Raw genomic sequence first — 57671 nt, 5'->3', positions numbered from 1 at the left:
CAGAACGTCGAGCTGAACAAGCTGGATCTGAGCAAAGCCGAATTCATTCGCGACGACGTCTTCAAACTGCTGCGTAAATATCGCGATCAGGGTGAGAAGTTTGACGTTATCGTGATGGATCCGCCCAAGTTTGTGGAGAACAAAAGCCAGCTGATGGGTGCCTGCCGCGGCTATAAAGATATCAACATGCTGGCCATTCAGCTGTTGAACCCAGGCGGCGTGCTGCTCACCTTCTCCTGCTCTGGACTGATGACCACAGATTTATTTCAGAAAATCATCGCCGATGCCGCAATAGATGCTGGTCGTGATGTACAATTTATAGAGCAGTTCTGTCAGGCAGCCGATCACCCGGTGATCGCTACCTACCCGGAAGGGCTGTATCTGAAAGGGTTTGCCTGTCGCGTCATGTAACTTGAAAAGAGAAATATTGCCCGCACATAGAGTGTAAGTAGTGTTTCCCGGGAGGTGACTATGATTGCCAGCAAATTCGGTATCGGCCAGCAGGTCCGCCACACTTTGCTCGGGTATTTGGGTGTGGTCGTGGATATCGACCCGGAGTATTCCCTTGATGAACCGTCGGCGGATGAGCTGGCGGTGAACGCAGAGCTTCGCGCCGCACCCTGGTACCATGTGGTGATGGAAGGTGATGATGGACAACCCGTCCATACCTATCTTGCTGAGGCGCAGCTAAGCAGTGAATTGCAGGATGAGCATCCGGAGCAACCCACGATGGATGAACTGGCTCAGACTATCCGCAAACAGTTACAGGCTCCGCGCCTGCGGAACTAAGCGTGTAAAAAAAGCCCGATAACGGGCTTTTTTTTATGACTTTGTCAGCCCCAGCCGGGGGATTTCAATTGCCGGACAGCGATCCATCACCACCTTCAGCCCCGCCTCGCGCGCCAGCACCGCAGCCTGTTCGTTAATAACGCCTAACTGCATCCACAGCGTTTTCGCACCGATGGCAATGGCCTCCTGCGCCACGCCCCATGCAGCCTCGGAATTACGGAACACATCCACCATATCCACCTTTTCCGGTACGTCGTTTAGCGTGGCGTATCCTGGCTGGCCCAGCAAGGTCTCACCGGCCACTTTTGGTGACACAGGGATGACGTGGTAGCCCTGATCGAGAAGGTACTTCATTACCCGATAGCTTGGACGATCCGGTTTATCGCTCGCCCCCACCAGCGCAATGGTGCGTGTGGACGTCAAAATCTCGGCAATATCATTCTCTTTCATGCTTTTCCTCCTGGCTTTTTAACAAGTGTATGTCAAAGCGCACATCTCAACCATCCATCCCATACAGATGTATGAGAGCAAAAGGCCAGAATATGTCTATATGTTAGTAAACATGATTATCGACAAATTTAGATACATTATCGCGGTAAGCGTACGTTAAACAGGAGCCCCTATGAAAGCCGGCCTTGCCACTGCTGTGATTGCGTTAGTGATGCCGGTTTGCGTTTTTGCAACCACGCTTCGGCTTTCTTCCGACATTGACCTGCTGGTGCTGGACGGGAAAAAAGTCTCCAGTTCGTTATTACGCGGTGCCGACAGCATCGAACTGGATAACGGCCCTCATCAGGTGGTGTTCCGGGTGGAAAAAACCATCCGCCTTGCTAATCATGAACAACGAACGTATCTCTCTCCCCCGCTGATTATGAGCTTTAACACCCAGCAGGTAAGCCAGGTGAACTTTACGTTGCCGCGTCTGGAAACGGAAAAAGAGTCGGCGACGTTTGACGCCTCGCCGCGTGTGGAACTGGTGGATGGCGATGCCACCCCGATCCCGGTGAAGCTGGATATTCTGGCGCTGACGTCGTCACCGACGGGCACAGATTATGAGGCCGCAACCCAGGCCTATAACAAAGCGGGTAAGCGCGCCTCGCTGCCCCGGTTTGCCACCATGATGGCTGACGACAGTACACTGCTGTCCGGCGTCTCAGAGCTGGATGTGATCCCCCCTCAATCCCAGACGCTGACAGAACAACGCCTGAAATTTTGGTTTCAGCAGGCCGATCCCGACACGCGAGCCCGCTTTTTACAGTGGGTGAAGCAACAACCTTCGTCGTAAGCCACATTTTTTTCGCCTTTCTCTTGCAGCATCAGGCGGTTCCCGTCATCGTGTAGCCAGTTAACCTGATGGATATGATTATGGAACTGACAACACGCACATTACCGGCACGCAAGCACATTGCGCTGGTTGCGCACGATCACTGTAAACAAATGCTGCTTAACTGGGTTCGTCGCCATCAGTCCTTGCTGGAAAAGCACGCCCTCTCGGCGACGGGCACCACCGGTAACCTTATCCACCGCGAAACGGGTCTGGAAGTGAACGCCATGCTGAGCGGCCCGATGGGTGGCGATCAGCAGGTGGGCGCACAGATTTCTGAGGGGAAAATTGATGTTCTGATCTTCTTCTGGGACCCGCTGAATGCGGTTCCGCATGACCCGGACGTGAAAGCGCTGCTGCGTCTTGCCACCGTCTGGGATATTCCGGTGGCGACAAACCTGTCGACGGCGGATTTCATCATTGAATCACCGCAGTTCAACTCGCCGGTTGAAATTCTCATCCCGGATTATCAGCGTTATCTTTCCGAGAGACTGAAGTAGCGTTATGCCCGGCGGCGCTACGCTTGCACGGGCCAACGAGTTTTGTCGGCCGGGTCAGGCGAAGCCACCACCCGGCAATCCCGCTACGGCTTGCGCGCCACCGGCACATCAATACTCTTCAGAATATCGACAAATACTGACGGCTCCTCTCTATTGAACAGCAGCCACACGCGATGACGCGCGCGGGTGATCGCCACGTACAGCAAACGCCGCTCTTCGGCATCCGGGAAATCCTCCGGTACCGGCAGTAATGCTTCTTCCATCACCGACTCACGGGCAGGGGCCGGGAACCCATCGCTCCCCTCTTTCAGCCCGACCACAATGACGTAATCGGCCTGCTGGCCTTTGCTTGCGTGGATGGTCATAAAATCAAGCAGCAGCTTCGGCCAGCGAGTCGCCGCCTTTTCCAGCACCGCAGGTTTTAGATGGTGATAACGCGCCAGCACCAGAATACGTTCATCTGGCTTTGCGTAGCCGCTGAGTTTGTCCAGCAGCGGCTCAAGCTGGTCTTCCGCCAGCAGGGTTACGGCTTTTTTATCTCCCGCCCTCAGGCTATTAAGCGGCTTGGCCAGCTGATGGGGGTTCTGCTGAATAAAGCGGTTCGCAATTTCGCCAATTCGGGAGTTAAAGCGGTAGGTAGTATCCAGATCGCTGCGATCGCCTTCGCCAAAATAGTGATGGAACGCGGTGGTCAGTGAAAGCTGCGCGCCGCTAAAGCGGTAGATGGCCTGCCAGTCATCCCCTACTGCAAACAGAGAGGTATGTTTATTTTGCGCCCGTAACGCCGAAAGCAGCGCGGCACGCTGCGGAGAGATATCCTGGAACTCATCAACCAGAATGTGTTTCCACGGGCTGACAAAGCGCCCCTTCTCCAGAATGATGATGGCCTGATGGATCAGGCCTGAGAAGTCGACGGCGTTTTCCTCCTTCAGCGCCGTTTTCCAGGCTTTCAGCAGCGGTGCCATCAGTTTGACCCGCTTTGAAAAAAGCGCGCGGATGTCCTCCGGCGCACTCTCAATCATCTCGGCTTGGGTTCCGCCGTGCATACGCATCAGGCTCACCCAGCGGTCGAGACGCGAGCCAAGCCGACGCGCCAGCTTTTCATCCTGCCAGAAACTACCTTCCGGCACGTCCCAGTTGAGCTCGTCTTCCAGCCACTGTCGCCACCCTTTCGCCTGCGCTTTTTTCTCGCTACACTGCTGCCGCCACGCCTTAATAAACAGGGCCTGACGCGCCTGGGTGTCGTTTTCCAGTTTACTGATGGAAGGGACTTTTTTGCTGCCCTGCTGAATGATGTGCAGCGCAAGGGCATGGAAGGTTCGGGCGGTAATATCCCGGGTGTGCAAACGCTCCTGAATGCGTTCGTCCATCTCCTGCGCCGCCTTGCGACCAAACGCCAGCAGCAGGATCTGATCGGCGACGGCCTCGCCCGTTGTCAGCAACCACCCCGCCCGCGCGACCAGTACGGACGTTTTACCGCTCCCGGCCCCCGCGAGCACCAGCAGCGATTGTTCGCCGTTAACCACGGCGCGAGCCTGGGCAGGATTCAGCGGCGACGACTCCACCGTACTGAAGAAATCGGCATAGCGGGTGAGCATTTCGTCTGTCCACGCCTGGTTATGCGCCAGCCGGCTCTTGTCTGCGTCGCTCAGCCAGGCCTGACACTGTCGCCAGGCGTCACGGCAATTATCAAACTCATTGAGACGCGTCACCGGTAACGGCAGCGCCCTCAGCGCCTGCCTGATTTTTTGCTGCAGACCGGTGGTCTGCTGACGGGTCAGCCATGTTTGTTGGGCATTACTCTGCGCGATATCACTCAGCAACTGCTGCAGGACCTGTGCGGCTATCACGCTCATATCGTGACTCCACTGCTGCCAGAGCTGGTTCAGATGATGATGAAAACGCTGGGTTTCGCCCCACTCCGTACCGTGAAGACGTACGACTTTATCTGCAGGGAGCACAAACTCCAGTTCGCCCCATACCAGCCCGCGTTTGCAGTGGATGGCCAGGAGTTGATTGAACGGAATGAGGTATTCGTGGCGTTCACCGGAGACCTTTACTCCCGCGTTGAGGAGGACAACCTTGTCGTAAGGGTGTTGCGCCAGGCGTTTGCCCATTGAAGTTGCTTTCAGTTCCATATCCAGCCGGATCCACGAAGAGATAATTGCCTGATAGTTTAACTGCCAGTTTTAAGGTGCTCCAGCCTAAAAAAACGTTACAATCATTGGGCGTTAATTTTATCGAAAGGAAGTGAGGGTTTATGCGTACCGTTCTGAATGTGTTGAATTTTGTGCTGGGCGGTTTTGCCACCACCCTTTCCTGGCTTTTTGCCACCCTGGTGAGCATCGTCCTGATTTTTACGCTTCCCCTGACCCGCTCCTGCTGGGAAATCACCAAACTATCCTTTATCCCTTACGGGAATGAAGCGGTTCACGTTGACGAACTGAACCCGGAGAAAAAAAGCGCGCTGATGAACACGGGCGGAACCGTGCTGAACATTCTGTGGTTGATTTTCTTCGGCTGGTGGCTGTGCGTAATGCATATTTTTGCTGGTATTGCGCAGTGCATCACAATCATTGGTATTCCGGTGGGGATCACGAACTTTAAGATCGCCGCCATCGCTCTGTGGCCTGTCGGGCGCAGGGTAGTTCCGGTCGAAGTGGCCCAGGCGGCGCGTGAAGCGAATGCACGTCGTCGTTTTCAGTGATTAAGGACTGGCCGCGTCTATGCTAAGCCCACTGCTTCGCCGTTACACCTGGAACAGCTCCTGGCTCTATAACGTCAGGATTTTTATCGCACTTTGCGGCACGGTTGCGCTGCCGTGGTGGCTGAACGATGTCAAGCTCACCATTCCGCTCACGCTGGGGGTGGTTGCGGGGGCGCTGGCGGATCTCGACGATCGCCTTGCCGGGCGTCTGCGCAACCTGGTCATCACCCTTGTCTGCTTTTTTATTGCCTCCGCGTCCGTGGAGTTGCTGTTCCCGTGGCCGTGGCTGTTTGCTCTAGGCCTTACGCTTTCCACCAGCGGGTTTATTTTGCTGGGTGGGCTGGGGCAGCGCTATGCCACCATCGCGTTTGGCGCCCTGCTGATTGCCATCTACACCATGCTGGGGGTGTCGCTTTACGACCAATGGTATCAGCAGCCTGTACTGCTGTTGCTGGGGGCCATCTGGTATAACCTGCTGACGTTAACCGGCCATCTGATCTTCCCGGTTCGCCCTCTGCAGGATAACCTTGCTCGCAGTTACGAGCAGTTGGCCCACTACCTTGAGCTCAAATCCCGGCTGTTTGACCCGGATATCGAAGAGGAGAGCCAGGCTCCGCTCTACGATCTGGCTCTGGCGAACGGCCAGCTTGTCGCCACGCTTAACCAGACAAAAGCGTCGCTGCTTACCCGGCTTCGCGGCGACCGTGGCCAGCGAGGGACGCGCAGAACGCTGCACTATTACTTTGCCGCTCAGGATATTCATGAACGCGCCAGCTCGTCTCATGTTCAGTATGCGGCCCTGCGCGAGAAGTTTCGCTACAGCGACGTTATGTTCCGCTTCCAGCGTCTGCTTTCCATGCAGTCCCAGGCGTGCCAGCAGCTGGCGCGCTCCATTCTGCTGCGCACGCCTTATCAACACGATCCACGCTTTGAACGCGTGTTCAGCCATCTTGATGCGGCAATTGACCGCGTGCGAGCCAGCGGAACGTCGCCGGAGCATATTAAAGCGTTGGGATTTTTGCTCAATAACCTGCGGGCGATTGATGCTCAGCTGGCAACGATTGAGTCTGAACAGGCCATGGCGCTGCCGGGCAATGAGGCGGACAGTCAGCTCGCGGATGACAGCGTGCACAGTTTTAGCGATATGTGGCTCCGGTTAAGCCGAAACTTTACGCCGGAATCTGCCCTGTTTCGCCATGCGGTACGCATGTCGCTGGTGCTGTGCGTGGGTTACGCCTTTATCCAGATAACCGGTTTACATCACGGGTACTGGATCCTGCTGACCAGCCTGTTCGTCTGCCAGCCGAACTATAACGCCACCCGACACCGCCTGGCGCTGCGTATTATCGGCACGCTGGTGGGGGTCGCAATCGGGCTACCGGTGCTCTATTTTGTGCCCTCGGTGGAAGGCCAGCTGATCCTGATCGTGATCACCGGGGTGCTGTTCTTCGCCTTTCGTAATGTGCAGTACGCCCACGCGACGATGTTCATCACTCTGCTGGTGCTACTCTGCTTTAATCTACTGGGCGAAGGGTTTGAAGTTGCCCTGCCCCGCGTGATCGATACGCTGCTCGGCTGTGCTATCGCCTGGGCGGCAGTGAGTTTTATCTGGCCCGACTGGCGTTTTCGTAATTTGCCGCGCGTCCTGGACAGGGCGATGAATGCCAACTGCCGCTATCTGGATGCCATTCTTGAACAGTACCACCAGGGACGCGATAACCGTCTGGCTTACCGCATTGCCCGACGTGATGCGCATAACAGCGATGCTGAACTGGCTTCCGTAGTCTCTAATATGTCAACGGAGCCGCGCGCCACGGCAGAAATTCGTGAAACGGCTTTCCGCCTGCTGTGCCTGAACCATACCTTCACCAGCTATATCTCAACGCTCGGTGCCCACCGCGAAAAACTGACAAACCCGGGCATCCTTGCCTTGCTGGATGATGCTGTCTGCTATGTCGATGATGCGCTACATCACCGCCCAGCCGATCAACCGCGTGTCCAGCAGGCGCTGGATGAACTGGCTCAACGGATTGCGCATCTTGACCCAGGAAACGACAGCAAAGCGCCGCTGGTTCTCCAGCAGATTGGTCTGCTTATCGCTCTGCTGCCAGAAATTTGCCGACTGCAACAGCAAATCGCTACCTGGAGGAGCGATTCTCCTGTGGCTCAGGCAGCGCATTAAACCACTCCGTCAGCTCCCGGCGAATTTCCGCCGGGAGTGCCGCTTCATGCAGGCCCTCAATCGCCCCTTCCAGGGCAAACAGTACTTTGATACTGAGTGCTTTATTTTTTGCCCGCAGCTTTAGCCAGCTCGTTCTGGCTCCCAGCGACCGGAGGGTATCTTCGTTGGTAATCCCGGCTTCACAGAGCAGGACTTCCAGCTGAAAAGTCAGGTTGGGCAGATCCTTTAGCCGGTTTCGCTGGTAGCGCTGGATGCGCTCTTTACCCGCGGCATTAAGCGCGTAAGAGGAAAGCTGAAGCAGCCGCTCCCTGTCCTGCCAGAGACCGTCATCCACACGATAATAGTTGAGAAGGATCGGCCGGCCGCGTTTCATTAAGGTCAAAAAGGAGGATCCGTTTTTTACACAGTACTTCGCACTTTCCTCACAGGCGCGAAGGTAAAGCTCACCGTCTGACACCATGGCAAACACCGCCTCATCGACGGCCAGGGTATAGCCACCAAAAAGCGCACGATGATGAATTTCTCCTAATGGAGAGAGGTATTCCTGGGATTTATAAATCCGTTCATAAGATATCTTTTTCATGATATTTCCATTAAAAATCAGATATTAACGACGACATTTCTTACTAACGGATCCGTTAACAGGAAAATAGGCAACTTATTGCCGATGAGCAAGATGATTTTTTCAGGTTCGCCAGGAATGAATGAATTTTGCGAGTCGCTTTCCGAAATTGAGGTTGATCTTTATGCATACAGGGGTTACTGTATATTCATACAGTAACTACAGGGCTGGAATGATTATGTACACTTCAGGCTATGCAAATCGCTCAACATCTTTCTCTTCTACCGCTGGCGATGTCGCACAGAACGCCGTCGGGCGTGTTTCGACAGGGCTTATCAGTGAAGTGGTTTATCGTGAAGACCAGCCCCTGTTGACCCAACTTCTGTTACTGCCGCTCTTGCAGCAGCTTGGTCAGCAATCGCGCTGGCAGCTCTGGCTGACGCCGCAGCAGAAACTGAGCCGGGAATGGGTTCAGTCTGCAGGCCTGCCGCTGACTAAGGTCATGCAAATTAACCAACTCTCTCCTTGCGATACGGTTGAGTCGATGATCCGGGCATTACGTACAGGGAATTACAGCGTGGTGATTGGATGGTTATCAGACGAATTGACGGAGCAGGAACATTTTCGCCTCACCGAAGCGGCAGAAGAAGGCAATGCGATCGGCTTTATCATGCGCCCGGTTCGCCAGGATTCTTACCGCAGAGGACAACTTTCTGGGCTAAAAATTCACTCAAATTTGTATCACTGAGCAAATTTAAGAGTTTTCCTGGAATTTTTTTCGACCTTAAGATGCGCTTTTAGTTCCATCGTCCAAAACGGCGGCAAGGCTTGTCTGGTGCGGTTCTTCTTAATTTTATTGCACAAATTTCGTTCAGAAATTATTAAATAATCGGTATACGGAACTTTTTTTTTCATATGCCTGACGGACTTCACACTTGTAAGTTTTCAGCTACGTTGTAGACTTTACATCGCCAGGGGTGCTCGGCCTAAGCCGAAGATATCGGTAGATTTATATTTGACCACGCCCCCCGGTGAAGGATTTAACCGTGATTCTCGATTGAGATTTTCATGGCGAATTTTGGATGATAACGAGGCGCAAAAAATGAAAAAGACAGCTATCGCGATTGCAGTGGCACTGGCTGGCTTCGCTACCGTAGCGCAGGCCGCTCCGAAAGATAATACCTGGTATGCAGGTGGTAAACTGGGCTGGTCTCAGTTCCACGACACCGGCTGGTACAACAGCAGCCTGAACAATGATGGCCCGACTCACGAGAGCCAGCTTGGTGCAGGTGCGTTCGGTGGCTATCAGGTTAACCCGTATGTTGGCTTTGAAATGGGTTACGACTGGTTAGGTCGTATGCCTTACAAAGGCAACGAAACCAATGGCGCTTTCAAAGCTCAGGGCGTTCAGTTGACTGCTAAACTGGGTTACCCAGTAACTGACGATCTGGACGTGTACACCCGTCTGGGCGGCATGGTTTGGCGCGCTGACTCCAGCAACAGCAACGCTGGCGACGACCATGACACTGGTGTTTCCCCAGTATTCGCTGGTGGCGTTGAGTGGGCTATGACCCGTGACATCGCTACCCGTCTGGAATACCAGTGGGTTAACAACATCGGTGACGGTGCTACCGTTGGTGTTCGTCCAGACAACGGCATGCTGAGCGTAGGTGTTTCCTACCGCTTCGGCCAGCAGGAAGATGCAGCACCAGTTGTTGCTCCAGCGCCGGCTCCAGCTCCAGAAGTACAGACCAAGCACTTCACTCTGAAGTCTGACGTTCTGTTCAACTTCAACAAAGCGACCCTGAAACCAGAAGGTCAGCAGGCACTGGATCAGCTGTACACCCAGCTGAGCAACCTGGATCCTAAAGACGGTTCTGTAGTGGTTCTGGGCTTCACCGACCGCATCGGTTCTGACGCTTACAACCAGAAACTGTCTGAGAAACGTGCTCAGTCTGTTGTTGATTACCTGATCTCTAAAGGTATCCCAGCTAACAAGATCTCCCCACGTGGTATGGGCGAATCTAACCCAGTTACTGGCAACACCTGTGACAACGTTAAAGCTCGCGCTGCTCTGATCGACTGCCTGGCACCAGATCGTCGCGTAGAGATCGAAGTTAAAGGCGTTAAAGACGTTGTAACTCAGCCAGCGGCTTAAGTTATCGTCTTATAAAAAAACCCCGCGATGCGGGGTTTTTTATTATCTGAAGAAACTCAAAAGTTATTTTTTACCCAGCAGCGCCTGAAGATCGTTCTTCAGCGTAGACATCTGGTTGGCGTATTTCTCTTTATGCTCGGCATCTTCAATCAACTGCACCACCGTTTCTGACAACGTTTTTCCCCGCCGTTGCGCAAGCCCTGCAAGACGCTGCCAGACCATGAATTCGAGGTCGATGGATTTTTTACGGGTGTGCTGATGCTCAGCATTAAAATGCCGTTTGCGTCGTGCGCGGATAGTTTGCTTCATCCGGTTCAACAGTGCCGGATTGATATGTTTCTCAATCCAGCCATTCACCTGTACCGGTTCATTTTCGAGGGTCAGCAAAATATCCACGGCCTCTTGTGCGGCGCTGGCTTCGATGTAGCAGGTAATCAGCTCCCCTTCTCGGTGCTTCTTGACCAGGTACTTCCATTTCCAGCCGCTTTCGAGATTTTCCAGTTGTTGATATTTCATTGCGATCTCAGTGTTACCACGTAACTCTGTTCAGAATATCAGTTTTTTAGCAATCTGCTGAAAAGAAATCATATCCTGTGAAGCATTGCAGGCGATTCGCTTCCCGAAAACCCCAATCCTGCTTGGGAAGAGCCCCCCGCTTACGGTATACTCCACGGTTTTACATCTGACTAAAAAACATCAACTTTGACCATTACGAAACTTGCATGGCGTGACCTTGTTCCGGATACCGAAAGCTATCAGGAATTGTTTGCACAGCCAGACCTCGCACAAGAACACGAATTCATACTTAGCGATACACAACCGCGTTTGCATTACGCACTGGACCAGGTGTTAAGCCCGTGGGCGACATCTCCCTTCATGCTGCTCAAAGCCCCGGAAGAAGCCGAGTATTTAACGCTTCTGGGTGATGCCATGCGCCAGTTGCAGCCGGAAGCCAATGCTATTTACGGCGGCCAGTATCGTATTTCAGGACATGATGTCTCTTTCGAACCCGCAGAACAGGCTGATGGCCGTTTTGCGGTAAAGGGCGAAGTGGTATCCGCTAACTGGGCCGAGGCCGAACAACTCTTTGGTTGCCTTCGCCAGTTCAACGGTGAGTTATCGCTGCAACCGGGCCTGGTGCATCGCGCCAATGGCGGCGTACTGATCATTTCCCTGCGTACCCTGCTCTCCCAGCCGCTGCTATGGATGCGCCTGAAAACGATTGTGAGCCAGCAACGATTTGACTGGGTGGGCTATGACGAGTCTCGTCCTCTGCCGGTCTCTGTCCCTTCCATGCCGCTGTCGTTGACCGTGGTGCTGACGGGTGACCGTGAATCGCTGGCTGATTTCCAGGAAATGGAGCCGGAGCTGGCTGCACAGGCAGTGTACAGCGAGTACGAAGACAATATTCAGATTGCTGATGCCGATGACATGGCGCAGTGGTGTCAGTGGGTGATGGCCGTTGCTGCCCGCTTTGCCCTGCCGACGCCTGCGGCTGACGCCTGGCCAGGACTTATCCGCGAAGCGGTTCGCTATACCGGTGACCAGGAGACGCTGCCGCTGTGTCCGCTCTGGATCAGCAAACAGCTGCGTGAAGTGGGTGCGATCAGTGGGAATAGCGCATTTACCGGTGAGCAACTTTCCCAGATGCTGGCCCAAAGAGAGTGGCGGGAAGGCTATCTGGCCGATCGTATGCAGGATGAAATTCTGCTGGAGCAAATTCTGGTCGAGACCGAAGGCGATCGCATCGGACAGATCAATGCCCTGTCGGTGATTGAATTTCCCGGGCATCCGCGTGCGTTTGGCGAGCCTTCACGCATCAGTTGCGTCGTCCATATTGGCGATGGCGAGTTTACCGACATCGAACGGAAAGCCGAGCTGGGTGGAAACATCCACGCCAAAGGCATGATGATCATGCAGGCGTTCCTGATGTCAGAGCTGCAGCTTGAGCAACAAATCCCCTTCTCTGCCTCGCTGACGTTTGAGCAATCCTACAGCGAAGTGGATGGGGATAGCGCCTCTATGGCCGAGCTGTGTGCCTTAATCAGCGCCCTGGCGGAAGTCCCGATCAATCAGAACATCGCCATTACCGGTTCGGTCGATCAATTTGGTCGTGCCCAGCCAGTGGGGGGCCTGAATGAAAAGATTGAGGGCTTCTTCTCTATTTGTCAGCAACGCGGGTTAAACGGCAAACAGGGTGTGATTATTCCAGCCCCCAACGCACGCCATTTAAGCCTCAGCCAGGCACTGCTGGATGCGGTAGAGCAGGGACAATTCTCCCTCTGGGCCATCGAAGGCGTCGAGGATGCACTACCCTTACTGACAAACCTGGTATGGGACGGAGAGGGACAAACGACCCTGATGCAGACCATCCAGGAGCGCATTGCTCAGGCGACCCAGCAAGATGCTCGTCATCGTTATCCGTGGCCGTTACGCTGGTTAGGTTGGTTTAGTTCAAACTGATCGGACTTGTTCAGCGTACACGTGTTAGCTATCCTGCGTCCTTCACTAAAATAAGGCTTACTGAGAACATGGTAGATAAACGCGAATCCTATACAAAAGAAGATCTTCTTGCCTCTGGTCGCGGTGAACTGTTTGGCGCGAAAGGCCCACAGTTACCGGCCCCGAACATGCTGATGATGGACCGTGTCGTGAAAATGACCGAAACCGGCGGCAACTTCGATAAGGGTTACGTAGAAGCAGAACTCGATATCAATCCGGACCTGTGGTTCTTCGGTTGCCACTTTATTGGCGATCCGGTAATGCCTGGCTGCCTGGGCCTGGATGCGATGTGGCAGCTGGTTGGCTTCTACCTGGGCTGGCTGGGCGGCGAAGGTAAAGGCCGTGCGCTGGGTGTGGGTGAAGTGAAATTCACGGGTCAGGTTCTGCCATCTGCGAAGAAAGTGACCTATCGTATTCACTTCAAACGCATTGTTAACCGCCGCCTGATTATGGGCCTGGCGGATGGCGAAGTGCTGGTAGATGGCCGTCTGATCTATACCGCGAACGACCTGAAAGTGGGCCTGTTCCAGGATACATCTGCTTTCTAAACGCTGCTTTACGCGGCTTCAGAAAGGCGAAACCTCCGCATTGCGGAGGTTTCTGTTTTTAAAGAGACGTTATCAGGCTATGAGTGCCCTGTCGCCGATGGCTTCTCGCCAGCCTCCCAGCCATTGTGACCTTTGATTAATCGTCTGATAAGGACACATTTCTTTAGATCGTCCAGCGATGCCGGCCTGATAACCACGTTGATGAGCCCGTTCCAGGCGATCTCGTTTCTGTCTCTTCATGCCTCGTTTCCCTCATTCTTTTGTCTGGTGGAAAGAAAACAGTGACTGCACAATGCGTGCAGGCACAGATAACGAATACCCCGAATTAGTCGTAGCGTCAACGTTCAAAATTCATACGGATGTCATATTTGTGAGCTAGCCAGAAGATCATTTGTACAAAAATTGTGACCCGGGACAAGTAACGGTCTGACGTAAAACTGAAAAAAAACCGCAATCAGTGGCAGACCGATTGCGGTTTTTGATGATGAATTTTACTTATGGCAGCCGGGAGATTTCTCTCGCGATGTTGGCCGATTCCTGTGCCCACCCTTGGGCAAGCACTTTCACCATTTCATCATAGCCATCTTTTTGCTGCTTGAGCTCCAGATGAAACGGACGCTTAATCAGCTGTCCCTGATGGTTAAGCAGCCATTCTCCGCTGATGACAACGGCACCGTCATAACGACCATGGAAGCCCGTTACCGTCACGTTCAGCGTGTCCTGGTCGCTTCCAAGAGGCTGGGAGGCGACAACCCAGCCCGGAAGCTGGCTGCTGAGATTCGCCACCAGCGTATTGCGCAACTGTTGATCCAGCGGGCTGGCCCACAGGTTATTATTCGCAATCACATACTGCACATCGCTGGTCTGGTAAACCACCCCGTTGCCGGCCAGATAATCTGGCACAGCCACTTGCTCAACCCACAGCAGACGGTTGCCCTGCGAGGCGGTGCTCTGCGTACCCACCTGCGCCATCAGCGGCAGCTGATAGTAGCTTTTCGTTTCACTCCCTGAGCTACAGGCCGTGAGCACCATCGCACCTACAATCGCTAGCCATTTTTTCATTGTTTCGCCCTCTTCGGCTCAGGATCCTTTTTATCTTTTGCTTCAAACACCAGCGCGTTGCTCTTCTCATTGAGCGTTTTCAGTACGGGCTGCAGTTCACGCAAGACCTGATCAAGACGCTGCATATCTGCCACCATCTTGTTGTAGGCCGCCGAACCAGGCTGGAAGCCCTGCATGCTACGGTTCAGTTCACGCAGCGTTTTCTGCATATCCTGCGGCAACTGCTGCATGCTCTGGCTTGCCGTGAGCTTATTGATGTTATCCAGCGTGGTTTGCAGACGCTGCATCGTCTCCTGGCTCTGATGCAACGAGCCTGTCGCCGCTTCAATCATCGGATTCAGTGGCAGATTGTTGATCTTATCCAGTGTTTCCATCAGACGCTGCTGGATTTGAGCCAGACCGCTGCTCACCGTTGGAATGATCTTGTAGCCGCCAAATTCACGGATACCGGTAATCGGCGGAGCTTTTGGATAGAAATCCATATCCACATACAGCGCACCAGTCACCAGGTTGCCAGTCTTCAGCGAGCCGCGCAGGCCACGGTTCATTAAATCGGTAATATGCGCGCCGATATCCTGATTCTCGCCAATCTGGTTAACCAGACGCTCTGGCTCAATGCGGATCAGCACCGGAATACGATAGTCATCATCAAGTACTTGCTGAAGTCCCGGCACAAAGAACGGCACCTGTCCGACCGTACCCAGACGAATACCGCGGAACTCAACGGGCGCACCCGGCTGCAGGCCGCGGACGGAATCTTTAAAGAACATCAGGTAATCAATATGATCGGTATAGAGCGCGTCCTGAATGCTTCTTTGATCGTCAAAGAGCCTGAAGGCCGTTTTCTCGGCCACCGGCTGCCCCAGATCCAGCCCTTCCGGCACGTCAAAGCTGACGCCGCCGCCAAACAGGGTGGTCAGCGACCCCATTTCAACGCGCATACCTGCTGAGGTGAGATCGACCGCGATCCCGCTGTCTTTCCAGAAGCGTACGTTGCTGGTCACCAGACGATCGTTTGGCGCATTGATGAACAGCTGATAGCTGATGGTCCTTTTTTGCGGATCAAAGGTGCTGGTCTCGACCGAGCCAACACGATAGCCGCGGAACAACACCGGGTCGCCAGGTGAGAGCTGGCCCGCTTTTTTACTGTCGAGAATCACGCGGATCCCTTTTGCATCAGGCGGGGCTAGCGGTGGAGAGTCTAAAAGCTGATACTGGGCTGGCTGCGCCCCTTTTGCCCCCGGCTGTAGCTCAATATACGCGCCCGAGAGCAGCGTGCCTAAACCACTGATCCCTTCCCGTCCGACCTGCGGTTTAACCACCCAAAAAACGGAGTCACCGTGAAGCAGCTTTTCCATCCCGGCATTTAACCGCGCTTTAATTTCTACATGCGTTAAATCATCCGTCAGGGTGGCGCTTTCAACCACCCCTACATCCACGCTGCGGCTTTTGATGGTCGTTTTACCGCCCTCAATCCCCTCGGCATTGGTGGTGATGAGCGTCACTTCCGGTCCCTGATGGCTGTAATGATAAAACAGGATCCATGCACCGATCAGCGCCGTCACGATGGGAAAAATCCACACCGGTGACCAGTTTTTGACCTTCTGCACTTTCGCCTCTCCACTCTTATTTTCCATGCTCTTACTCTTCCTCATGGCTTGATTCAGGCTCACGATCCCACGATAAACGAGGATCGAAGGTCATGGCCGCAAACATGGTCATAATCACGACCAGCGCAAACATTAAAGCCCCCATCGCAGGATAAATACTCATCAAACCGCCCATCCGCACCAGTGCAGAGAGAACGGCAATGACAAACACGTCAATCATTGACCAGCGTCCAACAAACTCGACAACTTCATAAATGAGGTGCATGCGTTCGCTATCGCGTTTGCCGTGCCCTTTCGCATCCCAGCAGAGCCAGGCAATCGCGATCATTTTTAAGGTAGGCACCATAATACTGGCGATAAAAATCACCCCAGCCACCGGATAAGATCCCTCGCCCCACAGCAATATCACCCCGGCGAGGATCGTCGAGGGCATTTTGTCACCGAGCAAATCGGTGATCATGATCGGCAGAATATTCGCGGGAAGATACAGCATCACAGAGGTCACCAGCAGCGCCATGGTCCACTGCAGGCTATTTTTGCGTCGCACATGGCCTTTGGTTTCACAGCGTGGGCAGACGTCCAGATCCGCGGGCAGCACGGCAGTACAGCAGGAGCAAGAGCGCAGTCCCTGGCGGATCCCCGGCACGCCAACCTTCACCGTCTGGGCAAGTGTGGGAGCCGGAGCGATATCATCCCATGCCCAACGCCGGTCAACGCACTGGAATGCGCGCAGCTGCAGCACACAATAGAGACACCACGGGATAAAGCTGCTGCCAATCCCCACGTCACCGTAGGCCATCAGCTTTACGAAGCTGACCAGAATACCCGCCAGAAAAATCTCGGCCATCCCCCAGCTTTTAAGCTGAAACAGGACTCGCGCCAGTTTGATTTTCAGGGCTGCGGGCATTTTTACGCGGTTGACCAGCAAAAGGATGACAACCAGACAAAAAGCCGGAACGATCTGCACAAACAGAAGGAAGAAGGTGCCGAGGCTGGCGTAATCTTCCGAGAACATCACCCCCGGAATTTCAAGCAGATCAACCTGGCTTGTCATCCCTCCCACCTTCATATAGATGAAGGGGAAGAGATTAGAGAGCAGCAACATGAACAACGCGGCCAGCGCATACGCCGTGGGACGCTGTCTTGGCGCGTCCCATTCGGTTGTCAACGTTGTGCCGCAACGCGGGCACAGGGCCTTATGTCCGTGACCAAGCTCTGGCAACGCCACGAGCATATCGCATTGCGAGCATAATATATGCCTGTCGGCATGGTGCTGGTCACACATATGTTATCCCTGTTTATGCGCCGTTTTTCAGAGACTCAAGGTACTCCCAGCGCTCAAATGCTTCTTCCAGAGCTTTTTCAGCTGCGGACAATTCGGCCAGGACTTTTTGAGTATAGTCGTGCGATTGGGTGAAGAAGGATGCATCGGCAACCTGCGCTTGCAGCGCCTCCAGCGCGGCCTCCAGCTCCTCAAGACGCTGAGGCAAACCCTCCAGTTCGCGCTGCAGGTTATAGCTTAGTTTAGCCGAGGTTTTCTTGACAGTTTCTGCTTTTGTTACAACAGGTTCAGTCGTTGTTTTAGACTTCGCCTGTTTTTGCGCCAGCGACTGTGCCTGCTGCCCTTTCGCGTCGTGGTAGCCACCCACATATTGACCAATCCGCCCTTCGCCTTCGAAGATCCAGCATTCGGTCACGGTGTTGTCAACGAACTGACGGTCGTGGCTCACCAGCATCACGGTGCCCTGATAACCATCGATCAGCTCTTCCAGCAGTTCGAGCGTTTCGACATCGAGGTCGTTGGTTGGTTCATCGAGAATCAACAGGTTGCTTGGTTTCAGGAATAACCGCGCCAGCAGAAGACGGTTTCGCTCACCGCCAGACAGCGCACGCACTGGGGTCATCGCCCGTTTAGGGTGGAACAGGAAGTCCTGGAGATAGCCCAGCACATGGCGCGGCTTACCGTTTACCATGACCTCTTGCTTACCTTCAGCAAGGTTATCCATCACCGTTCTGTCCGGATCCAGCTCCGCGCGGTGCTGGTCAAAATAGGCCACTTCCAGTTTGGTACCGCAGTGAATTCGGCCGCTATCCGCCTGCAACTGGCCCAGCATCAGCTTCAGCAGCGTGGTTTTACCACAGCCATTTGGGCCAATCAGGGCGATTTTATCCCCGCGCTGGACCTGGGCGGAGAAGTCTTTCACCAGCACTTTCCCGTCAACCTGATAGTTAACGTTTTCCATCTCGAAGACGATCTTGCCGGAACGGGAGGCCTCTTCTACCTGCATTTTGGCGCTGCCCATCACTTCGCGACGTTCGCTGCGTTCACGACGCATCGCTTTCAGGGCACGAACGCGGCCTTCGTTGCGGGTACGGCGGGCTTTGATACCCTGACGGATCCACACCTCTTCCTGTGCCAGTTTGCGGTCGAATTCGGCGTTTTGCAGCTCTTCCACGCGCAGGTTTTCTTCTTTTTCCAGCAGATAAGTATCGTAATCGCCGGGATAGGTGACCAGCTTGCCACGATCGAGATCGACAATGCGCGTCGCCATATTGCGAATGAAGGAACGGTCGTGGGAGATGAAGATAATGGTACCGCTGAAAGTTTTCAGGAACCCTTCAAGCCAGTCGATCGCTTCAATGTCCAGGTGGTTGGTTGGTTCATCCAGCAGCAGCACCTTCGGCCCGCTGACCAGCGCGCGGCCCAGTGCCGCCTTACGCAACCAGCCGCCAGATAGCGCAGACAGCTGCATATCCGGCTCCAGGCCCAGCTGAGCCAGCACCTCGTTAATACGGTTCTCCAGCTGCCACAGGCCGTGATGATCGAGCATCTCCTGGACTTTCGCCAGTTCGTTAAGATTTTTGTCGCTCGGGTCGGTCATCACCAGATGAGAAATCTCGTGATAGCGCTTCAGGTATTCAGCCTGCTCCGAAATCCCTTCCGCTACGAAATCGTACACGCTGCCGGTGACATGACGCGGCGGATCCTGCTGCAGGCGGGAGACAATCAGATCCTGCTCGTAGACAATACGCCCGTCATCCAGACCCTGCTCGCGGTTGAGGATTTTCATCAGCGTGGATTTACCCGCGCCGTTACGGCCCACCAGACAGACGCGTTCGTTGTCTTCGATGTGCAGTTCAGCATTGTCGAGAAGCGGTGAGTCGCTGAAGGAGAGCCACGCACCGTGCATACTTATTAAAGACATTTATTTTTCCTTTCAGGCCGCGGTGATAAGCCAGCAGTTATGGATCTGACGATTACGGGCAAAGTCGTGAGACAGCGTTTTTTGGCTGATTTCTTGTGCTTTCAGTCCCAGAGCGGCCAGGCCGTCGTGATCCATGCGGAAACCGCGTTTGTTATTCGAGAACATAATCGTGCCGCCTTTACGCAGGAGGCGCTTCAGGTCGGTCATCAGGCGCAGGTGATCGCGTTGTACATCAAAGCTATCCTCCATACGCTTGGAGTTGGAGAACGTTGGCGGATCGATGAAGATCAGATCGAACTGTTCATCGGTGTCACGCAGCCAGCCCAGGACATCGGCCTGCATCAGACGATGCTGGCGTCCGGTCAGGCCATTGAGACGCAGGTTGCGCTCCGCCCACTCCAGATAGGTGCGCGACATATCCACCGTAGTGGTGCTGCGCGCGCCGCCCAGGCCCGCATGCACGCTGGCGCTACCGGTGTAGGAAAACAGGTTAAGGAAGTCCTTACCTTTGCTCATCTGGCCCAGCATACGACGGGCAATGCGGTGGTCGAGGAACAGCCCGGTATCGAGGTAATCCGTCAGGTTAACCCACAGGCGAGCGTTGTATTCACCCACTTCAATAAAGTCGCCCTTCTCACCCATCTTCTGATACTGGTTTTTCCCTTTCTGACGCTCGCGGGTTTTCAGCACCAGTTTGTTTGGCGCGATGCCAAGCACGGCAATCGTCGCTGCGATCACGTCCAGCATGCGCTGGCGCGCTTTTTGCGCATCAATGGTTTTTGGTGGAGCATATTCCTGAATCACCACCCAGTCTGCATAGCGGTCAACCACCACGTTGTACTCCGGCAGATCGGCGTCATACAGGCGATAGCATTCAATGCCTTCCTGTTTGGCCCATTTTTCAAATTTCTTCAGGTTCTTGCGCAGACGGTTAGCGTAATCTTCCGCCACGCCCGACGGTTTGCTGTCCGCCGCTTTCTCCGCCAGATGGTAGTTTTTCTGCACACAGTCCAGCGGGCCATTCTTCGCCTTAAACTGGCGATCGGCGCGCAGCTGCAGACAGCTCAGCAGTTCTGGTGAAGCGCTAAACAGGGAAAGATTCCAGCCGCCAAAGTAGTCTTTCATATTGCGGCCCAGCAGGCTGTGCAGAGCAATCAGCGCCGGTTCGCTATCCAGACGCTCGCCGTATGGCGGGTTGCTAATAACAGTACCGTAGGGGCCTTTCGGCAGCGGGTTGGTCAGGTTCGCGACATCTTTCACGTCAAAGGTCACCAGCTCACCGATACCTGCGCGACGGGCATTGCTGCGCGCACGTTCAATGACGCGCGGGTCGCTGTCAGATCCATAGAAATGGGATGTGTACTCCGCCAGGCCTTTACGCGCACGGGCCTGCGCTTCGGCTTTGACCTCTTTCCAGAGTGTTTCATCGTGCTGCGCCCAGCCGCTAAAGCCCCAGTGGCCGCGATGCAGGCCGGGAGCGCGGTCGGTGGCCAGCATCGCGGCTTCAATCAGCAGCGTACCGGAACCACACATTGGGTCGAGCAGCGGCGTGCCCGGCAGCCAGCCGGAGCGCATCACGATGGCGGCGGCCAGCGTTTCTTTGATGGGCGCCATACCGGTGCGATCGCGGTAGCCACGCAGATGCAGACCTGCCCCGCTCAGATCCAGAGAGATGCTGGCGGTATCGCCATTGAGCCAGACGTTGATGCGCAGATCCGGGTTTTCACGATCGACGTTTGGTCGTTCTTTGTTTTTACGGGTAAAGCAGTCCACGATGGCATCTTTCACACGCAGCGCGCCGTACTGGCTGTTGCGGATCTCATCGTTTACACCGTTAAAATGCACCGCGAAGGTCGCGTCTGGCGTGAAGATCTCTGTCCAGTCGATCATCTGTACGCCGGTATAGAGATCAAGATCGCTGTAGACCTTGCACTCTTTCATCGGCAGCATGATGCGCGACGCCAGGCGGCTCCACATCAGGCTCTGGTAAATAAGCCGTGTGTCGCCCTCAAAATGGACACCACCCTGAACCACCTGGCACTCTTGCGCGCCCAGGGCTTCCAGTTCAGTTTTTAACAGCTCTTCCAGCCCACGGGCCGTACTGGCAAACAGAGAATTCATATCGTCACTTTTACTATAAGAAAATTGTCGCGCATTATAGCTAATATGACGTGTATGTCATAAAGTTGAAGGCTTATTTTCATTCGAGGGACTGTGCACAGTGGCGACGTTATCCAGGCTTTTTATTCATCCGGTGAAATCCATGCGCGGTATCGGCGTTTCTCACGCCCTGGCTGACATCAGTGGATTTGCCTTCGATCGTATTTTTATGGTCACCGAGCCTGACGGTACGTTCATTACCGCACGCCAGTTCCCGCAGATGGTGCGTTTTACGCCTTCGCCGCTGCATGACGGCCTCCACCTCACCGCCCCGGATGGCTCAAGCGTGGTGATTCGCTTTGCTGATTTTGCGCCTGTCGATGCGCCAACGGAAGTGTGGGGCAATCATTTTACCGCTCGCATCGCTCCGGACGAGATTAACCGCTGGCTGAGCGGCTTCTTCTCCCGCGAGGTACAGCTGCGCTGGGTGGGTCCGGCGCTGACACGACGCGTCAAGCGCCACGAAGCGGTTCCCCTCTCGTTTGCCGATGGTTCCCCGTTCCTGTTAACCAGCGAAGCCTCGCTGCGTGACCTGCAGCGTCGCTGTAAGGCCAGCGTGCAGATGGAGCAATTTCGCCCGAATCTGGTGGTGACCGGTACGGAAGCCTGGGAGGAAGATACCTGGAAAGTCATCCGCATCGGCAGCGTCATTTTTGATGTCGTTAAGCCGTGCAGCCGCTGCATTTTCACCACCGTAAGTCCGGAGAAAGGCCTGAAGCATCCTTCCGGCGAACCGCTGAAAACCCTGCAATCATTCCGTACCGCGCAGGATAATGGCGACGTGGATTTCGGCCAGAATCTTATTCCGCGTTCAAGCGGAGTGATCCGCGTGGGTGACGAGGTGGAAATTCTCACCCGTGGGCCTGCGCGCGTGTACGGTGCGGGTCAGGAAGAAGAAACGGTAGAGGTTGAGACGCAAGCCAGTTCGGCAGTGGATATTCACTGGCAGGGCCGCGTTATACGGGGTAACAATCAGCAGGTGATACTTGAGCAGCTGGAGCAAGCCGGGATCCGTCTCCCGTATTCCTGTCGGGCGGGTATCTGTGGTTGCTGTCGAATCAAGCTGGTCGGGGGCGACGTCAGTGCGCTGAAGAAATCCGCAATCGGTGATGACGGGACGATCCTGTGCTGTAGCTGTATTCCAAAAACGTCGATACAGCTGGAAGCTTAAACCGCCTGTTCCAGGCTGAACGAATCCACGCGCAGCTGCGGTTTCAGCCTGTCATTCATGACCTTAATGGCATCCCCGAGCTGCATCGTCCGCCCGGCAATGGTCACGCCGGGCTGGGCCAGCAGACAAAGCGCGGCATTTTCGCCAGGTTCCACCACCAGTAAACTCACCTCTTCTGCGGTATCGCTCAGATTGACGCTGGCCGCATCGCCCGTGGACGGCGTCCAGTTCATATCATGCGGCAGAAAATGCCAGCTTTTCGGCATTTGCGGTTTCAGAAAACGAATCGCCACCAGCGCGTTTAATATCAGTTCGGCACGCTGTTCTTTTGAGAGCAGCAGGTCACGGCATTTCTCTTCAAAGGAGAAATAAAGCGCAGCATCGTCTACACAAAAGCCAGACGGGGAGAAAGCGTCCGGGGTTAACATTCGACGCGCAAAACGAGAACGGAACAACATGCCATTGGCTAAATCGAGCATCATTCGGTCATGCTCTTCACAAAAATACCAGCGCCAGTTATCGTCAGGTTTAATTCGCATGTTTCTCTCCCGTACCCAAACGTCCTGTACTAAAAATGTCCCATTCGCCGCTTCGTTTATAACACCATTAATAAAAGACTATAATGTCTAAATAAGCAACAGTGACGGAATATAAAACAACCAGGGCTGGAAATAAAGCCCTGGTTGTCTGATTAAGAGAAAAGATTAGATATGAGTAACGATTTCTTTTATGAGCGGCGGGCCTTTAAAAATAAAGCCGGAATAGATTTGCACCAGTGAGGCGCCCGCAGCCATCTTCTCGCGCGCAGCAATCACCGAATCGATACCACCGACACCGATTATTGGCAGGTGACCTTTTAATTCGGCGGAGAGCGCCCGAATAATTTCCGTACTTTTTAATTGTACCGGACGTCCACTTAACCCACCCGCTTCGTCACAGTTTTTCATTCCCTGGACGAGGGAGCGATCGAGCGTCGTATTGGTCGCAATCACACCATCAATATTATGGCGAACTAAGCTGTCGGCAACCTGGATCAATTCTTCAGCAGAAAGATCCGGTGCGATCTTAACCGCCACCGGAACATATTTATGATGGATCGCCTGCAGCTCATTTTGTTTATTTTTAATGGCGCTGAGAAGATCGTCCAGCGCTTCACCATATTGCAGAGAACGTAGCCCCGGGGTATTCGGCGATGAAATATTCACGGCGATATAACCGGCATAGGCGTAGACTTTTTCCATACAAATCAGGTAGTCATCTTTGCCCTGCTCAACCGGCGTGTCTTTATTTTTGCCAATATTGATGCCTAATACACCATCAAAATGGGCTTTTTTAACGTTTTCTACGAGATGATCCACGCCGAGGTTATTAAAGCCCATGCGGTTGATCAGCCCCTCGGCTTCGACCAGGCGGAACAAACGCGGCTTATCATTACCCGGCTGTGGACGCGGCGTGACGGTACCGATTTCGATGGAACCAAAGCCCATCGCGCCCAGGGCATCAATGCACTCGCCATTTTTATCCAGACCTGCCGCCAGACCCAGCGGGTTTTTAAAGGTCAGACCCATGCACTGCACAGGTTTTTCCGGCACGTTCTGACGCACCAGCGCGGCCAGCGGCGTTCCCGTAATACGGCGTAATTGCTGGAATGTAAATTCATGAGCGCGCTCAGGGTCGAGCTGGAAAAGGGCTTTACGAACGAAGGGGTAGTACATGAACTCTCCTGGATTCCCGGTGTGCAAACCGGGAGGGAATTATGTGCGATCCTGCCCGGAAAGGGAATTGACCTGCGGCAAAAAAATCAGCGTAAAACGCAAACGTTTACTTCCCCGTACACTTCTTATGCGCTTTTTCGCATTTTAATTGCGAATAAATCATTTAGTGGAATAACCACGCAGTGTCACACTCCTGAAAATTGTTATGAATGTTAGATAAAAGCAAACAATTAGTTATAAGGAGCACACATGCGCGTCATCATCCTGGCCGGAAGTCCACGTTTCCCTTCTCGTTCCAGCGCCCTGCTGGAATATGCCCGCGAAAGGCTTAATGCTCTGGATGTGGAAGTGTGCCACTGGAATCTGCACAACTTTGAACCTGAGGATCTGCTCTACGCGCGCTTTGACAGTCCTGCATTGAAAACCCTGATTGAACAGCTAAAAAGTGCTGACGGGCTTATCGTCGCGACCCCGATTTATAAAGCCTCATTTTCCGGCGCACTGAAAACCTTGCTCGATCTGCTGCCTGAACGTGCATTTGATGGAAAAGTGGTGTTGCCGCTGGCTACGGGCGGTACGGTTGCGCATTTACTGGCCGTGGATTACGCCCTGAAGCCAGTACTGAACGCGTTGAAGGCGCAGGAGATCCTGCACGGCGTTTTTGCCGATGACTCGCAGGTTATCGATTACCAGCACAAACCGCATTTCACACCGAATCTGCAAACCCGACTCGACAGTGCGCTGGAGACATTCTGGCATGCCCTGCACCGTCGCGATATTCAGGCACCTGCGTTTGGACAGCCACAAGGAGTCGCACATGTTTAAAACACTTACCCGTATCAGCCTGGCTGGTCTGCTCACACTCTCGTCCCTGAGCCATGCAGCAGAGACGGCACCTGACAGTTTGCGCATTGGTTACCAGAAAGGCAGCGTCAGTATGGTGCTGGCAAAAAGCCACCAGCTTCTGGAAAAACGCTTCCCACAGACCAAATTCTCCTGGGTGGAGTTTCCTGCCGGGCCACAAATGCTGGAGGCGCTGAACGTTGGAAGCATCGATTTAGGCAGTACTGGCGATATTCCACCGATCTTTGCGCAGGCGGCCGGGGCCGATCTGGTCTACGTTGGCGTTGAGCCACCAAAACCTAAAGCCGAGGTGATTCTGGTGCCGGAAAATAGCGCCATTAAAAATGTCGCCGAACTTAAAGGTCACAAAGTCGCATTCCAGAAAGGTTCCAGCTCGCACAACCTGCTACTCCGCGCCCTGCAGGAGGCCGGGCTAAAGTTCACCGATATTCAGCCCGTCTATCTCACCCCGGCTGATGCCCGCGCCGCCTTCCAGCAAGGCAATGTCGATGCGTGGGCTATCTGGGATCCTTACTACTCCGCGGCATTACTTCAGGGCGGCGTACGGGTATTGAAAGATGGCACTACCCTGAAACAGACCGGTTCGTTCTACCTGGCAGCCCGTCCGTATGCAGAGAAAAACGGTGCCTTTGTTCAGGACGTCCTGAATACCTTTACCGAAGCCGATACCCTGACGCAAAGCCAGCGCCCGGAGAGCATCACCCTGCTGGCGAAAACCATGGGCTTACCGGAGGCGGTGATCGCGAGCTACCTCAACCACCGTCCACCCACCACCATTATCCCGGTGGACGCACATGTCGCAGCCCTGCAACAACAGACTGCCGACCTCTTTTATCAAAACCGCTTAGTCCCAAAACAGGTGAACATTCGCGAACGCATCTGGCAACCCGCAGCCAAAGAAGGAGCCAAATCATGAGTCTGAATCTTTTCTGGTTTTTACCCACCCACGGTGATGGACACTATCTTGGTACCGAAGAAGGGTCGCGCCCGGTTGACCACGGCTATCTGCAGCAGATTGCGCAGGCGGCAGACCGAATCGGTTTCACCGGCGTGCTGATCCCCACCGGACGCTCGTGCGAAGACGCCTGGCTGGTCGCCGCGTCGATGATCCCGGTCACCCAGCGCCTGAAATTCCTGGTGGCATTGCGTCCGAGCGTGGTTTCCCCGACCGTTGCCGCACGTCAGGCGGCAACGCTCGACAGGCTCTCCAACGGACGCGCGCTGTTTAACCTGGTCACCGGCAGCGATCCGCAGGAACTGGCCGGTGACGGCGTGTTCCTCGATCATACGGAACGCTATGAGGCCTCCGCCGAGTTTACCCGCGTCTGGCGACGTCTGCTTGAGGGGGAAACGGTCACCTTCGATGGCAAGCATATTCATGTTCGCGACGCGAAACTCTACTTTCCTCCGGTACAGCAGCCGCGTCCACCGCTCTACTTCGGCGGATCGTCGGATGTGGCACAGGATCTGGCGGCAGAACAGGTCGATCTCTATCTGACCTGGGGGGAGCCGCCTGAACTGGTGAAAGAGAAAATTGCCCAGGTGCAGGCCAAAGCCGCCGCCCATGGCCGCAAGGTGCGCTTTGGCATTCGCCTGCACGTGATTGTGCGTGAAACCAACGAAGAGGCCTGGCAGGCCGCTGACCGGCTGATCTCGCATCTGGACGATGAGACCATCGCCAAAGCGCAGGCGGCGTTTGCGAAAACCGACTCCGTTGGACAGCACCGGATGGCTTCGTTACATAACGGCAAACGCGAGAATCTGGAGATCAGCCCCAATCTCTGGGCGGGTGTCGGCCTGGTACGCGGTGGTGCAGGTACTGCGCTGGTGGGTGACGGCCCGACCGTGGCGGCGCGTATCAACGAATATGCCGAGCTGGGTATCGACAGCTTTATCCTCTCGGGCTATCCGCATCTTGAGGAGGCATACAAAGTGGGTGAACTGCTGTTCCCGCATCTGGATGTCGCTATCCCGGACATTCCGCAGCCCCGCCAGCTGCAGCTTCAGGGCGAAGCCGTGGCCAACGAGTTTATTCCGCGAAAAGTCGCGCAAAGCTAAGGAGTGGCTATGTCTCTCACCACACAAAAATGGCTGTTGCGCGCCGCCCCGTGGTTTTTACCTGTCGGCATTGTCCTTATCTGGCAACTGGCCTCCTCCACCGGCTGGCTGTCGAGCCGTATCCTGCCCTCTCCGGAGGGCGTAATCGAAGCATTCTGGTCGCTGAGTGCCAGCGGCGAGCTGTGGCAGCACCTGGCCATTAGCTCCTGGCGCGCGGTGATTGGGTTTTCCATCGGCGGGAGCATCGGCCTGACGCTGGGGTTGATCAGCGGCCTGTCCCGCTGGGGGGAACGGTTGCTGGATACCTCCATTCAGATGCTGCGCAACGTACCGCATCTGGCGCTGATCCCCCTGGTCATTCTGTGGTTTGGTATTGATGAGAGCGCCAAAATTTTCCTCGTGGCGCTGGGCACGCTGTTCCCGATTTACATCAATACCTGGCACGGGATCCGCAATATCGATCGCGGGCTGGTTGAGATGGCACGCAGCTACGGATTATCAGGATTTGCCCTGTTTATCAACGTGCTGCTGCCGGGCGCCCTGCCCTCCATTACGGTTGGCGTTCGCTTTGCGCTCGGCCTGATGTGGCTGACGCTGATCGTCGCGGAGACCATTTCAGCCAACTCCGGCATTGGCTATCTGGCAATGAACGCCCGCGAATTCCTGCAAACGGACGTGGTGGTAGTCGCCATTATCCTTTATGCCCTGCTGGGCAAACTTGCTGACGTCAGCGCCCAGTGGCTGGAACGCAGCTGGCTGCGCTGGAACCCGGCCTATTTCTCTCAGGAGGCGAAAGCATGAATACCGCCCGACTCACTCAGGGGACACCGCTGTTACTTAACGGCGTCACGAAACGCTACGGCGACAAAACCATTCTTAACGTCCTGGATCTGCATATCCCCGCCGGACAATTTGTGGCCGTTGTCGGCCGCAGCGGCGGCGGCAAGAGTACGCTGCTGCGTCTGTTAGCCGGACTGGAAGCGCCGAATGGAGGGGAGATTCTGGCAGGGACAACGCCGCTGGCCAATATTCAGGATGATACCCGCATGATGTTTCAGGATGCGCGCCTGCTGCCCTGGAAAACGGTGATGGATAACGTCGGGCTGGGCCTGAAAGGTCACTGGCGGGAGGAGGCGCGTCAGGCGCTGGCCGCCGTCGGGCTGGAGGATCGCGCCGGTGACTGGCCTGCTGCCCTCTCTGGCGGGCAAAAACAGCGCGTAGCACTGGCGCGGGCATTGATACATCGTCCAGGCCTGTTGCTGCTCGATGAGCCGCTCGGGGCACTTGATGCCCTGACGCGGATTGAAATGCAGGATTTAATTGCCTCGCTCTGGCAGGAGCACGGTTTTACGGTCCTGCTGGTGACGCACGACGTGAGCGAAGCCGTCGCCATGGCTGACCGGGTGCTGTTAATAGAAGAGGGAAAAATTGGTCTGGATCTGACGGTGGATATTCCACGCCCTCGCCGTGTGGGATCGGCAAGACTGGCAGAGCTGGAAGCGGAGGTGCTGGAGCGGGTGATGAGGCGCGGTGTGAATGAGCGCGCCTTGATTACGGCTAATGCCTGATGCCTTCACCCGGCCCTATCCCACGGGGAGAGGGTGGGATTAACGTTTATATTACGCCAGCGCTTTTGATATCTTCTCGTACAGATCGCCAGAGAGATTTTCCAGCCCTTTAAGCTGCTCAAGCGCGGCACGCATCTTCGCCTGGCGCTGCGCATCGTAGCGTTTCAGGCGGATCAGCGGCTCAATCAGACGTGATGCCACCTGCGGGTTACGGCTGTTCAACTCGGTCAGCATTTCCACCATGAACTGATAACCGCTGCCGTCTTCCGCGTGGAACGCAGCCGGATTACTGCTGGCAAACGCGCCAATCAGGGAGCGGACGCGGTTCGGGTTGCTCATGGTAAAGGAGCGATGCTTCAGCAGGCTGCGCACGTTGCTGAGCGCATCGGCTGCCGGACTGGTCGCCTGCAGAATGAACCACTTGTCCATGACCAGGCCATCCTGGTGCCACTTATCGTCATACTCTTGCATCAGCGCATCACGGCACGGTAACTCGGCTGCCACGCTTGCCGCCAGGGCGGCGAGCGCGTCGGTCATATTATCCGCTTCGTGATACTGCTTGCTCACCAGCGTGTTCGCCAGGTCTGTTTCACCAAAGGCCAGGTAGCGCAGACAGGTATTACGCAGGGAACGTTTACCAATGTCGCCATGTTCCACGCGGTACGCATCCAGCTTGTTGGCGTTGTAGATCGCCAGGAACTCATCCGCCAGTTCGGCCGCCAGCGTGCGGGTCAGCGCTTCACGCACAGCCACGATGGCAATAGGATCGATGGTCTCGAACAGCTCGGCGATTTCGGTCGCGGACGGCAACGTCAGGATTTCAGCCGCGAGGGCCGGATCAATCTGTTCATCCAGCAGAACCGCACGGAACGCGTCAGCCACGTGAACCGGCAGCGACAGCGGCTGGCCCTGCTGATGACGATTAACGTTCAGCTTGATGTATGTCGCGAGCAGGCTTTGCGCGGCATCCCAGCGGGAGAAATCGTTGCGCGCGTGACGCATCAGGAACGTCAGCTGTTGATCGCTCCACTTGTACTCCAGCTTCACTGGAGCAGAGAATTCACACAGCAGCGCAGGCACCGGCTGGAAATAGACGTTATCGAAGATAAAGGTCTGCTCTGCCTGGGTCACGTTTAGCACGTGGTGTACCGGGTGGCCGCCCTTCTGCAGCGGGATCACTTTGCCTTCGTTATCATACAGTTCAATGCTGAACGGGATGTGCAGCGGATATTTTTCTTCCTGCTCAGCCGTTGGCGGCGTGCGTTGGCTGATGGTCAGGGTGTACAGCTCGGTCTCCGGATTGTAATCGTCTTTAACGGTGACAATCGGCGTACCGGCCTGGCTGTACCAGCGGCGAAAGTGAGAGAGATCCACATTCGACGCATCTTCCATTGCCTGCACAAAATCATCGCAGGTGGCGGCGCTGCCGTCGTGACGCTCGAAATAGAGCTGCATCCCTTTCTGGAAGTTCTCCTCGCCCAGCAGGGTATGGATCATACGGATAATTTCCGCCCCTTTTTCATACACCGTCAGGGTGTAGAAGTTATTCATCTCAATGACTTTGTCCGGACGAATTGGGTGCGCCATCGGACTGGCATCTTCCGCGAACTGCAACCCACGCATGGTGCGTACGTTGTTGATGCGGTTAACCGCCCGCGAGCCCAGATCGGAGCTGAACTCCTGGTCACGGAATACGGTCAGGCCTTCTTTAAGGCTCAGCTGGAACCAGTCGCGGCAGGTGACGCGGTTACCGGTCCAGTTATGGAAATATTCGTGGCCAATAACGCGCTCGATATCGAGGTAGTCTTTATCGGTGGCGGTATCGGTACGGGCCAGCACGTATTTGGAGTTAAAGATGTTGAGACCTTTGTTCTCCATCGCGCCCATGTTGAAGAAGTCGACGGCGACAATCATATAGATGTCGAGATCGTATTCCAGACCAAAACGCTCTTCGTCCCATTTCATGGAGTTGATGAGCGAGGTCATCGCCCATGGCGCGCGATCGAGGTTGCCACGGTCAACGAACAGTTCCAGCGCCACTTCTCGGCCAGAACGGGTTTTGAAGGTGTCACGTAAGACGTCGAAATCACCCGCCACCAGCGCAAACAGGTAGCATGGTTTCGGGAACGGATCCTGCCACTGTACCCAGTGACGGCCGTTTTCCAGCTCACCCTCACCCACGCGGTTACCGTTAGAGAGCAGGAAAGGATAAAGCGTTTTATCCGCGATGATTTTGGTGGTAAAACGCGCCAGCACGTCCGGACGATCAAGATACCAGGTGATGTGGCGGAAACCTTCCGCTTCACACTGGGTGCACAGCGCCACGCCAGACTGGTAGAGCCCTTCCAGCGCCGTATTGGCGGCAGGGCTGATTTCATTCACGATGCGCAGCGTAAAGCGTTCCGGCAGGTTATCGATCACCAGCTGGTTGTCTTCTTCTTTATAGTCAGTCCAGGCTGCATCATTAATATGCAGGGAGACCAGCGTCAGGTCTTCACCATCCAGACGCAGCGGCACTGCCGTCGCGCTCTGGCGCGTCACCTGGCTTACCGCCGTCACAACGGTTTTAGTGGCATCCAGGTCAAAAGTCAGATCGATATCGCTAATCAGGTAATCCGGCGCACGATAGTCGTGGCGGTATTTGGCTTGTGGCTGTTGTGTCATAGAAAACCTTATGCATCGTTTGTCGAATAACGATTCCAGTCTATTCCTGTTGTGTAGATCGCGCTATGCAGAATGTTCACCTTTTCAGGTACAAACACCCTTTTTGCTACATTTGTATAACACGGGGCACAAAATGCCCTCGACCATAAAGAGCGCTTATGTTGTGATCGGGGTTCAATAAATCACTAAACAAGGTATACTCCGGAGTTGTTTATTGTACTAAACGCTCCTGTGAGAGGATGCTACTGCGCACCTATGACTCGATTCGCTTCTCCTGTTCTGCATACGTTGCTGGATACCGACGCGTATAAACTGCACATGCAGCAAGCCGTTTTCCACCATTACTATGATGTTGATGTTGCGGCGGAATTCCGCTGCCGTGGCGACGACTTGCTCGGTATCTACGCAGATTCCATTCGTGAACAGGTCGATGCTATGCAGCATCTGACGTTGCAGGACGACGAATACCAGTGGCTTTCCGGCCTGCCTTTCTTTAAAGCGGACTATCTGAACTGGCTGCGCGACTTCCGTTATAAGCCAGAGCAGGTCACCGTCACGAATGATAACGGCAAGCTGGATATTCGCCTTGAAGGCCCATGGCGTGAAGTGATCATGTGGGAAGTTCCGCTGCTGGCTGTGATCAGCGAGCTGGCTCACCGCTACCGTTCGCCGGAAACCGGGGTGACTCAGGCACTGGCCGCGCTGGAAAACAAACTTGCAGGGTTTGCCACCCTGACGGATGGGCTGGATATGTCCCGCTTCCGTCTGATGGACTTTGGCACACGTCGCCGTTTCTCCCGCGACGTTCAGCAGGCCATTGTTCAGCGTCTGCAGCAAGAGTCGTGGTTCGTGGGCACCAGTAATTACGATCTGGCACGTCGTCTGAACCTGACACCAATGGGTACCCAGGCACACGAATGGTTCCAGGCACATCAGCAGATCAGCCCTGATCTGGCCAACAGCCAACGCGCCGCACTGGCCGCGTGGCTTGACGAGTATCCGAATCAACTCGGCATCGCCCTGACCGACTGCATCACGATGGATGCGTTCCTGCGTGATTTCGGCCCTGAGTTCGCTGAGCGTTACCAGGGGTTACGTCATGACTCCGGGGATCCGGTTGAATGGGGTGAGAAGGCGATCGCGCATTACGAAAAACTCGGCATTGACCCGATGAGCAAGGTGCTGGTCTTCTCCGACAACCTCGATCTCGCGAAAGCGGTTGAACTCTATCGCCATTTCAGTACCCGAGTAAACCTGAGCTTCGGGATTGGCACCCGTTTAACCTGCGACATCCCTCAGGTAAAACCGCTGAATATCGTGATAAAACTGGTGGAATGTAACGGCAAGCCGGTAGCCAAGCTCTCCGATAGCCCGGGTAAAACCATCTGTCATGACAAAGCGTTTGTCCGCGCGTTACGCAAAGCTTTCGATCTCCCTCAGGTCAAAAAAGCCAGTTAAGCGCTTAAGGGAGCCAAATGGCTCCCTACTTCTTATTTATTTCTTAATTCTTCTCTTTTGACTGCGAAATTTACTTGTCTGATAGCGGATGGCAGGTAACATAGATATCCCCCCATTTGGGTGGACAAGTGTTTATTTTTTCCGACTATTAACAGAGAGAATATTATGAGCGTTGTGCCTGTAGCCGACGTACTCCAGGGCCGTGTCGCCGAAGACCTAGAAGTCACCGTGCGCGGATGGGTGCGTACCCGCCGAGATTCTAAAGCTGGCATCTCCTTCCTTGCCGTCTATGACGGTTCCTGCTTTGATCCTGTACAGGCCGTCATTAATAATTCTCTGCCCAATTACAATGATGACGTTCTGCACCTGACAACCGGTTGTTCCGTAATTGTTACAGGCGTGGTTGTCGCATCACCGGGTCAGGGTCAGAGTTTCGAAATTCAGGCCACTGCCGTTGAAGTAACTGGCTGGGTTGAAGATCCTGATACCTACCCGATGGCCGCAAAACGTCACAGCATCGAATATCTGCGTGAAGTGGCTCACCTGCGTCCACGCACCAACCTGATTGGTGCGGTAGCCCGTGTCCGCCACACTCTGGCGCAGGCACTGCATCGCTTCTTCGATGAGCAGGGTTATTTCTGGGTATCTACCCCGCTGATCACCGCCTCCGATACCGAAGGCGCTGGCGAGATGTTCCGCGTTTCTACGCTGGATCTGGAAAACCTGCCGCGCACGCCAGAAGGTAAAGTGGACTTTGACAAAGACTTCTTTGGTAAAGAAGCCTTCCTGACGGTATCTGGCCAGCTCAACGGCGAAACCTACGCCTGTGCGCTGTCTAAAATCTATACCTTCGGCCCAACCTTCCGTGCGGAAAACTCCAACACCAGCCGTCACCTGGCAGAATTCTGGATGCTGGAGCCTGAAGTGGCTTTCGCAGATCTGAACGATGTCGCTGGCCTGGCGGAAGCCATGCTCAAGTACGTCTTCAAAGCGGTACTGGAAGAACGTGCTGATGATATGAAATTCTTCGCTGAGCGTGTCGATAACGAAGCGATTGCACGTCTGGAGCGCTTTGTTTCCTCCGACTTTGCCCAGGTGGATTACACCGATGCGGTCGCTATTCTCGAGAAATGCGGAGAGAAGTTTGAGAACCCGGTTTATTGGGGCGTGGATCTCTCTTCCGAGCATGAGCGTTACCTGGCTGAGAAGCACTTCAAAGCACCGGTTGTTGTGAAAAACTACCCGAAAGACATTAAGGCGTTCTATATGCGCCTTAACGAAGACGGTAAAACCGTTGCCGCAATGGACGTACTGGCGCCGGGCATTGGTGAAATTATCGGTGGTTCCCAGCGTGAAGAGCGTCTGGACGTGCTGGATGCGCGCATGCAAGAGATGGGGCTCAATCCGGCGGATTACAGCTGGTATCGCGATCTGCGCCGTTACGGTACTGTGCCACACTCAGGCTTTGGTCTGGGCTTCGAACGTCTGATCGCCTACGTCACAGGTGTTCAGAACGTACGTGACGTTATTCCGTTCCCACGTACGCCGCGTAATGCCAGCTTCTAAGTAACCAAAATCATAATGGCCAGCATTTGCTGGCCATTATTTTATTCTGCTCTGTCAATTTTAGTCAGCGTAAAGTAAGCACCTTTCAACTTTGACCCCGTCACAACCACTAGTTGTTACGTTTTGTTTCCACGAAATATCTACGAACAAAAAATAAACCCCATTCTTATTGCGATTATTTAATCCTCAAGCAATAGCACAAATTTCAACCAAAATCACAGCCATCCAGAAGTCCTTTTTGGGTCATAAGAAAAAATGAGTCGTTGAAGGTGCGCGTATACGAATTGCCTTTATCTAAATTAATTATAAGGAATTCATATATATAGGAATCTTCTTGCCGTTTAATTCGCCAGGTCTTTCTGAAATTTGAGGTGGTTCACAAAGTTCCGAAAAATACACATTAAGTTACATTTAATTTCTTTTTGTTACTCAATCTTGAAAACTGTAGCACTTTCAGGCTAGCGAAACGCTTATATGAATGGAAAGATGCCTGACAGATACATAAAGACACCAAACTCTCATCAATAGTTCCGGAAATATTTATTGACGGAATTTATTGGCGGCAGTGGCGAGTGTCATAAAAAAACCAATGAAGGTAATAAATAATGATGAAGCGCAATATTCTGGCAGTGGTAGTCCCTGCCCTGCTGGTAGCCGGTGCAGCTAACGCTGCAGAAATCTATAACAAAGACTCTAATAAACTGGATCTGTACGGGAAAGCAGTTGGTCTGCTTTTCTTCTCTGATGATGACAGCAACGATGGCGACCAGACCTATGCTCGTCTGGGCTTCAAAGGCGAAACCAAAATCAACGACCAGCTGACCGGCTATGGTCAGTGGGAATACAACTTCCAGGGTAACAACTCTGAAGGCGCCGATGCTCAGACAGGTAACAAAACCCGTCTGGCGTTCGCAGGTCTGAAATTCGGTGATGCAGGTTCCTTCGACTACGGCCGTAACTATGGCCTGGTTTATGATGCAATCGGCATCACCGATATGCTGCCAGCGTTCGTTGACAACACTGGCAAAAGCGATAACTTCTTCTCCAGCCGTAATGGTGGTCTGGCGACTTACCGTAACAGCGGCTTCTTCGGCCTGGTTGACGGTCTGAACTTTGGCGTTCAGTACCTGGGCAAAAATGAGCGTACTGAAGCAGTAAGTTCTAACGGCGATGGCTGGGCAACCTCTCTGAGCTATGATTTCGATGGCTTCGGCATCGTCGGTGCTTACGGCGCAGCTGACCGTACCAACAACCAGCAGACTCTGGCCTGGGGTAAAGGCGATAAGGCTGAGCAGTGGGCAACTGGCCTGAAGTATGACGCAAACAATATTTACCTGGCAGCGTTGTACGGCGAAATGCACAACGCCGCGCGTTTGAGCAGCAAAGGTTTCGCTAACAAATCTCAGGACTTCTCTGTTGTCGCTCAGTATCAGTTCGACTTCGGTCTGCGTCCATCCATCGCTTACTACAAATCTAAAGCGAAAGACGTAGAAGGCATTGGTGATGAAGATTTCATCAACTACATCGACATCGGCGCGACTTACTACTTCAACAAAAACATGTCCACCTATGTTGACTACCAGATCAACCAGCTGAAAGATGACAACAAACTGGGCATCAGCAATGATGACATCGTAGCACTGGGTCTCGTTTACCAGTTCTAATCAGTACACCACTTTGTTATATGCTTAATGAACAGGGCTTCGGCCCTGTTTTTTTATGCCTGACAGAAAATAATGGCGACTTTTGAAAAGCCGCACGCTTTTCGTCGCAAACGGTTGGCATTTTGTAAATCTACCGTTAACCTGATAGCGGATTTCACTTCTGTAATCACAATGGAACTTCGTCATGTTTGAGAACATTACCGCCGCTCCTGCCGACCCTATTCTGGGCCTGGCCGATCTGTTTCGTGCCGACGACCGCCCTGGCAAAATCAACCTGGGTATTGGTGTATATAAAGATGAAACCGGCAAAACCCCGGTACTGACCAGCGTAAAAAAAGCTGAGCAGTATCTGCTGGAAAATGAAACCACCAAGAACTACCTCGGTATTGATGGTATCCCTGAGTTTGGTCGTTGCACACAGGAGCTGCTGTTCGGTAAAGGTAGTACAATTGTGAGCGACAAACGCGCGCGCACAGCACAAACGCCTGGCGGTACCGGCGCACTGCGCGTGGCGGCGGATTTCCTTGCAAAAAATACCGCTGTTAAGCGCGTATGGGTCAGCAACCCAAGTTGGCCGAACCATAAGAGCGTCTTTAACTCTGCGGGTCTGGAAGTGCGCGAATATGCCTACTATGACGCCGCAAACCACGCTCTGGACTTCGACGGTCTGCTGGCGAGCCTGAGTGAAGCCCAGGCGGGCGACGTGGTCCTGTTCCACGGCTGCTGCCACAACCCAACCGGCATTGATCCGACGCTTGAACAGTGGGAACAACTGGCGAAACTGTCTGTCGAAAAAGGCTGGCTGCCGCTGTTTGACTTCGCTTACCAGGGCTTCGCCCGTGGTCTGGAAGAAGACGCTGAAGGTCTGCGCGCTTTCGCAGCCGTCCATCAGGAGCTGATCGTTGCTAGCTCCTACTCTAAGAACTTTGGCCTGTACAATGAGCGTGTTGGTGCCTGCACGCTGGTCGCAGCAAACGAAGAGACTGCCGATCGTGCGTTCAGCCAGATGAAATCAGTTATCCGCGCTAACTACTCTAACCCACCAGCACACGGTGCCTCTGTCGTTGCCACCATCCTGAGCAACGATGCGCTCCGCGCGATTTGGGAGCAAGAGCTCAACGATATGCGTCAGCGTATTCAGCGCATGCGCCTGCTGTTTGTGAACACCCTGGCAGAGAAAGGTGCAGACCGTGATTTCAGCTTTATTACTAAGCAGAACGGTATGTTCTCTTTCAGTGGCCTGACCAAAGAACAGGTTCTGCGTCTGCGTGAAGAGTTTGGCGTGTACGCCGTGGCCTCTGGCCGCGTGAACGTTGCAGGTATGACGCCTGACAACATGGCGCCACTGTGTGAAGCGATTGTCGCCGTACTGTAATGTAATTAGCGCCCACAAAAAAGCCTGCACGATGCAGGCTTTTTTTATTATCCGGATTTACCAGACAGGCATTTCATCCTGAAGGAAGGGGTTATGCACCCGCTCGTAGCCCAGCGTCGACATCGGGCCGTGTCCAGGGATAAACGTCACGTCATCGCCCAGCGGCAATAACTTCTGTTTAATAGACTGGATCAGCTGTCCGTGGTCGCCACGCGGGAAATCGCTGCGCCCTACGCCACCTTTGAAGATCACATCGCCGGAAATCAGCAGACGGGACTGGTCATCAAAGAAGACAATATGGCCTGGCGTATGCCCAGGACAATGCAACACCTGTAAAGTCACATTCCCTACGTTCACACGCTCTCCTTCGTTTAACCAGCGATCGGGCGTCAATGGCTGACACTCATCGAGGCCAAACATGCGGCTTTGGGCTGGCAAACCCTGCAGCCAGAACTCATCTTCTTTTTCCGGACCGATCACCGGCACTCCATAGTGCTGTGCCAGCTCCGCCGCTGCGCCGACATGGTCAAGGTGACCATGCGTCAGTAAAATCTGCATTAGCGTCACACCGCTTTCTGCAACTTCCTGTTTGATCTTCTCAGCGTCACCGCCGGGATCGACAAGCGCGGCCAGTTTGGTTTGCTCACACCAGATCAATGAACAATTCTGGGAGAACGCCGTAACCGGAATAATACGATAGTTCATACTGCTCCTGTGTTTCGTTATTACCAGTGCCGAACTGGACCGGTATCAATATGCACAAAGTTACTACTTGGGTAATATCCTACACCACCTGCGCGCATAGATAACGCAGCTTTGCGAATATTGGCTAACGAAACGCCTTCAATATGGAAATCCATTGCCTGTCCCCTGGTGTGATAGCTTTTTTTCGCTACCCCACGGCTGCGGGCGCGCAATTCATTATTGGTATCAATGGAACGATAACCGGAAATGAGTTGCACCGGCTTGCTGGTACCCAGCAGGCCCTGAAGGCGGAACAACTGGTCAAATAATCCTGGGTCGATGGCTTTTACTTTATTCGCGCGGAAATCACGGAAAAAATGGTTAAGTCTTGCTAATTCATCCTGAATATAGCCTCTGCCATCGAAGAATTCCGCTTTTAGCGACTCACCAGTATGCAGATTGTTGAGCGTTAAAATACGCGGACGAGGTGTCGAGAGGGTGGCAAATGCTGGCGTCGGCAGGATGGCCGCTGCGCCGAGCGCAACGCCACCTAACGCCAGCAGTTTGCGGCGATTAGCGTCAAATTTGTCCATGATAATCAGGTCTACAGGTCAAAGAAATCGTAATATGCTTAGCGCACGAAGGGCACCTTAACTGGCAAAGCCGACGACGTCAAGGCACCCAACCCCAGCAAATACGCGGCTTCCAGCCATATCGCCACGTATTTGCCCTAACTTACGACAACCTATTTTCCCGAACTGCTTCATTTACCTGATTAATTGTTCAGCTTTTGGCAAAATTTGTGCGCCGGATCGCGCCGTGAGATCATAATTGTAAATATCTGTACGATACTGGGTACGTCCATCTTCGCCAACAAACGCCGTCAGATAGTAAAGATTGACCGGTATATTGTGTCGAATGTTAACGTAACGGGTGTCCCCCTGCTTGAGGGCATCGGAAATCCGCGTGTCGTTCCAGCCCGCATCCTGCAACAGCATATTCGCCAGTTCCGATGCCTTATTCACACGAACGCAGCCTGAGCTGAGCGCACGGGCATCTTTCTGGAACAGGTTATGGTTCGGCGTATCATGCAGATAGATAGCGTCCGAACTTGGCATGTTGAATTTATAGCGCCCCAGCGAGTTATGCGCACCCGGTGCCTGCTGGAAACGGAATGGCAGGTTCGACGGCGTAATCGTTGACCAGTCAACCATCCACGGATCGATCGTCTCTTTGCTGTTCCAGCCGCGGATCACCGTATAGTTATGACGCTCCAGATAGCCAGGATCGTTCCAGACCTTAGGCAGAATATCCTTGCGCGCCAGCGTCGGTGGCACGTTCCACGGCGGGTTTACCACTACGTTATTCAGGGCGCTGCTCATCATCGGCGTTTTACGGTCAGGACGTCCGACAATCACACGCGACGCCAGCACCTCGCTACCGTTCTGATAATAAACCAGCGAATACGCTGGAATATTCACCATAATCCCGGTCGACAGTGTTCCCGGCAGCAGACGTAAACGCTGGATATTCAGCGCCAGCACCCCAGCACGCTGGGCAGGCGAGACGTTCAGCCAGTCGCGGGTGGATGGACCGATCACCCCGTCTGCGCCCAGCCCCTGCGCGGCCTGGAACTGCTTAACCGCCGCGACCAGTTCGCGATCGTAGGCGGCAGGTTTGTTGCTCTGTGCAACGGCCTTTTTCTCTTTTACCGGGGCCGACGGGCTGACGACCGCGCTTTGCGTATCGTCGCCAGGCAGCGCAATCTTAGGACCGCTTTCGAGAATGCCGGAGCGTTTCATAATTTCGCGGATCGCCGGGACATCGCTGCTCCACTGTCCCGGACGAAGCGTGGTTGTGCCACGCACTTGAGGCCACGGGCGGGAATCGGCAACCAGCTCAAGCAGCGACTGATGCATGGTGGCATACTGTGGATGGGCCGGTGCCAGGCTTGCGATAAAGCGCGGCAGGTCACCGTTGTCCAGCGCCAGTTGCCACTGGTTAATGACCGACAGCGCAGGCGTCGCCAGCTTGTACGGTTTTTGACTGTATAACCAGCGATTGCCATTGACCGGGATGCCCGCCACGAACTGGAGGTAGCCCATCATGGCATCAGACAGCACCACATCACGCGCCTGACCGGTAACGCCTGGATCGGTCAAGAGTTCAACCCAGGTGGTGAATTGCGGCTGAAAACCTGCAATGGCGACTTCCGCCAGCTGCTGCTGAAAAGCGCGAACGGCGTCCCGGTTTTCCCACATCGGCTTCATATCACGCGCGGCATAAAGCAGCGTAAGCTGGTTAATGTAAGCAGGCGTGTATCCTGCAGGAAGCCCGGTAAGAAGCTGCTGGCGGAGCGCGCCGGTGTCGATACCTTCGGGTAGCGGTCTGATACCCGCTAAAATGGCCGTCGCCGGAGATTGATCCAGCGGTTGTGACAGCGACGTCGGCTGCGCACCCATCGTCGCGGAACTGTCTGACGGTACAACTTCAGGCTCATCGGCCTGAGCGCTTAACAGTGGAGCAAACATCACCGCCAGACACAAACTCAACGCTGACAGCTGATGACCACGATTTTTCTTTAGCAACATCCCTTGCCCCCTGTTTTCTCACGACATGCCCATCACACTGGGGCTTTTATTCATTATAGGAAGGCACAAACGCAGTTGCCTTACCTTATGTAAAGAAGTTTAAAGATAACGCAGCCGTAAGCATAAGTTAAGCGTAAAAAAAGCGGCGCTAATGCGCCGCACTTTGTAACAACACGCCTCAGGAGGCGTCTGCTGTGCCAGGTAAGGACTCCGGCGGCTGCGGAGCAAAGCCACGCAGGCCTACAACATGAACGTGCTCGCTGTTCTGGAACACTTTACGCACCAGTTTATAGGTTGTGCCTTTTTCCGGACTAATATTTTCCGGTGCCGCAATGATGAGCTGCATATCCAGACGTTCGCAGAGCTCAAACAGCGTGGCGATGGAGCGGGCATCCAGACGCGCTGCCTCATCAAGGAACAGCAGACGGCATGGGGAAATATCTTTGCCGCGCAGACGACGCGCTTCATCTTCCCAGCTCTGCACCACCATCACCAGAATCGACATCCCGGTACCGATAGCTTCACCGGTCGACAGTGCCCCGGATTCCGCACGCAGCCAGCCGTCTGAACCACGGTTAACCTCAACTTCCATCTCCAGGTAGTTACGGTAATCCAGCAGCTCTTCACCGATGGTTTGCGGCGTACGTTGCCCCATATCAATCTGCGGATTCAGACGCTGATACAGCTTCGCCAGCGCTTCAGAGAAGGTCAGACGGTTGCTGTTAAACAGATCCTGATGCTGTTCATGCTGCTCAGAGAGCACATCCAGCAGCGTAGAGTGCGCTTCACGGACGTTTACATTCAGACGTACGCTGTTCACCTGACCAAACGATACGCTCTGCAGACCCTGGTTCAGCTGGCGAATACGGTTCTGCTCGCGCTGAATGGTCTTGCGGATTATGTTCGCCACGCTACGGGAGCTGATAGCCAGCTTCTGCTCACGGGAGGTCAGCTCTTCCGTCAGGCGCCCCAGTTCAATTTCCATCTGTTCAATGGCTTCGACCGGATCGTCGGTACGGATGATGTCCTGACGAATACGCTCACGCAGATGCTGGTATACCGCCACGAAGAACTGAATTTTACGCTCAGGACGCTTCGGATCTTCAGACATACGCAGCACATCGCGCAGATGTTCGTTATCGGCCACCGCCAGACGCAGCGCACCCAACGCCTTATCCGACATGGATCGCAGTTCATCAGCAGAGAGGTACGCCAGTTCACGACGATGCAGACGGCGTTCAACATTATTGTCTTTCACCATGCGCATCACCGCGCACCAGCCAGCCTTCGCAGATACCACCTGCTCACGCATTTCGTGATAGTCGCGCTCCAGCTTGCGCAGGCGGCGGGTCAGGTTATCCATCTCCGCTTCACAGAAGGTCAGCGCTTTTTCCAGCTGATTACGACGCGCACGGTTATTGCTCAGCTGGGCATGCAGCTCATCACGACGAACACGCGCCCGCTCTTCTGCCCCGCTGTCGGCACGGACGCCGATATCCTGCAGCTCTTTTTGCAGATCGTTTAACAGCTCTTTCTTGGTATCAAAGGAGCTTTTTAGCGAGGCCAGAACCTGGTTGTACTGGTTCAACTGGGCCGCGTGGCTACGCATCGCTTCACGGGCACGCGTACGTTCTGCTTCAGCCTGCTCAAGGCGCTGGCGTAATTTCTCGTTCAGATCGCTGTTACCGCTCAGCATTTCCGCCGAGTCAGAGTAGCCGAAGTGAGCGCGACGCTGCACCACTTCCGTCAGGGCAAACGCCTGCTGGCGTGCTTCACGCTGCACCTGCTGGGACCAGGCATAATCTTCTTTTAGCTGCTCAAACTGCTCTGGATCGCTCTGAAGCACCGAAACGACCGGCTCCAGCTTCGCCAGCTGATTACCGTGTTGCTGCACGAAGCGCGCAGCCTCCTGCGCTTCATCCAGACGTTCCTGGATTTCATCCACACGGTCAGCCAGCGTATCGTCCGCCAGCAGATTCAGACGCGGCAGAATGCGGTTAAGGGCAGCAACGCCCTCTTTCGCCTGTTCAAACTGAACGCGGCTCTGCTGGTTGTCATTTTCATGGCTGGCAATTGCGCGCTCAAGCTCGCCACGGCGGGTGTTGAGCTTGCGAATTTCCGCTTCCGGGTCAGCCTCAAAGGCCACTCCCAGATGGCTACCGATAAAGCGGCTAAATGCCTGATGCAGGCGCTGGGTTTTCTGCACGTCAAACGACAACGTCGCAAAACGTTCAGACAGTGTTTCACGCTCAGCGTGCAGGCTCTCAATACGACTTTCACGCGCGGCGCGGCCGAACAGAGGAAGTTCCGGGAAGCGCGAGTAACGCCACTGACGATCAGCGATTTTCACCACTACCGCTTTTTCCAGCTCGTCAACGCTGAACACGCTGTCATCGAACGACTGCGGATCCCCTTCGATCAGATAGAGATCTTCCGGGCAATCTTCCAGCCCTTCGAGCTGTTCGGCAATCAGAGACAGATCCGGCACCACAATCGCGTTACGCGACGGGCCATACAGCGCGGAGAAGTACGGCGCATCGTCCAGACCCACGTCATCATAAATTTCTGACAGCAGTACGCCACCGAAACGCTCCGCCAGCGTATTCAGGCGTGCATCTTCCGCACCGCCCGGCTGGCTTAAGCGTTCAATCTCTTCGTCAACCTCGCGCTTGCGCGCGCCAACTTCATCACGCTCAACAATCGCCTCGCGCTCGCGCTCAAGCAGCTGTTGCAGATATTCGGTCACTTCCTGGCTGGATTCGAACGTTTCACCGCACTGTTCGCTGAGCTGGTTCAGGCTGCTTTGCGCCGCCAGCCAGACGGGTGCGCGTTGCAACAGCGTCTGCGAGCGGGACTGAAGCTGCTCCAGCTCCTGACGCAGCGTCATCCGCTGTTCGCTGGCGCTTGATACTGTATCGGAAAGGGCGGCGATACGGGCTTCAAGCTCCTGGTGCAGAGCCTCAAGATCGTCAATATCGTAATGTTTACCCTGACGCTTACAGAACTCGACCAGCAGACGCTCGGCCTCCTGCTGCTCGCGCAGACGCTGTTCCAGCTCGTTCAGACGCATACGCAGCGGTTGCACCTGTTCGGCCAGATGACGCTGGTTGACGCCGTCGCGCAGCAACTCGCGGGCTACGTCCCACGCTTCGTTTCGCGCCAGCGGGCCGTTAATCGCCACCACCAGCTGATAAGCTTGTTCAAACTGGCTGTGCGCGGTCTGCGCGACGCTCATTTTCTGTTCCAGGGAGAGCAGTTTTTCCGTGGCTTCCTGCTCTTTCGCCTGGAAGGTGTCCAGCCATTCATCGGCGCTGTCCGGCGTCAGGTCAGGCAGATGGCATAGCTCTTTCGCACGCTGCAATGCCTGCAGGGCCTGGTTGTACTGAATTGCACGCGTCTGCTGTACGTCTAGCGCCTGCTGGTAATCGGCGAGCTGGCTTTTCAGCTCATCCACTTCCAGTTCGGCGGCTTCGGCACGCGCTTCGTTCTCTTCCTGCATGTCGGCGGCTTCGGCCACCACTTCGTTTTGCTCTTCGAGACGAATTTGCAGTTCATCGAGATCGGCTTCGTAGCGCTCGATTTTTTCCTGCTGGCGCAGCGCGGTCTGAACCAGGTTCAGGTGATCGCTGGCGGCCTGATAATCGGCTTCCAGATCGCCTTCAGCCCCGTTGTGTTCGCCCAGTTCACGGGCCATTTCAACGTGCTTATACTGCTCGGCCACCAGCTGTTTACGGGAGGTGAACAGCTCGCGGCGGTACTCTAATGCCTGATCGAGATGCACGCGGCGCTCGTTGGCGTGACGCATATAATCCGCCGCCACATAGTTGGTGGCTTCACTGATCAGGTGTTTAAACAGATCGCGGTCAGACTGGGTAACGCGAATCGCTTCCAGCGTCATGCGGTTTTCACGCAGCGCGGCTTCCATGTCCTGGAAGGCCTTACGCACGCCGCTGTTTTCCGGCAACAGGTAGTCGCGCAGGGAGCGGGTAATGGCGCTGGAGATCCCGCCGTACAGGGAGGCTTCAATCAGACGGTAATATTTGCTGCGGTCGGATGCGGTACGCAGACGACGCGCCACCACGCCCAGATCGAACATCAGGGAGTGGTAATCGGTAATTGAGTTGAACTGCTTGAACTGCACGCCTTCGATAGCTTCGAGCTTGTCTTTCAGCTCCTGCAGCGTCAGTACGCGCGCCTGGCGCTCATTGAGCGTTTCCGTCAGCAGCGCCGTTGGCTGCATTGAGGTTGGCAGCCCCTGAATCGCGAACGGTTTGATATCCACTTTTCGATCGCGACCGGCGACCTGCTGCAGACGCACGCCCACCACCACACGCTGGTGACGGGAGTTGATCACATCCAGCACCGAATAACAGACGCCAGCTTTGAGCTTACCGTGCAGGCCTTTATCGCGGGAGCCGCTTGTCGCCCCCGCTTCGGTGGTATTACGGAAGTGCAGCAGCGTCAAATCAGGGATCAGCGCCGTCACAAAGGCCGCCATGGTGGTGGATTTACCCGCACCGTTACCGCCGGAGAGCGTTGTCACCAGCTCATCGAGATCAAAGGTTCGGGCAAAAAAGCCGTTCCAGTTAATCAGCGTTAGTGAGCGAAATTTACCGCGTTCAATCATTACTCTTCCTCCCCGCTATCCGGCTGATTGTCTTCAGGCTCGTCATTGAGCTGCAAATGGTTTTCCACCGGCATCGCCTCACCGTCGCGGATCATGCGAAGCTGCGCTTCACGCGCGTCGTCGCCCGCACGCACGTCGGCACCGAAGCGGAAAACAGATTCCGTAATGCGGAATTTGCTGCTGTCGTGGCCCATAAACCAGACCATCCCCAGACGACGCAGACGGTTCAGAGAAGAGCGAACTTTTTCCTGCAATTTCTGACGATCGAGATCCGACCCCGTTGAACGGTTGTTCACAAGCTTCAGCAGCTTGCTTTCGTCTGCCAGCGTCAACAGCTCATCGTAAAGCTCCTGCTGGGTGAAGATCCCTTCATTTGCCAGACGTTCCGGGCTGAGGTAGAGGTAGCACAGAATTTTGCCGACCATCATATCCAGCTCGGAGAGCACGGAGCGCGGAATAAGCGTGGTGGAACGCGGACGCAGGTAGAAGAAACCTTCCGGCGCGCGGATAAGCTCAACGTTATAGCGTGCGTAAAACTCTTCCAGATACTCCTGGAAGTCCATCAAAAAGGCGTGATTATCCAGCTCGTCGAGGCCAATATGACGACCGGCACGCAGCTGGCTGTCCAGCGCCGGAAATAACGGATTCGCCAGCGCCTGTGCCAGCTTTAATGGCATCACTTGTTCAATATTTGTCAATGACATGCGCCTGTACCTTGGCTCCGTAATCGTTAATCGGCTGCCACTTCGGCGGCAGTCCGGTGAAATCTGCTTGCGCGATACCCAGGCGAACCGCCTGGTCTACCACAATGCGGGCAACGTCGAAGTGGCGCGCGCGAGGATATTGCGCCAGATAGTCGCGCACCACGAGACCAAGATCCAGCGGTACCTGTCTGGTTTTGTAGACAGCGAGCTGTTCTTCGATCATGGCCGCAAGTTGCTCACGAATTTCGTTGAATTCTTCGTACTCCAGATCCGGTGGCAGCTCACCGGTTACCTCTTCATCACGCAACGCCATCTCTTCGTCACGCATATCGAGCAGACGATCGGCATTGGCGTAGGTTAGCGCCCACGGCGCATCGAAGTAGGTTTGAACAGACTGACGCAGACGCTGAGCAAAGACGCGGTTTTTATCCATATCGATGGCGGTACGGATAAATTTATGTACATGACGATCGTAACCGATCCACAGGTCAATCGATTGCTGGCCCCAGCTAATGATGCGATCGAGCTTGCTCTGCAAATCAAAGACCAGACGGTCGATAAAATGCAGATCGTCATGTGCCATGGTCGCATCCTGAATGCGCAGCAGGTTGGCCTGGAGTTTATCGCCTGCAGCCTCCAGCGTATCCTGCAGTTCACGCAGCGTGCCGGAGGTTTCCGACAGCAGCAACTCACAGCTGGAGATGGCCGCACGCCAGTCTTTATTCAGCAATTGCGCGATATCATCTTTCACCTGCTGCTGCTGTTCGTCCATCAGACGCTGGGTCAGATCGATACTGTCAAAAATCTCCGCTACCGAATATTTCAGCGGCGCGTAGACGTTACGGTGCCAGTGGAATTCATCACCGTTTTCATCCGCGGCATCGGCTGCACGCTTGAGTTCACCCGCCACAATCGAGAGCTGCATGGAAAGACGCAGCGTGGAAAACTCACGCTGGCGGATGTAGTAATCGGTAATGCCGATGCCCAGTGGCGTCAGTCGATAAATGGCGTTACCTTCCGCCTGCTCGCTGGTAAAGCGGTTCAGCAGACGTTGACGCACCATATCGTTGATTACGTTGTTGGCACGCACGCTAATGGTTTCGCTGGTTTGCTCAAACGCATCACTCACATGGCGGAACGCATCCACCAGTTCACCCTCGCTCATTTCGCCATCGAGCCGTTCGCCGTTCAGCGTGGCAACCGCCAGCAGGAAAGAGAGTCTGTCTACCGGCAGCGAGATGGAGAAATCATTTTTCCTGGCCCAGGCAACCAGTTCGGGGACTGTCTGGGAAAATTCACTCATAGGTTATCCTTGCATCTGCGGCTTGTGCGCGGTGACGTGAATATAGCGGCCAAGACTGATAAACGGTTCCTGACGGCAATACCGCGTTTCTAATTCTGTTAAGGTGTCAAAACAGTCACGCTGTTTGTGTTTTTCACGCAGATAATCATGAAACACCCTGACGCCCGTCTTCCCGGTTATCTGCCAGCCAATCTCTTCCAGCCAGCCGTAAACCTGCTGGGGATCGCGCGGATAGTCCGGGGAAAGCGTGCGCTTTTTCTTTTTCGGCATTCCGACCTGAACATAGTCGAAGTTGCCCGCAACCATGTTGTGCATCAGGAAGCCGTTAGCATTGTAGAACATCAGCGACAGCGTACCGCCCGGGCGTAGCATCGACCACAGGGTTTGTAACACGCTTAACGGATCGGCTACCCATTCCAGCACCGCATGAAACAATATCAGATCAACCTGGGTTTCCAAATGCTGTGCGATGTCCTGAGCGGCGCATTGTACAAAATGCATGTTGTCGCTCACACCTTTCTCCTCTGCTGCACGCGTGGCACGCGCAACCATCTCAGCAGAAAGATCGCAAAGTGTGACGTGATGACCGCGCTCAGCCATTTTTATGGCCGTCTGCCCTTCACCGCCTCCGGCGTCAAGCACGCGCAACGTTTGACCGCCATACGTGGCCAGAATGGTGTCCAGATCCTGCCAGAGGATCGTCTGACGTAACTGCCCTTTTGTGGTGCCGTATATGTTGCGCGAAAACTTTTCCGCGATGTCATCAAAATTGCGATCCCGCATTGGGAGAGTTCCACTCGCTAACTGCAAAACCGCTATTTTGTCACACCCGCGCGGAGAATGAACCTCTCTGGTGTAATATCACGGGTATTCGCCTGCTATATGGTTAAAAAAGGAACCAAAAAGGATGCTTTTTACCCTGAAGAAATACATTGGAGGCATGATGCTTCCCCTTCCGCTACTGCTGCTCATCATCGCGCTGGGGCTGGGGCTGGTGTGGTTTAGTCGCTTTCAGAAAAGTGGCAAAACGCTGATCACCTTCGGCTGGCTGGTACTGCTGCTGCTGAGCCTGCAACCCGTCGCAGACAAACTGTTACGTCCCATCGAAAACACCTACCCAACCTGGCAGGGAAACCAGAAAGTGGAGTACATCGTGGTGCTGGGCGGTGGGTATACCTGGGATCCAAACTGGGCCCCCAGCTCCAACCTGATCAATAACAGCCTGCCGCGCCTGAACGAAGGTATTCGCCTGTGGCTGGCTAATCCGGGATCAAAAATGATCTTCACCGGCGCGCCAGCCAAAACCAACCCGGTCAGCACGGCTGAAGCCGGCGCCAGGGTGGCGGAATCCCTCGGCGTGCCGCGCTCCGCTATTATCACGCTGGACAGTCCGAAAGATACCGAAGAAGAAGCCGCAGCGGTGAAACAGGCTATTGGCGATGTTCCGTTCTTACTGGTTACATCTGCTTCGCATCTGCCAAGGGCAATGATTTTCTTCGAAAAACAAGGACTGCACCCGCTTCCCGCGCCGGCGAACCAGATGGCCATTAACGCCCCGCTCAACCCATGGGAACGGGTGATCCCGTCCCCGATGTGGTTGATGCATAGCGATCGCGTCGGCTATGAGACGCTGGGACGCGTCTGGCAGTGGCTGAAAGGCTCCTCAGGCGAGCCAGGGCAGGAGTGATTTTGTCGCAAGGTCAAAGTTGGCGCGGTTGAAACGTCCGGTATTCACCAGCTGCGCCACTTCATCCCACAATAAATAAAGCCAGCGCCGCCAGAGAAACGCCTCCGCAACGGGCGCGCGCTGCAGATAGTGCCACAGCAAGCCTTCAGCGGCCGCGCTGTCGCTGAGCCTGAACAGGTCATACTCGCGCGGAGCCCAGAGCATGACCCCTGGCCCCAGCATTGCCAGAAGCTGATCGCTACGAGAATCTTTAAGCATGCTACGCAGGGTAAAATTACCGTGTATCAACACGCAGTTGTCGTTAAAGCCCTCAAACAGCGCCGGTAAACACTCCCGGGTGCGGAACAGGATACGTTTATCCTGCATGGTCAAGCCGGTGTTGTTGAACTGATTAAGCGTTCCCCACAGCACCTCCACCCGCTGGCGATACCACAGCGGCCAGAGATTTTCCTGAGTGCTGTCGACGGGTCCCACAAGGCCACGGCTATCCTGCCGGTGCCAGGCCAGCAGAGCCTCCACAATCTGGTCTTTCAGCTGTTCCCAGCGCTCCGGTGTACGCGCCGGGGCTTCAACGGATACTCCGCGTAAACGCTCAATCAGCAGAACATCCGGACCGGGGTGCTCTTCATGCGTCATCACTCCGTAAACCGTCGGCATACGCACGGTTCCTTGCCGCGCGAGCATTGAAATTTTCCAGGCGAGCTGCCTGGCCACACCCGGCGAGGTAAAGCTTCGGGCCATCAGCGGCATTGGGTTTCCCTGACTGTCGTACAACGACCAGAGCGCGGTATCTGCCTTTTCACTTACACATTCCACCCGGCTTAACTTCTCGCCAAGCAGGTGACTCAGTTCGGCACGCAGCTGTTCCATATGAGATTACCCCCATTAAGACTACTGCTTTTATAATGAGCGCGCAGGACGCAGATGTCACCCTGCGGAGATCAATTATGGAAAAGATAAGAGTAAATAAACGGAGGAGTGCATCCCTCCCAAAAGAGGGATGCCGCAAGGATTAACGCAATTCAGCGCGAACGCGCTCAAGATCTTCTGGGGTGTCTACGCCTGTACCAGGCACCACTTCGGCGACGGCAACGTGGATCTTTTCGCCGTACCAGAGCACACGAAGCTGTTCCAGCATTTCAATATGCTCCAGCGGACTCGGTGTCCAGGTTACATAGCGGCGAATAAAGCCCGCGCGATAGCCGTAGATGCCAATATGGCGCAGGAAGGTATCGCCAATGGTCTCTTTGGACACCGCAAAGCGATCACGATCCCACGGGATGGTGGCACGGGAGAAATAGAGCGCATAGCCCTCCGCATCCGTCACGACCTTCACCGCGTTCGGGTTGAACGCTTCTTCCGCGTGGTGGATAGGTACCGCGAGAGTTGCCATGCCAACCTGACGCTGCGCCAGGTTTTCCGCCACCTGACGAATAATCGCCGCCGGGATCATCGGTTCGTCGGCCTGCACGTTAACGATTACCGTATCGTCGCTGAATGCGCATTTCTCAACCACTTCAGCCAGTCGTTCAGTACCAGACTGGTGATCGGCGCGGGTCATGCACACTTCCCCGCCTGCGGCTTCAACCGCACGCGCAACATCAGGATGATCGGTGGCCACGATAATACGGTCAGCGCCGGACTCACGGGCGCGTTCAAGGACATGCACAATCATTGGCTTGCCGTTGATATCTACCAGCGGCTTACCCGGCAGACGCGTTGAGGCGTAACGGGCAGGAATAATGACGACAAAGCTCATGGTTTGCTCTCTTCAGCTACCAGGGAGCGGGCTTCGTTTTCCAGCAGTACCGGAATACCGTCACGCAGCGGGAAAGCCAGGCTGTCCGGTTTGCAAATCAGCTCTTGTTTGTCCTGGCTATAGTAGAGTTTGCCGTTGCACACCGGGCAGGCAATAATTTCAAGTAAACGGTGATCCATAGTTCCTCCGTATGGGTAATCGCTAAAGCTTATCACATTCCCTTTTCAGGGCGTGCCTGTTTCCCAGCCACTTCGACAGGATGTAAAGAGTCCGTCAGGCACGCGGCCCAGCGTCACTTCGCAGGCCTTCTGCCAGCAGGCGAAATCATTAATGGCGGATGTTAACCCTTTTTCCAGGGGCGCGGTTATCCTGACGCCCTCTTCCAGATACAGCGCAATGACCTCTAGCGTGCCGGTTTTACGGTGCATTTTGGCATCCATGCGCCCTACCAGTTGTCCCTTGTGCAGCAGGGGCAAAACAAAGTAACCGTACTGGCGCTTTGGCGCGGGAGTGTAGCACTCCAGCCGGTAGCTGAAATCAAACAGCTGCTCGGCCCGTTTTCTGTCCCAGACCACCGGATCAAAAGGTGACAGCACCGCGCTATGGGTTGCCTGAAGTTTACCTGCTTCAGCTTGTGGCAGCAGCGGGAGTAAATCCGCATGCAGCCACATCTCGCCCAACTTCTCTACAGAGACCGGGATAACCCGCTGTTCACGCTGCCAGTTATCCAGCAACGGTTTCAGCGCGGGCTGTCGGAGACGGTAATAATCGGCCAGCCATTGCGGACGGAAAATACCCAGACTGCGGGCGCTGTTTTCAAGCATGACGGCTTCGGCTGCCTCCTGTGTGAGCAGGTCGCGCTCGTCGTCCCAGTGAGGCATCACCCGCTGCGTCAGGTCGTACACCCGTTGAAAATTACGCCGCTCGACTACCATCACCTTGCCTGATGTAAACAACCCTTCGAGATGACGCTTGTGCGGTTTCCATTCCCACCAGCCGCTTGCCCCTTTTCGTGGATGTTCAAAATCCGCGGAACGTACTGGCCCCTTTTCCGCGATATGGGCAATGAGCTGCTCAATTTCAGCCGCATGCTCGTGCATCCACGCCTGCCGGTATTTCCAGCCCATTTTTTCCGGGGCAAGCATACGATGGCGAACCAGGGCAAAATCGCTGCGGGGCAGGAAACAGGCTTCATGTGCCCAGTATTCCATCAGCTCTCCCTTGCTGAGCGCATCATCGAGCCACTGAGGCGGATAATTGCCCAGCCGGCTGAACAGCACCAGGTAGGGGCTACGAGCCACAATGTTGATGGTGTCGATTTGCAACAACGACATGCGTTGCACGGTAGTGAGGATATCGGCAGGCTGCGCGCGGCGACGGGGCTTTTTAAGAAGTCCTTGCGCGGCAAGGTGCAAGTTACGTGCGGCTGAAAGCGAGAGTTGCGGTAAAGACATGCGTTTTCCTGTCAGTCAAAGCGCCACCAGAACCGCGTAAGCTCTTAATGCACCAACGCAATCAGTTCCTGGAGCAAGTGTTCCGGTTGCTCGCCGCTGAGTTCAGCGTCAACCGGCAGATACCACCAGTTTTCTTTCGCAAAAGCGCGGCATTTCACCGCATCTTTTTCGGTCATAATTAATGTCTGACCGGATGTTGTCAACGCGTCTACCTGCTCCGCCACCAGCACCTGGTGATCGGCCAGCGGAACACGTTTTTCAAGGCGGGCACCACACTGTTCCAGCGTTGCGAAGAAACGCGGAGGATGACCAATACCAGCCATCGCGACCAGCGCCGGTAGCCGGGAAACGGCCTGTCGTTCACCGGTCAACAGGTTAATTGCCATGCCTGGCTGGAGTTGCATCGGGATCTCCCCCGGCTGTGCCACACCGCCGTTAACAATCACCGCATCCACGGACTTCAGGCGCGAAGCGCGTTCACGCATGGGGCCTGCAGGCAGCCACCAGCCGTTGCCAAAACGGCGGACGCCATCAATGACCACAATCTCTTTATCACGCGCCAGCGCGTAATGCTGCAGACCGTCATCGGTAATAATTATTTGCACGTCGTGTTCGGCAAGCAACGCCTGAACAGCATCACTACGCACCGGAGAGACTGCGACAGGCGCGCCAGTGCGCTGATAAATCAATACCGGCTCATCCCCCGCCTCGGCGGTCGTCGTGTCCGGCGTCAGGAGCAGTGGATAGTGCGCCGCTTTGCCGCCGTAACCTCGCGACACCACGCCGGGGCGGATGCCGCGCTTTTGCAGTTGCTCAACCAGCCAGATGACCACAGGGGTTTTACCGTTCCCCCCTGCCGTGAGGTTGCCCACCACGACAACCGGCACTGGCGCACGCCACGCCCGCTTTAGCCCCAGACGGTAAAGCAGACGGATAATGCCGCTCACCAGACCATACAGCCAGGAGAGCGGCAGAAGCAGCAGCCACAGCGGGGACTCACCGGACCAGATGCGGGCAATCATTCGCCGAACTGCATCTTATGGAGCTGAGCGTAAACACCACGCTGTGCCAGTAAATCGGCATGGCTACCGCGTTCTACAATGACCCCATCCTCCACAACAACGATTTCGTCAGCCTGTTCAATCGTTGACAGGCGGTGCGCAATCACCAGTGATGTACGGTTCTTTTGCAGTTCATCCAGCGCAGACTGAATTGCACGTTCAGATTCTGTATCCAAAGCAGAGGTTGCTTCGTCAAGGATCAGAATAGGGCTGTTACGCAGCAGTGCACGGGCGATGGCGATACGCTGGCGTTGACCACCGGAGAGCAGAACCCCATTCTCACCGATGATGGTATCCAGGCCGTTGTCCATCTTGTTAATAAAGTCCATGGCATAGGCCATGCGAGCGGCTTCTTCAATCTGCTCGCGGCTGTACTCTTCAGTGCGCGCATAGGCAATGTTGTTCGCAACAGTATCGTTGAACAGATGCACGTTCTGAGACACCAGCGCAACCTGGTTACGCAGCGACTGCAAGGTGTATTCCCGCAGGTCGTGACCGTCTAACAAAATTTCACCCTGATCGATGTCGTAGAAACGGGTAATCAGGCTGGCAATCGTCGATTTACCCGAACCGGAACGGCCGACGAGTGCAACGGTTTTGCCTGCCGGAATGGTCAGGTTGATGTTACGTAATGCTGGAACTTCACGGCCAGGGTAAGTGAAGGTCACGTTGCGGAATTCGACATCGCCCTTTGCGCGCTCAATGACGCGAGTACCTTCGTCTTTCTCTTGCTCAGAATCCAGGATGCTGAACAGCGTCTGGCATGCTGCCATCCCGCGCTGGAACTGGGCGTTAACGTTGGTCAGCGACTTCAGCGGACGCATCAGCGCAATCATGGAAGAGAACACAACGGTGATGGTCCCCGCCGTCAGCGTTTCCATTACGCTCGGGAAGCTTGCCGCATACAGGACGAATGCCAGAGCCAGAGAGGCAATCAGCTGAATAATGGGATCAGAGATTGAAGAGGCCGAGACCATTTTCATCCCCTGCAGACGCATTTTGTTGCTGACTTTATCGAAGCGTTTTGTTTCGACCTCCTGCCCGCCGAAAATCAACACCTCTTTATGTCCTTTCAGCATCTGTTCAGCGCTGGTGGTCACCTGCCCCATCGTATTCTGCATATTCTTACTGATATTGCGAAAACGCTTTGAGACGACGCGGATCGCGACAGAAACAACCGGAGCCAGCACGATGAGGATCAGCGACAGCTGCCAGCTGTAATAGAACATCATCACGAACAGACCGATAATTGACGCACCTTCACGCACAACGGTAATCAGTGCGCTGGAGGAAGAGGATGCCACCTGTTCTGAGTCATAGGTGATACGTGACAACAACGTACCTGTCGATTGTTTGTCAAAGAAGGCCACCGGCATGCCCATCATGTGGCTGAACAGCCGACGGCGCATTGTCATGACCACTTTTCCTGACACCCAGGAGATGCAATAACTGGAAATATAGCTGGTGATACCGCGTAAGATCATCAGTCCGATCACCACCAGAGGCATCCATAGCAACACTGAGCGATCCGTTTTACCAAAACCGTCATCCAGTAACGGTTTGAGGAGCGATAACATAAAAGTATCGCTGGCTGCGTTGAGAACTAACGCTATACCCGCCACGATTAAACCTGCTTTAAAAGGTGCAATCATCGGCCAGAGTCGGCGGAAGGTTTGCCACGTGGAGAGATCTTTGTCGTTATGCATTCAAAAAACCAGCATCTGTTGAAATAGCCGCATATTCTACCCGTTATCGACGGGCGCGCCAAACCACTGATGATACCAACGCGGTAAATATTGCTCCCGCAACCGTCGGATTTGCCAGGCATGTTGCGAAAACGTCACCGATATTTGGCCCGAATGTGGGGTATCGTGCCAGACATAGCCCTCTTTTCGATAACGCTTCACCACCTTCACTGACGGGAATCGCCACGCATTGTAACGGGCCGCAGAATCCAGCGCGATTTCGCCTCCCACCCGTTGTACCAGCGGCAACGATGAGGAGGTATTACTGCCATGGTGTGGCACCTGTATCACCGTTGACGTCAGATAACGCCAGTAATGGCTAAGCATAGCCTGTTCCGCTTGCGCTTCAATGTCCCCTGTCAGCAAAACACTCTGCTCACCGTCATCAATTTTAACCACGCAGGAGCGATTGTTACCCTGGGCAGTGGATCCAGCCGGTGGCCAGTGAACGGTCAATGTTAGCCCCTGCCATTTCCACTGCTGCCCGCGAAAGCAGGAAAGATGGTAAGCGTCAAGCCACTGCCGCCTGTTGCGATTACTAACGATTGACGATGATAGAGTCCTCTTATTAACGTTAATGGACTCTATCAATGTCAAACACTCTTCAGCCCCGCAGGGCGCGGGCGTCCTACTCAATGGACTTTAAGCTGGCTCTCGTCGAAAAGTCATATCAGCCTGGAGCCTGTGTTGCCCGGTTGGCGCGGGATAATGGAATTAATGACAATCTGCTGTTTACCTGGCGCCAGCGTTACAGACATCTTCTGCCCGATGAAATACAACGGTCAATCAGAGAGCAAGACTCTGTTATCCCCGTTGTCTTGCCTGATATGGTCCTGTCACACCATGCTGAGCCGCACTATGAATCCGCCGCTCCAGCCTGCCGCGAGGCCATGACATGCGAGGTGACTGTCGGCGGTGCCAGCCTGCGTCTGTCCGGGGATTTATCACCTGCACTTCTGAAAACGCTGATCCGCGAGCTGAGCGGGAGGAGCCGATGATACCCTTACCGTCAGGCACTCGTATCTGGCTGGTTGCCGGGGTCACCGATATGCGTAAGTCCTTCAATGGTCTGGGCGAACTGGTCCAGCATGTTCTTGATGACAATCCGTTCTCCGGCCACCTGTTTATCTTCCGTGGTCGTAAAGGTGACACCGTGAGGATCCTCTGGGCTGATGCTGACGGTCTGTGTCTGTTTACCAAACGTCTGGAAGAGGGACAGTTCGTCTGGCCTGCTGTACGCGACGGCAAAATCGCCATCACCCGCTCACAACTCGCCATGCTCCTCGATAAGCTGGACTGGCGGCAACCTAAAACTGCACGCCTTAACTCACTGACGATGTTGTAAAAAGCGCATGACCGCATTATAAATGGGGTCATGAGTCAGGACTATCTCGCCCGTATCGCTGCGCTGGAAGACGCGCTTCGCCAGAAAGACAGCCAGCTCAGTCTCGTTGCTGAGACTGAGTCGTTCCTGCGTTCGGCGCTGGCCCGCGCAGAAGAGAAAATAGAGAACGAAGAGCGTGAAATAGAACATCTGCGGGCTCAGATAGAAAAACTGCGCCGAATGCTGTTCGGTACCCGTTCAGAAAAGCTACGCCGGCAGGTCGAAGAAGCCGAAGCCCTGCTGAAACAGCAGGAGCAGCAAAGCGATCGTTACAACGGCCGGGACAATGATCAGCAGGTTCCGCGTCAGTTGCGCCAGTCCCGTCATCGTCGCCCGTTACCGGAACATCTTCCCCGCGAAATAAACAGACTGGAGCCAGCTGAAACCAGCTGTCCTGGTTGCGGTAGTGATATGGCCTATCTCAGCGAAGTCAGCGCGGAGCAACTGGAGCTGGTCTCCAGCGCCCTGAAAGTGATCCGCACGGTCAGAGTGAAAAAGGCCTGTACCCGATGCGACTGCGTCGTTGAAGCGCCAGCGCCCTCACGTCCTATCGACCGGGGCATCGCCGGGCCGGGTCTGCTGGCCCGCGTGTTAACGGCCAAATACTGTGAACACCTGCCGCTGTATCGCCAGTGCGAAATCTTTGCCCGTCAGGGTGTGGATCTGAGTCGTGCGCTGCTCTCCAACTGGGTGGATGCGTGCTGCCGGTTAATGGCCCCGCTGGATGAAGCCCTCTACCACTACGTGATGGACTGCCGCAAACTGCATACGGATGACACTCCGGTGCCCGTGCTGGCGCCGGGCAGAAAGAAGACGAAAACCGGGCGTATCTGGACATATGTCCGTGATAACAGAAGCGCGGGTTCATCAGATCCGCCAGCGGCATGGTTCGCCTTCTCACCGGACCGACAGGGGAAACACCCTCAGCAACATCTTCGGCACTATCATGGCGTGCTGCAGGCAGATGCCTTCGCAGGGTACGACAGGTTGTTCAGCGCAGAGCGTGAAGGTGGCCCGTTGACAGAAGCGGCATGCTGGGCTCATGCGCGGCGCAAAATCCATGACGTCTATATCAGCACCCGGACGGCCACAGCAGAGGAGGCTCTGAAGCGCATCAGTGAGTTATACGCGATAGAAGAGGAAATACGCGGCCTTCCGGCATCTCAGCGGCTGGCCGCCAGACGGTCCCGAAGTAAACCGTTGCTGATATCCCTGCATGACTGGTTGGTGGAGAAAAGTGCCACTCTGTCGAAAAAATC

The 57671-nt window shown here is 54.7% G+C and carries 49 protein-coding genes and 2 pseudogenes (1 of these 51 running past the window's edge); 24 read left to right on the top strand and 27 right to left on the bottom strand.

Annotated features, from left to right (window positions below):
* Window positions 1-411: the final stretch of a 23S rRNA (cytosine(1962)-C(5))-methyltransferase RlmI gene (gene rlmI, locus HX884_RS00860; RefSeq protein WP_178327487.1), read on the top strand. Its footprint begins 780 nt before the window's first position; the window shows 411 of its 1191 coding nt (coding positions 781-1191); its start codon lies beyond the left edge, outside the window; the stop codon is at window positions 409-411.
* Between the two features lie 60 nt (window positions 412-471).
* Window positions 472-789, top strand: coding sequence for a heat shock protein HspQ (gene hspQ, locus HX884_RS00855; protein WP_013097248.1), 318 nt, complete (start codon window positions 472-474; stop codon window positions 787-789).
* A 33-nt stretch (window positions 790-822) separates the two neighbouring features.
* Here hspQ and HX884_RS00850 read toward each other — a convergent pair whose 3' ends face one another.
* Window positions 823-1239: a CoA-binding protein gene (locus HX884_RS00850; RefSeq protein WP_178327486.1), complete on the bottom strand. Its 417-nt coding sequence runs from the start codon at window positions 1237-1239 to the stop codon at window positions 823-825.
* A gap of 172 nt (window positions 1240-1411) precedes the next feature.
* On the opposite strand from HX884_RS00850, the gene HX884_RS00845 reads away from it, so the two are divergent.
* Both HX884_RS00845 and mgsA read left to right on the top strand, forming a co-directional pair.
* Window positions 1412-2074, top strand: a complete 663-nt coding sequence (locus HX884_RS00845; protein WP_013097250.1) for a DUF2057 family protein — start codon at window positions 1412-1414, stop codon at window positions 2072-2074.
* Between the two features lie 80 nt (window positions 2075-2154).
* Window positions 2155-2613 (top strand): methylglyoxal synthase, encoded by a 459-nt coding sequence (gene mgsA / locus HX884_RS00840; RefSeq protein WP_178327485.1) that lies wholly within the window; start codon window positions 2155-2157, stop codon window positions 2611-2613.
* 83 nt (window positions 2614-2696) lie between these two features.
* On the opposite strand, the gene helD is transcribed toward mgsA, so the two are convergent.
* Window positions 2697-4751: a DNA helicase IV gene (helD, locus tag HX884_RS00835; protein ID WP_178327484.1), complete on the bottom strand. Its 2055-nt coding sequence runs from the start codon at window positions 4749-4751 to the stop codon at window positions 2697-2699.
* Window positions 4752-4873: 122 nt separating this feature from the next.
* Here helD and HX884_RS00830 point away from each other — a divergent pair, with 122 nt between their 5' ends.
* Complete coding sequence (locus HX884_RS00830) at window positions 4874-5320, top strand: YccF domain-containing protein (RefSeq protein ID WP_178327483.1); 447 nt, start codon at window positions 4874-4876, stop codon at window positions 5318-5320.
* Between the two features lie 19 nt (window positions 5321-5339).
* Window positions 5340-7502 (top strand): YccS family putative transporter, encoded by a 2163-nt coding sequence (gene yccS / locus HX884_RS00825; RefSeq protein ID WP_014831317.1) that lies wholly within the window; start codon window positions 5340-5342, stop codon window positions 7500-7502.
* Here the strand turns inward: yccS and HX884_RS00820 are convergent.
* The gene (locus HX884_RS00820) at window positions 7459-8085 is read right to left on the bottom strand and encodes a TfoX/Sxy family DNA transformation protein (protein ID WP_178327482.1); all 627 of its coding nucleotides are present in this window, start codon (window positions 8083-8085) and stop codon (window positions 7459-7461) included. The genes yccS and HX884_RS00820 overlap by 44 nt on opposite strands.
* Before the next feature lie 217 nt (window positions 8086-8302).
* Between HX884_RS00820 and sulA the strand changes: the two genes are divergently transcribed.
* Both sulA and ompA read left to right on the top strand, forming a co-directional pair.
* The gene (sulA, locus tag HX884_RS00815) at window positions 8303-8812 is read left to right on the top strand and encodes an SOS-induced cell division inhibitor SulA (protein ID WP_013097256.1); all 510 of its coding nucleotides are present in this window, start codon (window positions 8303-8305) and stop codon (window positions 8810-8812) included.
* Between the two features lie 354 nt (window positions 8813-9166).
* Window positions 9167-10222 carry a porin OmpA gene (gene ompA, locus HX884_RS00810; protein ID WP_178327481.1) on the top strand — a complete coding sequence of 352 codons (1056 nt, stop codon included), beginning with the start codon at window positions 9167-9169 and terminating at the stop codon, window positions 10220-10222.
* Window positions 10223-10285: 63 nt separating this feature from the next.
* Here ompA and matP read toward each other — a convergent pair whose 3' ends face one another.
* Window positions 10286-10738 carry a macrodomain Ter protein MatP gene (gene matP / locus HX884_RS00805; RefSeq protein ID WP_013097258.1) on the bottom strand — a complete coding sequence of 151 codons (453 nt, stop codon included), beginning with the start codon at window positions 10736-10738 and terminating at the stop codon, window positions 10286-10288.
* Window positions 10739-10924: 186 nt separating this feature from the next.
* On the opposite strand from matP, the gene HX884_RS00800 reads away from it, so the two are divergent.
* Both HX884_RS00800 and fabA read left to right on the top strand, forming a co-directional pair.
* Window positions 10925-12685 (top strand): Lon protease family protein, encoded by a 1761-nt coding sequence (locus HX884_RS00800; RefSeq protein ID WP_178327480.1) that lies wholly within the window; start codon window positions 10925-10927, stop codon window positions 12683-12685.
* Window positions 12686-12753: 68 nt separating this feature from the next.
* A complete protein-coding gene (gene fabA, locus HX884_RS00795; RefSeq protein ID WP_013097260.1) occupies window positions 12754-13272 on the top strand; it encodes a bifunctional 3-hydroxydecanoyl-ACP dehydratase/trans-2-decenoyl-ACP isomerase in 519 nt (172 codons plus the stop codon).
* Between the two features lie 72 nt (window positions 13273-13344).
* Here the strand turns inward: fabA and rmf are convergent, their stop codons facing one another.
* The 6 genes from rmf to rlmKL form a co-directional block, all read right to left on the bottom strand.
* On the bottom strand, window positions 13345-13512 hold the full coding sequence (gene rmf / locus HX884_RS00790; RefSeq protein WP_013097261.1) for a ribosome modulation factor: 168 nt from the start codon (window positions 13510-13512) through the stop codon (window positions 13345-13347).
* 255 nt (window positions 13513-13767) lie between these two features.
* Window positions 13768-14334, bottom strand: coding sequence for a membrane integrity-associated transporter subunit PqiC (pqiC, locus tag HX884_RS00785; RefSeq protein ID WP_013097262.1), 567 nt, complete (start codon window positions 14332-14334; stop codon window positions 13768-13770).
* On the bottom strand, window positions 14331-15971 hold the full coding sequence (gene pqiB, locus HX884_RS00780; RefSeq protein WP_013097263.1) for an intermembrane transport protein PqiB: 1641 nt from the start codon (window positions 15969-15971) through the stop codon (window positions 14331-14333). Before pqiB ends, pqiC begins: the two co-directional genes overlap by 4 nt.
* Window positions 15972-15975: 4 nt before the next feature.
* Window positions 15976-17229, bottom strand: a complete 1254-nt coding sequence (gene pqiA / locus HX884_RS00775; protein ID WP_028027912.1) for a membrane integrity-associated transporter subunit PqiA — start codon at window positions 17227-17229, stop codon at window positions 15976-15978.
* A 13-nt stretch (window positions 17230-17242) separates the two neighbouring features.
* Entirely contained in the window at window positions 17243-19150 is a 1908-nt protein-coding gene (locus HX884_RS00770) for an ABC transporter ATP-binding protein (RefSeq protein WP_029883226.1), read from the bottom strand.
* 12 nt (window positions 19151-19162) lie between these two features.
* Window positions 19163-21271: a bifunctional 23S rRNA (guanine(2069)-N(7))-methyltransferase RlmK/23S rRNA (guanine(2445)-N(2))-methyltransferase RlmL gene (gene rlmKL / locus HX884_RS00765; protein ID WP_178327479.1), complete on the bottom strand. Its 2109-nt coding sequence runs from the start codon at window positions 21269-21271 to the stop codon at window positions 19163-19165.
* 100 nt (window positions 21272-21371) lie between these two features.
* Here rlmKL and HX884_RS00760 point away from each other — a divergent pair, with 100 nt between their 5' ends.
* The gene (locus HX884_RS00760; protein WP_178327478.1) at window positions 21372-22481 is read left to right on the top strand and encodes a YcbX family protein; all 1110 of its coding nucleotides are present in this window, start codon (window positions 21372-21374) and stop codon (window positions 22479-22481) included.
* On the opposite strand, the gene zapC is transcribed toward HX884_RS00760, so the two are convergent.
* Both zapC and pyrD read right to left on the bottom strand, forming a co-directional pair.
* Window positions 22478-23020, bottom strand: coding sequence for a cell division protein ZapC (zapC, locus tag HX884_RS00755; protein ID WP_020689696.1), 543 nt, complete (start codon window positions 23018-23020; stop codon window positions 22478-22480). The two genes, HX884_RS00760 and zapC, sit on opposite strands and share 4 nt — an antisense overlap.
* Before the next feature lie 165 nt (window positions 23021-23185).
* On the bottom strand, window positions 23186-24196 hold the full coding sequence (gene pyrD / locus HX884_RS00750; RefSeq protein WP_178327477.1) for a quinone-dependent dihydroorotate dehydrogenase: 1011 nt from the start codon (window positions 24194-24196) through the stop codon (window positions 23186-23188).
* Window positions 24197-24445: 249 nt separating this feature from the next.
* Here pyrD and ssuE point away from each other — a divergent pair, with 249 nt between their 5' ends.
* The 5 genes and pseudogenes from ssuE (at window position 24446) to ssuB (ending at window position 28686) form a co-directional block, all read left to right on the top strand.
* On the top strand, window positions 24446-25021 hold the full coding sequence (gene ssuE / locus HX884_RS00745; RefSeq protein WP_178327476.1) for an NADPH-dependent FMN reductase: 576 nt from the start codon (window positions 24446-24448) through the stop codon (window positions 25019-25021).
* A pseudogene (locus HX884_RS00740) lies at window positions 25014-26013 on the top strand (sulfonate ABC transporter substrate-binding protein). Before ssuE ends, HX884_RS00740 begins: the two are co-directional and overlap by 8 nt.
* The gene (gene ssuD / locus HX884_RS00735) at window positions 25973-27118 is read left to right on the top strand and encodes an FMNH2-dependent alkanesulfonate monooxygenase (protein WP_013097272.1); all 1146 of its coding nucleotides are present in this window, start codon (window positions 25973-25975) and stop codon (window positions 27116-27118) included. The pseudogene HX884_RS00740 and the gene ssuD overlap by 41 nt, the downstream one beginning before the upstream one ends.
* 9 nt (window positions 27119-27127) lie before the next feature.
* Window positions 27128-27919, top strand: coding sequence for an aliphatic sulfonate ABC transporter permease SsuC (ssuC, locus tag HX884_RS00730; protein WP_178327474.1), 792 nt, complete (start codon window positions 27128-27130; stop codon window positions 27917-27919).
* Window positions 27916-28686: an aliphatic sulfonates ABC transporter ATP-binding protein gene (gene ssuB / locus HX884_RS00725; protein WP_178327473.1), complete on the top strand. Its 771-nt coding sequence runs from the start codon at window positions 27916-27918 to the stop codon at window positions 28684-28686. The genes ssuC and ssuB overlap by 4 nt, the downstream gene beginning before the upstream one ends.
* A gap of 51 nt (window positions 28687-28737) precedes the next feature.
* On the opposite strand, the gene pepN is transcribed toward ssuB, so the two are convergent.
* On the bottom strand, window positions 28738-31350 hold the full coding sequence (pepN, locus tag HX884_RS00720) for an aminopeptidase N (RefSeq protein WP_095440424.1): 2613 nt from the start codon (window positions 31348-31350) through the stop codon (window positions 28738-28740).
* Window positions 31351-31605: 255 nt separating this feature from the next.
* Between pepN and pncB the strand changes: the two genes are divergently transcribed.
* The 4 genes from pncB to HX884_RS00700 all read left to right on the top strand — a co-directional run bounded on the left by pncB (window position 31606) and on the right by HX884_RS00700 (window position 37413).
* On the top strand, window positions 31606-32808 hold the full coding sequence (pncB, locus tag HX884_RS00715) for a nicotinate phosphoribosyltransferase (protein WP_029882976.1): 1203 nt from the start codon (window positions 31606-31608) through the stop codon (window positions 32806-32808).
* A 165-nt stretch (window positions 32809-32973) separates the two neighbouring features.
* Window positions 32974-34374 (top strand): asparagine--tRNA ligase, encoded by a 1401-nt coding sequence (gene asnS / locus HX884_RS00710; protein WP_029882977.1) that lies wholly within the window; start codon window positions 32974-32976, stop codon window positions 34372-34374.
* 605 nt (window positions 34375-34979) lie between these two features.
* Complete coding sequence (gene ompF / locus HX884_RS00705; RefSeq protein WP_280043447.1) at window positions 34980-36038, top strand: porin OmpF; 1059 nt, start codon at window positions 34980-34982, stop codon at window positions 36036-36038.
* Between the two features lie 184 nt (window positions 36039-36222).
* Window positions 36223-37413, top strand: coding sequence for an amino acid aminotransferase (locus HX884_RS00700; RefSeq protein ID WP_029882979.1), 1191 nt, complete (start codon window positions 36223-36225; stop codon window positions 37411-37413).
* A gap of 57 nt (window positions 37414-37470) precedes the next feature.
* Here the strand turns inward: HX884_RS00700 and HX884_RS00695 are convergent, their stop codons facing one another.
* From HX884_RS00695 to cmoM, 7 genes are all read right to left on the bottom strand, one after another.
* Window positions 37471-38118 carry an MBL fold metallo-hydrolase gene (locus HX884_RS00695; protein ID WP_013097289.1) on the bottom strand — a complete coding sequence of 216 codons (648 nt, stop codon included), beginning with the start codon at window positions 38116-38118 and terminating at the stop codon, window positions 37471-37473.
* Window positions 38119-38138: 20 nt separating this feature from the next.
* The gene (locus HX884_RS00690) at window positions 38139-38690 is read right to left on the bottom strand and encodes a YcbK family protein (RefSeq protein ID WP_013097290.1); all 552 of its coding nucleotides are present in this window, start codon (window positions 38688-38690) and stop codon (window positions 38139-38141) included.
* Window positions 38691-38864: 174 nt separating this feature from the next.
* Window positions 38865-40688 (bottom strand): L,D-transpeptidase, encoded by a 1824-nt coding sequence (gene ldtD / locus HX884_RS00685; protein ID WP_045902760.1) that lies wholly within the window; start codon window positions 40686-40688, stop codon window positions 38865-38867.
* A gap of 178 nt (window positions 40689-40866) precedes the next feature.
* On the bottom strand, window positions 40867-45315 hold the full coding sequence (gene mukB, locus HX884_RS00680) for a chromosome partition protein MukB (protein WP_178327472.1): 4449 nt from the start codon (window positions 45313-45315) through the stop codon (window positions 40867-40869).
* A complete protein-coding gene (mukE, locus tag HX884_RS00675) occupies window positions 45315-46019 on the bottom strand; it encodes a chromosome partition protein MukE (protein WP_013097294.1) in 705 nt (234 codons plus the stop codon). Before mukE ends, mukB begins: the two co-directional genes overlap by 1 nt.
* Window positions 46000-47322, bottom strand: a complete 1323-nt coding sequence (gene mukF, locus HX884_RS00670; RefSeq protein ID WP_178327471.1) for a chromosome partition protein MukF — start codon at window positions 47320-47322, stop codon at window positions 46000-46002. The genes mukE and mukF overlap by 20 nt, the downstream gene beginning before the upstream one ends.
* 3 nt (window positions 47323-47325) lie before the next feature.
* Window positions 47326-48105, bottom strand: coding sequence for a tRNA uridine 5-oxyacetic acid(34) methyltransferase CmoM (gene cmoM / locus HX884_RS00665; protein WP_013097296.1), 780 nt, complete (start codon window positions 48103-48105; stop codon window positions 47326-47328).
* A 124-nt stretch (window positions 48106-48229) separates the two neighbouring features.
* Here cmoM and elyC point away from each other — a divergent pair, with 124 nt between their 5' ends.
* Window positions 48230-49009: an envelope biogenesis factor ElyC gene (gene elyC / locus HX884_RS00660; protein ID WP_020689709.1), complete on the top strand. Its 780-nt coding sequence runs from the start codon at window positions 48230-48232 to the stop codon at window positions 49007-49009.
* Here the strand turns inward: elyC and HX884_RS00655 are convergent.
* The 7 genes and pseudogenes from HX884_RS00655 to HX884_RS00625 form a co-directional block, all read right to left on the bottom strand.
* A complete protein-coding gene (locus HX884_RS00655; protein WP_013097298.1) occupies window positions 48986-49879 on the bottom strand; it encodes a YcbJ family phosphotransferase in 894 nt (297 codons plus the stop codon). The two genes, elyC and HX884_RS00655, sit on opposite strands and share 24 nt — an antisense overlap.
* A gap of 142 nt (window positions 49880-50021) precedes the next feature.
* Window positions 50022-50768, bottom strand: coding sequence for a 3-deoxy-manno-octulosonate cytidylyltransferase (kdsB, locus tag HX884_RS00650; RefSeq protein WP_178327470.1), 747 nt, complete (start codon window positions 50766-50768; stop codon window positions 50022-50024).
* Window positions 50765-50947 carry a protein YcaR gene (ycaR, locus tag HX884_RS00645; RefSeq protein WP_013097300.1) on the bottom strand — a complete coding sequence of 61 codons (183 nt, stop codon included), beginning with the start codon at window positions 50945-50947 and terminating at the stop codon, window positions 50765-50767. The genes kdsB and ycaR overlap by 4 nt, the downstream gene beginning before the upstream one ends.
* Before the next feature lie 45 nt (window positions 50948-50992).
* Window positions 50993-52222: a winged helix-turn-helix domain-containing protein gene (locus HX884_RS00640; protein ID WP_178327469.1), complete on the bottom strand. Its 1230-nt coding sequence runs from the start codon at window positions 52220-52222 to the stop codon at window positions 50993-50995.
* Between the two features lie 44 nt (window positions 52223-52266).
* A complete protein-coding gene (gene lpxK / locus HX884_RS00635) occupies window positions 52267-53244 on the bottom strand; it encodes a tetraacyldisaccharide 4'-kinase (RefSeq protein ID WP_178327468.1) in 978 nt (325 codons plus the stop codon).
* On the bottom strand, window positions 53241-54989 hold the full coding sequence (msbA, locus tag HX884_RS00630; protein ID WP_178327467.1) for a lipid A ABC transporter ATP-binding protein/permease MsbA: 1749 nt from the start codon (window positions 54987-54989) through the stop codon (window positions 53241-53243). Before msbA ends, lpxK begins: the two co-directional genes overlap by 4 nt.
* Window positions 54990-55025: 36 nt before the next feature.
* A pseudogene (locus tag HX884_RS00625) lies at window positions 55026-55532 on the bottom strand (MBL fold metallo-hydrolase); the annotation flags it as partial.
* Window positions 55533-55618: 86 nt separating this feature from the next.
* On the opposite strand from HX884_RS00625, the gene HX884_RS00620 reads away from it, so the two are divergent.
* The 3 genes from HX884_RS00620 to HX884_RS00610 all read left to right on the top strand — a co-directional run.
* Entirely contained in the window at window positions 55619-56026 is a 408-nt protein-coding gene (locus tag HX884_RS00620; RefSeq protein ID WP_048242260.1) for a transposase, read from the top strand.
* Window positions 56023-56373 carry an IS66 family insertion sequence element accessory protein TnpB gene (gene tnpB / locus HX884_RS00615; RefSeq protein WP_021567584.1) on the top strand — a complete coding sequence of 117 codons (351 nt, stop codon included), beginning with the start codon at window positions 56023-56025 and terminating at the stop codon, window positions 56371-56373. Before HX884_RS00620 ends, tnpB begins: the two co-directional genes overlap by 4 nt.
* Before the next feature lie 30 nt (window positions 56374-56403).
* On the top strand, window positions 56404-57671 hold a 1268-nt coding region (locus tag HX884_RS00610; protein ID WP_178327466.1), incomplete at its 3' end, for an IS66 family transposase.

The organism is Enterobacter sp. SECR19-1250 (assembly GCF_013391025.1).
Taxonomy (GTDB): Bacteria; Pseudomonadota; Gammaproteobacteria; order Enterobacterales; family Enterobacteriaceae; genus Enterobacter; species Enterobacter cloacae.
The sequence above is the reverse complement of the archived record's forward strand: the minus strand, read 5'-3'. Positions and strand labels throughout refer to the sequence as shown.

Excerpts from the sequence above, each read along its gene's own strand:
- hspQ (WP_013097248.1), top strand. The coding sequence starts at position 472 with ATGATTGCCAGCAAATTCGGTATCGGCCAGCAGGTCCGCCACACTTTG.
- HX884_RS00850 (WP_178327486.1), bottom strand. The coding sequence starts at position 1,239 with ATGAAAGAGAATGATATTGCCGAGATTTTGACGTCCACACGCACCATT.
- HX884_RS00845 (WP_013097250.1), top strand. The coding sequence starts at position 1,412 with ATGAAAGCCGGCCTTGCCACTGCTGTGATTGCGTTAGTGATGCCGGTT.
- mgsA (WP_178327485.1), top strand. The coding sequence starts at position 2,155 with ATGGAACTGACAACACGCACATTACCGGCACGCAAGCACATTGCGCTG.
- helD (WP_178327484.1), bottom strand. The coding sequence starts at position 4,751 with ATGGAACTGAAAGCAACTTCAATGGGCAAACGCCTGGCGCAACACCCT.
- HX884_RS00830 (WP_178327483.1), top strand. The coding sequence starts at position 4,874 with ATGCGTACCGTTCTGAATGTGTTGAATTTTGTGCTGGGCGGTTTTGCC.
- yccS (WP_014831317.1), top strand. The coding sequence starts at position 5,340 with ATGCTAAGCCCACTGCTTCGCCGTTACACCTGGAACAGCTCCTGGCTC.
- HX884_RS00820 (WP_178327482.1), bottom strand. The coding sequence starts at position 8,085 with ATGAAAAAGATATCTTATGAACGGATTTATAAATCCCAGGAATACCTC.
- sulA (WP_013097256.1), top strand. The coding sequence starts at position 8,303 with ATGTACACTTCAGGCTATGCAAATCGCTCAACATCTTTCTCTTCTACC.
- ompA (WP_178327481.1), top strand. The coding sequence starts at position 9,167 with ATGAAAAAGACAGCTATCGCGATTGCAGTGGCACTGGCTGGCTTCGCT.
- matP (WP_013097258.1), bottom strand. The coding sequence starts at position 10,738 with ATGAAATATCAACAACTGGAAAATCTCGAAAGCGGCTGGAAATGGAAG.
- fabA (WP_013097260.1), top strand. The coding sequence starts at position 12,754 with ATGGTAGATAAACGCGAATCCTATACAAAAGAAGATCTTCTTGCCTCT.
- rmf (WP_013097261.1), bottom strand. The coding sequence starts at position 13,512 with ATGAAGAGACAGAAACGAGATCGCCTGGAACGGGCTCATCAACGTGGT.
- pqiC (WP_013097262.1), bottom strand. The coding sequence starts at position 14,334 with ATGAAAAAATGGCTAGCGATTGTAGGTGCGATGGTGCTCACGGCCTGT.
- pqiB (WP_013097263.1), bottom strand. The coding sequence starts at position 15,971 with ATGGAAAATAAGAGTGGAGAGGCGAAAGTGCAGAAGGTCAAAAACTGG.
- pqiA (WP_028027912.1), bottom strand. The coding sequence starts at position 17,229 with ATGTGTGACCAGCACCATGCCGACAGGCATATATTATGCTCGCAATGC.
- HX884_RS00770 (WP_029883226.1), bottom strand. The coding sequence starts at position 19,150 with ATGTCTTTAATAAGTATGCACGGTGCGTGGCTCTCCTTCAGCGACTCA.
- rlmKL (WP_178327479.1), bottom strand. The coding sequence starts at position 21,271 with ATGAATTCTCTGTTTGCCAGTACGGCCCGTGGGCTGGAAGAGCTGTTA.
- zapC (WP_020689696.1), bottom strand. The coding sequence starts at position 23,020 with ATGCGAATTAAACCTGACGATAACTGGCGCTGGTATTTTTGTGAAGAG.
- pyrD (WP_178327477.1), bottom strand. The coding sequence starts at position 24,196 with ATGTACTACCCCTTCGTTCGTAAAGCCCTTTTCCAGCTCGACCCTGAG.
- ssuE (WP_178327476.1), top strand. The coding sequence starts at position 24,446 with ATGCGCGTCATCATCCTGGCCGGAAGTCCACGTTTCCCTTCTCGTTCC.
- ssuD (WP_013097272.1), top strand. The coding sequence starts at position 25,973 with ATGAGTCTGAATCTTTTCTGGTTTTTACCCACCCACGGTGATGGACAC.
- ssuC (WP_178327474.1), top strand. The coding sequence starts at position 27,128 with ATGTCTCTCACCACACAAAAATGGCTGTTGCGCGCCGCCCCGTGGTTT.
- ssuB (WP_178327473.1), top strand. The coding sequence starts at position 27,916 with ATGAATACCGCCCGACTCACTCAGGGGACACCGCTGTTACTTAACGGC.
- pepN (WP_095440424.1), bottom strand. The coding sequence starts at position 31,350 with ATGACACAACAGCCACAAGCCAAATACCGCCACGACTATCGTGCGCCG.
- pncB (WP_029882976.1), top strand. The coding sequence starts at position 31,606 with ATGACTCGATTCGCTTCTCCTGTTCTGCATACGTTGCTGGATACCGAC.
- asnS (WP_029882977.1), top strand. The coding sequence starts at position 32,974 with ATGAGCGTTGTGCCTGTAGCCGACGTACTCCAGGGCCGTGTCGCCGAA.
- ompF (WP_280043447.1), top strand. The coding sequence starts at position 34,980 with ATGATGAAGCGCAATATTCTGGCAGTGGTAGTCCCTGCCCTGCTGGTA.
- HX884_RS00700 (WP_029882979.1), top strand. The coding sequence starts at position 36,223 with ATGTTTGAGAACATTACCGCCGCTCCTGCCGACCCTATTCTGGGCCTG.
- HX884_RS00695 (WP_013097289.1), bottom strand. The coding sequence starts at position 38,118 with ATGAACTATCGTATTATTCCGGTTACGGCGTTCTCCCAGAATTGTTCA.
- HX884_RS00690 (WP_013097290.1), bottom strand. The coding sequence starts at position 38,690 with ATGGACAAATTTGACGCTAATCGCCGCAAACTGCTGGCGTTAGGTGGC.
- ldtD (WP_045902760.1), bottom strand. The coding sequence starts at position 40,688 with ATGTTGCTAAAGAAAAATCGTGGTCATCAGCTGTCAGCGTTGAGTTTG.
- mukB (WP_178327472.1), bottom strand. The coding sequence starts at position 45,315 with ATGATTGAACGCGGTAAATTTCGCTCACTAACGCTGATTAACTGGAAC.
- mukE (WP_013097294.1), bottom strand. The coding sequence starts at position 46,019 with ATGTCATTGACAAATATTGAACAAGTGATGCCATTAAAGCTGGCACAG.
- mukF (WP_178327471.1), bottom strand. The coding sequence starts at position 47,322 with ATGAGTGAATTTTCCCAGACAGTCCCCGAACTGGTTGCCTGGGCCAGG.
- cmoM (WP_013097296.1), bottom strand. The coding sequence starts at position 48,105 with ATGCGGGATCGCAATTTTGATGACATCGCGGAAAAGTTTTCGCGCAAC.
- elyC (WP_020689709.1), top strand. The coding sequence starts at position 48,230 with ATGCTTTTTACCCTGAAGAAATACATTGGAGGCATGATGCTTCCCCTT.
- HX884_RS00655 (WP_013097298.1), bottom strand. The coding sequence starts at position 49,879 with ATGGAACAGCTGCGTGCCGAACTGAGTCACCTGCTTGGCGAGAAGTTA.
- kdsB (WP_178327470.1), bottom strand. The coding sequence starts at position 50,768 with ATGAGCTTTGTCGTCATTATTCCTGCCCGTTACGCCTCAACGCGTCTG.
- ycaR (WP_013097300.1), bottom strand. The coding sequence starts at position 50,947 with ATGGATCACCGTTTACTTGAAATTATTGCCTGCCCGGTGTGCAACGGC.
- HX884_RS00640 (WP_178327469.1), bottom strand. The coding sequence starts at position 52,222 with ATGTCTTTACCGCAACTCTCGCTTTCAGCCGCACGTAACTTGCACCTT.
- lpxK (WP_178327468.1), bottom strand. The coding sequence starts at position 53,244 with ATGATTGCCCGCATCTGGTCCGGTGAGTCCCCGCTGTGGCTGCTGCTT.
- msbA (WP_178327467.1), bottom strand. The coding sequence starts at position 54,989 with ATGCATAACGACAAAGATCTCTCCACGTGGCAAACCTTCCGCCGACTC.
- HX884_RS00620 (WP_048242260.1), top strand. The coding sequence starts at position 55,619 with ATGTCAAACACTCTTCAGCCCCGCAGGGCGCGGGCGTCCTACTCAATG.
- tnpB (WP_021567584.1), top strand. The coding sequence starts at position 56,023 with ATGATACCCTTACCGTCAGGCACTCGTATCTGGCTGGTTGCCGGGGTC.